59 protein-coding genes (2 of these 59 running past the window's edge) are annotated in these 57,671 nt (G+C 42.5%); 42 read left to right on the top strand and 17 right to left on the bottom strand.

All coding sequences use genetic code 11. From position 1 onward, the window contains the following. Positions 1-138, top strand: the 3' end of a protein-coding gene (locus AC59JO_RS15910; RefSeq protein WP_497306415.1) for a retron St85 family RNA-directed DNA polymerase. 825 nt of this gene lie to the left of the window's left edge; the window shows 138 of its 963 coding nt (coding positions 826-963); its start codon lies off the left edge, out of view; the stop codon is at positions 136-138. A gap of 304 nt (positions 139-442) precedes the next feature. Next, a complete protein-coding gene (locus AC59JO_RS15905) occupies positions 443-910 on the top strand; it encodes an SRPBCC family protein (protein WP_497306413.1) in 468 nt (155 codons plus the stop codon). A gap of 171 nt (positions 911-1,081) precedes the next feature. Here the strand turns inward: AC59JO_RS15905 and AC59JO_RS15900 are convergent, their stop codons facing one another. Together AC59JO_RS15900 and AC59JO_RS15895 are read right to left on the bottom strand one after the other, a co-directional pair. Further along, a complete protein-coding gene (locus tag AC59JO_RS15900) occupies positions 1,082-1,531 on the bottom strand; it encodes a hypothetical protein (protein ID WP_497306411.1) in 450 nt (149 codons plus the stop codon). 458 nt (positions 1,532-1,989) lie between these two features. Next, positions 1,990-3,249 carry a prephenate dehydrogenase/arogenate dehydrogenase family protein gene (locus AC59JO_RS15895; protein WP_413669733.1) on the bottom strand — a complete coding sequence of 420 codons (1,260 nt, stop codon included), beginning with the start codon at positions 3,247-3,249 and terminating at the stop codon, positions 1,990-1,992. Between the two features lie 130 nt (positions 3,250-3,379). On the opposite strand from AC59JO_RS15895, the gene AC59JO_RS15890 reads away from it, so the two are divergent. Then, a complete protein-coding gene (locus AC59JO_RS15890; RefSeq protein ID WP_497306409.1) occupies positions 3,380-4,126 on the top strand; it encodes a hypothetical protein in 747 nt (248 codons plus the stop codon). Between the two features lie 164 nt (positions 4,127-4,290). Further along, entirely contained in the window at positions 4,291-4,914 is a 624-nt protein-coding gene (locus AC59JO_RS15885) for an NUDIX hydrolase (protein WP_497306407.1), read from the top strand. A 128-nt stretch (positions 4,915-5,042) separates the two neighbouring features. Here the strand turns inward: AC59JO_RS15885 and AC59JO_RS15880 are convergent, their stop codons facing one another. The 4 genes from AC59JO_RS15880 to AC59JO_RS15865 form a co-directional block, all read right to left on the bottom strand. Beyond that, the gene (locus AC59JO_RS15880) at positions 5,043-5,726 is read right to left on the bottom strand and encodes a carboxypeptidase-like regulatory domain-containing protein (protein ID WP_497306405.1); all 684 of its coding nucleotides are present in this window, start codon (positions 5,724-5,726) and stop codon (positions 5,043-5,045) included. Positions 5,727-5,937: 211 nt separating this feature from the next. Then, a complete protein-coding gene (locus AC59JO_RS15875) occupies positions 5,938-6,921 on the bottom strand; it encodes a toast rack family protein (RefSeq protein ID WP_497306403.1) in 984 nt (327 codons plus the stop codon). Positions 6,922-6,925: 4 nt separating this feature from the next. After that, positions 6,926-7,525 carry a PspC domain-containing protein gene (locus AC59JO_RS15870; protein ID WP_497306401.1) on the bottom strand — a complete coding sequence of 200 codons (600 nt, stop codon included), beginning with the start codon at positions 7,523-7,525 and terminating at the stop codon, positions 6,926-6,928. 34 nt (positions 7,526-7,559) lie between these two features. Further along, positions 7,560-8,264, bottom strand: a complete 705-nt coding sequence (locus tag AC59JO_RS15865) for an SDR family oxidoreductase (protein ID WP_497306399.1) — start codon at positions 8,262-8,264, stop codon at positions 7,560-7,562. Between the two features lie 167 nt (positions 8,265-8,431). On the opposite strand from AC59JO_RS15865, the gene AC59JO_RS15860 reads away from it, so the two are divergent. The 5 genes from AC59JO_RS15860 (at position 8,432) to AC59JO_RS15840 (ending at position 13,283) form a co-directional block, all read left to right on the top strand. Then, on the top strand, positions 8,432-9,163 hold the full coding sequence (locus tag AC59JO_RS15860; protein ID WP_413669740.1) for an MlaE family ABC transporter permease: 732 nt from the start codon (positions 8,432-8,434) through the stop codon (positions 9,161-9,163). Next, positions 9,160-9,912: an ABC transporter ATP-binding protein gene (locus AC59JO_RS15855; RefSeq protein ID WP_413669741.1), complete on the top strand. Its 753-nt coding sequence runs from the start codon at positions 9,160-9,162 to the stop codon at positions 9,910-9,912. Before AC59JO_RS15860 ends, AC59JO_RS15855 begins: the two co-directional genes overlap by 4 nt. Before the next feature lie 130 nt (positions 9,913-10,042). Beyond that, the gene (locus AC59JO_RS15850) at positions 10,043-10,933 is read left to right on the top strand and encodes a class I SAM-dependent methyltransferase (protein WP_413669742.1); all 891 of its coding nucleotides are present in this window, start codon (positions 10,043-10,045) and stop codon (positions 10,931-10,933) included. Positions 10,934-11,049: 116 nt separating this feature from the next. After that, entirely contained in the window at positions 11,050-12,123 is a 1,074-nt protein-coding gene (locus AC59JO_RS15845) for a hypothetical protein (RefSeq protein ID WP_497306396.1), read from the top strand. Positions 12,124-12,317: 194 nt separating this feature from the next. Next, entirely contained in the window at positions 12,318-13,283 is a 966-nt protein-coding gene (locus tag AC59JO_RS15840; RefSeq protein WP_497306394.1) for a Gfo/Idh/MocA family protein, read from the top strand. Between the two features lie 163 nt (positions 13,284-13,446). Here the strand turns inward: AC59JO_RS15840 and AC59JO_RS15835 are convergent, their stop codons facing one another. The 6 genes from AC59JO_RS15835 to AC59JO_RS15810 form a co-directional block, all read right to left on the bottom strand. Continuing rightward, a complete protein-coding gene (locus AC59JO_RS15835) occupies positions 13,447-14,292 on the bottom strand; it encodes a metallophosphoesterase family protein (RefSeq protein WP_413669745.1) in 846 nt (281 codons plus the stop codon). Positions 14,293-14,450: 158 nt separating this feature from the next. After that, positions 14,451-15,272 (bottom strand): glycerophosphodiester phosphodiesterase, encoded by an 822-nt coding sequence (locus AC59JO_RS15830; RefSeq protein WP_497306392.1) that lies wholly within the window; start codon positions 15,270-15,272, stop codon positions 14,451-14,453. Positions 15,273-15,278: 6 nt separating this feature from the next. Further along, on the bottom strand, positions 15,279-16,373 hold the full coding sequence (locus tag AC59JO_RS15825) for an alkaline phosphatase family protein (protein WP_497306390.1): 1,095 nt from the start codon (positions 16,371-16,373) through the stop codon (positions 15,279-15,281). A 76-nt stretch (positions 16,374-16,449) separates the two neighbouring features. Continuing rightward, the gene (locus AC59JO_RS15820) at positions 16,450-18,057 is read right to left on the bottom strand and encodes a SusD/RagB family nutrient-binding outer membrane lipoprotein (protein WP_413669748.1); all 1,608 of its coding nucleotides are present in this window, start codon (positions 18,055-18,057) and stop codon (positions 16,450-16,452) included. 18 nt (positions 18,058-18,075) lie between these two features. Then, positions 18,076-21,372: a SusC/RagA family TonB-linked outer membrane protein gene (locus AC59JO_RS15815; protein WP_413669749.1), complete on the bottom strand. Its 3,297-nt coding sequence runs from the start codon at positions 21,370-21,372 to the stop codon at positions 18,076-18,078. Between the two features lie 178 nt (positions 21,373-21,550). Next, on the bottom strand, positions 21,551-22,135 hold the full coding sequence (locus tag AC59JO_RS15810) for a phosphonate degradation HD-domain oxygenase (RefSeq protein WP_413669750.1): 585 nt from the start codon (positions 22,133-22,135) through the stop codon (positions 21,551-21,553). 250 nt (positions 22,136-22,385) lie between these two features. On the opposite strand from AC59JO_RS15810, the gene AC59JO_RS15805 reads away from it, so the two are divergent. The 7 genes from AC59JO_RS15805 (at position 22,386) to AC59JO_RS15775 (ending at position 31,234) form a co-directional block, all read left to right on the top strand. Then, positions 22,386-22,964 carry a helix-turn-helix domain-containing protein gene (locus AC59JO_RS15805; RefSeq protein WP_413669751.1) on the top strand — a complete coding sequence of 193 codons (579 nt, stop codon included), beginning with the start codon at positions 22,386-22,388 and terminating at the stop codon, positions 22,962-22,964. Positions 22,965-23,136: 172 nt separating this feature from the next. Further along, a complete protein-coding gene (locus tag AC59JO_RS15800) occupies positions 23,137-23,823 on the top strand; it encodes an HAD hydrolase-like protein (RefSeq protein WP_413669752.1) in 687 nt (228 codons plus the stop codon). A 4-nt stretch (positions 23,824-23,827) separates the two neighbouring features. Beyond that, positions 23,828-25,171, top strand: a complete 1,344-nt coding sequence (locus tag AC59JO_RS15795; RefSeq protein WP_413669753.1) for a DUF5690 family protein — start codon at positions 23,828-23,830, stop codon at positions 25,169-25,171. A gap of 50 nt (positions 25,172-25,221) precedes the next feature. Then, positions 25,222-26,406: a TIGR03364 family FAD-dependent oxidoreductase gene (locus tag AC59JO_RS15790; protein WP_413669754.1), complete on the top strand. Its 1,185-nt coding sequence runs from the start codon at positions 25,222-25,224 to the stop codon at positions 26,404-26,406. 146 nt (positions 26,407-26,552) lie between these two features. Further along, positions 26,553-29,108 (top strand): phosphocholine-specific phospholipase C, encoded by a 2,556-nt coding sequence (locus tag AC59JO_RS15785; RefSeq protein WP_413669755.1) that lies wholly within the window; start codon positions 26,553-26,555, stop codon positions 29,106-29,108. A 157-nt stretch (positions 29,109-29,265) separates the two neighbouring features. Then, entirely contained in the window at positions 29,266-30,219 is a 954-nt protein-coding gene (locus tag AC59JO_RS15780; RefSeq protein WP_413669756.1) for a bifunctional helix-turn-helix transcriptional regulator/GNAT family N-acetyltransferase, read from the top strand. A gap of 184 nt (positions 30,220-30,403) precedes the next feature. Beyond that, positions 30,404-31,234: a hypothetical protein gene (locus AC59JO_RS15775; protein ID WP_413669757.1), complete on the top strand. Its 831-nt coding sequence runs from the start codon at positions 30,404-30,406 to the stop codon at positions 31,232-31,234. Between the two features lie 128 nt (positions 31,235-31,362). Here AC59JO_RS15775 and msrA read toward each other — a convergent pair whose 3' ends face one another. Further along, the gene (gene msrA, locus AC59JO_RS15770; RefSeq protein ID WP_413669758.1) at positions 31,363-32,031 is read right to left on the bottom strand and encodes a peptide-methionine (S)-S-oxide reductase MsrA; all 669 of its coding nucleotides are present in this window, start codon (positions 32,029-32,031) and stop codon (positions 31,363-31,365) included. Positions 32,032-32,055: 24 nt separating this feature from the next. Continuing rightward, the gene (gene msrB / locus AC59JO_RS15765) at positions 32,056-32,550 is read right to left on the bottom strand and encodes a peptide-methionine (R)-S-oxide reductase MsrB (RefSeq protein ID WP_413669759.1); all 495 of its coding nucleotides are present in this window, start codon (positions 32,548-32,550) and stop codon (positions 32,056-32,058) included. A gap of 259 nt (positions 32,551-32,809) precedes the next feature. Between msrB and AC59JO_RS15760 the strand changes: the two genes are divergently transcribed. The 13 genes from AC59JO_RS15760 (at position 32,810) to AC59JO_RS15700 (ending at position 44,165) form a co-directional block, all read left to right on the top strand. Continuing rightward, on the top strand, positions 32,810-33,406 hold the full coding sequence (locus AC59JO_RS15760) for a sigma-70 family RNA polymerase sigma factor (protein ID WP_413669760.1): 597 nt from the start codon (positions 32,810-32,812) through the stop codon (positions 33,404-33,406). Positions 33,407-33,417: 11 nt separating this feature from the next. Beyond that, the gene (locus tag AC59JO_RS15755) at positions 33,418-33,690 is read left to right on the top strand and encodes a hypothetical protein (protein ID WP_413669761.1); all 273 of its coding nucleotides are present in this window, start codon (positions 33,418-33,420) and stop codon (positions 33,688-33,690) included. Positions 33,691-34,005: 315 nt separating this feature from the next. Next, a complete protein-coding gene (locus tag AC59JO_RS15750; RefSeq protein WP_497306384.1) occupies positions 34,006-34,722 on the top strand; it encodes a DUF4397 domain-containing protein in 717 nt (238 codons plus the stop codon). Positions 34,723-34,863: 141 nt separating this feature from the next. Then, positions 34,864-35,682 carry a cytidylyltransferase domain-containing protein gene (locus AC59JO_RS15745; protein ID WP_413669763.1) on the top strand — a complete coding sequence of 273 codons (819 nt, stop codon included), beginning with the start codon at positions 34,864-34,866 and terminating at the stop codon, positions 35,680-35,682. 724 nt (positions 35,683-36,406) lie between these two features. After that, the gene (locus AC59JO_RS15740; protein ID WP_413669764.1) at positions 36,407-36,760 is read left to right on the top strand and encodes a YciI family protein; all 354 of its coding nucleotides are present in this window, start codon (positions 36,407-36,409) and stop codon (positions 36,758-36,760) included. Between the two features lie 130 nt (positions 36,761-36,890). Continuing rightward, positions 36,891-38,117: an RNA polymerase sigma factor gene (locus AC59JO_RS15735; protein WP_413669765.1), complete on the top strand. Its 1,227-nt coding sequence runs from the start codon at positions 36,891-36,893 to the stop codon at positions 38,115-38,117. A 426-nt stretch (positions 38,118-38,543) separates the two neighbouring features. Further along, on the top strand, positions 38,544-39,014 hold the full coding sequence (locus AC59JO_RS15730) for a YHS domain-containing (seleno)protein (RefSeq protein WP_413669766.1): 471 nt from the start codon (positions 38,544-38,546) through the stop codon (positions 39,012-39,014). A 44-nt stretch (positions 39,015-39,058) separates the two neighbouring features. Then, positions 39,059-39,502: a YHS domain-containing (seleno)protein gene (locus tag AC59JO_RS15725; RefSeq protein ID WP_497306380.1), complete on the top strand. Its 444-nt coding sequence runs from the start codon at positions 39,059-39,061 to the stop codon at positions 39,500-39,502. A 166-nt stretch (positions 39,503-39,668) separates the two neighbouring features. Continuing rightward, the gene (locus AC59JO_RS15720; RefSeq protein ID WP_497306378.1) at positions 39,669-40,349 is read left to right on the top strand and encodes a phosphopantothenoylcysteine decarboxylase domain-containing protein; all 681 of its coding nucleotides are present in this window, start codon (positions 39,669-39,671) and stop codon (positions 40,347-40,349) included. A gap of 19 nt (positions 40,350-40,368) precedes the next feature. Next, positions 40,369-40,767 (top strand): DoxX family protein, encoded by a 399-nt coding sequence (locus AC59JO_RS15715; RefSeq protein WP_497306376.1) that lies wholly within the window; start codon positions 40,369-40,371, stop codon positions 40,765-40,767. 31 nt (positions 40,768-40,798) lie between these two features. Next, entirely contained in the window at positions 40,799-41,299 is a 501-nt protein-coding gene (locus tag AC59JO_RS15710) for a hypothetical protein (protein ID WP_413669770.1), read from the top strand. Next, complete coding sequence (locus AC59JO_RS15705) at positions 41,287-43,068, top strand: NRDE family protein (protein ID WP_497306374.1); 1,782 nt, start codon at positions 41,287-41,289, stop codon at positions 43,066-43,068. The genes AC59JO_RS15710 and AC59JO_RS15705 overlap by 13 nt, the downstream gene beginning before the upstream one ends. A 2-nt stretch (positions 43,069-43,070) precedes the next feature. Beyond that, complete coding sequence (locus AC59JO_RS15700) at positions 43,071-44,165, top strand: thioredoxin family protein (protein WP_497306372.1); 1,095 nt, start codon at positions 43,071-43,073, stop codon at positions 44,163-44,165. 184 nt (positions 44,166-44,349) lie between these two features. Here the strand turns inward: AC59JO_RS15700 and AC59JO_RS15695 are convergent, their stop codons facing one another. Further along, positions 44,350-45,321 (bottom strand): alpha/beta fold hydrolase, encoded by a 972-nt coding sequence (locus AC59JO_RS15695; protein WP_497306370.1) that lies wholly within the window; start codon positions 45,319-45,321, stop codon positions 44,350-44,352. Between the two features lie 89 nt (positions 45,322-45,410). Between AC59JO_RS15695 and AC59JO_RS15690 the strand changes: the two genes are divergently transcribed. Beyond that, entirely contained in the window at positions 45,411-46,265 is an 855-nt protein-coding gene (locus AC59JO_RS15690) for a LysR family transcriptional regulator (protein WP_413669774.1), read from the top strand. A gap of 87 nt (positions 46,266-46,352) precedes the next feature. Continuing rightward, complete coding sequence (locus tag AC59JO_RS15685; RefSeq protein WP_413669775.1) at positions 46,353-46,760, top strand: DUF6855 family protein; 408 nt, start codon at positions 46,353-46,355, stop codon at positions 46,758-46,760. A gap of 16 nt (positions 46,761-46,776) precedes the next feature. On the opposite strand, the gene AC59JO_RS15680 is transcribed toward AC59JO_RS15685, so the two are convergent. After that, positions 46,777-48,006: a serpin family protein gene (locus AC59JO_RS15680; RefSeq protein WP_497306367.1), complete on the bottom strand. Its 1,230-nt coding sequence runs from the start codon at positions 48,004-48,006 to the stop codon at positions 46,777-46,779. 153 nt (positions 48,007-48,159) lie between these two features. On the opposite strand from AC59JO_RS15680, the gene AC59JO_RS15675 reads away from it, so the two are divergent. From AC59JO_RS15675 to AC59JO_RS15660, 4 genes are all read left to right on the top strand, one after another. Continuing rightward, positions 48,160-49,404 (top strand): alkaline phosphatase family protein, encoded by a 1,245-nt coding sequence (locus AC59JO_RS15675; protein ID WP_497306365.1) that lies wholly within the window; start codon positions 48,160-48,162, stop codon positions 49,402-49,404. 425 nt (positions 49,405-49,829) lie between these two features. Then, positions 49,830-50,702: a hypothetical protein gene (locus tag AC59JO_RS15670; RefSeq protein WP_413669778.1), complete on the top strand. Its 873-nt coding sequence runs from the start codon at positions 49,830-49,832 to the stop codon at positions 50,700-50,702. Positions 50,703-50,751: 49 nt separating this feature from the next. Beyond that, entirely contained in the window at positions 50,752-51,216 is a 465-nt protein-coding gene (locus tag AC59JO_RS15665; RefSeq protein WP_497306363.1) for a hypothetical protein, read from the top strand. A 72-nt stretch (positions 51,217-51,288) separates the two neighbouring features. Next, on the top strand, positions 51,289-52,125 hold the full coding sequence (locus AC59JO_RS15660) for a DUF6263 family protein (RefSeq protein ID WP_413669780.1): 837 nt from the start codon (positions 51,289-51,291) through the stop codon (positions 52,123-52,125). Between the two features lie 104 nt (positions 52,126-52,229). Here AC59JO_RS15660 and AC59JO_RS15655 read toward each other — a convergent pair whose 3' ends face one another. After that, positions 52,230-53,111: an alpha/beta hydrolase gene (locus AC59JO_RS15655; RefSeq protein ID WP_497306361.1), complete on the bottom strand. Its 882-nt coding sequence runs from the start codon at positions 53,109-53,111 to the stop codon at positions 52,230-52,232. Positions 53,112-53,311: 200 nt separating this feature from the next. Here AC59JO_RS15655 and trxA point away from each other — a divergent pair, with 200 nt between their 5' ends. The 7 genes from trxA to AC59JO_RS15620 all read left to right on the top strand — a co-directional run. Beyond that, positions 53,312-53,608 (top strand): thioredoxin, encoded by a 297-nt coding sequence (trxA, locus tag AC59JO_RS15650; protein WP_091216140.1) that lies wholly within the window; start codon positions 53,312-53,314, stop codon positions 53,606-53,608. A 113-nt stretch (positions 53,609-53,721) separates the two neighbouring features. Continuing rightward, positions 53,722-54,375: a TetR family transcriptional regulator C-terminal domain-containing protein gene (locus AC59JO_RS15645; RefSeq protein WP_413669782.1), complete on the top strand. Its 654-nt coding sequence runs from the start codon at positions 53,722-53,724 to the stop codon at positions 54,373-54,375. A 4-nt stretch (positions 54,376-54,379) separates the two neighbouring features. After that, the gene (locus AC59JO_RS15640; RefSeq protein WP_413669783.1) at positions 54,380-55,714 is read left to right on the top strand and encodes an ABC1 kinase family protein; all 1,335 of its coding nucleotides are present in this window, start codon (positions 54,380-54,382) and stop codon (positions 55,712-55,714) included. 69 nt (positions 55,715-55,783) lie between these two features. Beyond that, positions 55,784-56,353 carry a hypothetical protein gene (locus AC59JO_RS15635; RefSeq protein ID WP_497306358.1) on the top strand — a complete coding sequence of 190 codons (570 nt, stop codon included), beginning with the start codon at positions 55,784-55,786 and terminating at the stop codon, positions 56,351-56,353. Positions 56,354-56,381: 28 nt separating this feature from the next. Further along, positions 56,382-56,885, top strand: a complete 504-nt coding sequence (locus AC59JO_RS15630) for a DUF4304 domain-containing protein (RefSeq protein WP_413669785.1) — start codon at positions 56,382-56,384, stop codon at positions 56,883-56,885. Positions 56,886-56,905: 20 nt separating this feature from the next. Continuing rightward, a complete protein-coding gene (locus AC59JO_RS15625) occupies positions 56,906-57,220 on the top strand; it encodes a Dabb family protein (protein WP_413669786.1) in 315 nt (104 codons plus the stop codon). Between the two features lie 68 nt (positions 57,221-57,288). Further along, positions 57,289-57,671, top strand: partial view of a TonB-dependent receptor gene (locus AC59JO_RS15620; protein WP_497306355.1) — the 5' end (the start) only. It continues 1,747 nt past the right edge of the window; the window shows 383 of its 2,130 coding nt (coding positions 1-383); its start codon is at positions 57,289-57,291; its stop codon lies off the right edge, out of view.

Genomic DNA, 57,671 nt, shown 5'->3' with positions numbered 1-57,671 from the left:
CTATTAAGTGAAGTTCATGGTTGGTTAGCTTATTTAAATAGTGTTGATATTAAAAGGCTAAATAAGATAAAGAAATACATTGACTCCATGAAGGTCAAAAACCCTAACACTTTAGTTGGTCAAATCAATTGGAAGTAGCCTATAAAAATAATACCAGGTGACAAAACGAGCTTATCTAAGGCATTTTAATGTATAATCCCTTCACTGATCGAGGTTTAGCAACAATCTAACTTCAACCTAAGATAGATTAAGCTTCCAGCCAAATTAACTGCTCATAGTCGATAAACCACACGACACACATCCCCCCTCAAAATGAGGCAATAAAAAACTTTCAGAAAAAATTGCGTAACTCAAAAGTTACTTATACTTTTATGTAACTTGCAAGTTACCTATTTTAACAGTGCTTATTAATAAGCAATTATTCAATTAAAAAATCAAAAAGATGACAACTACAAATTTCACAACAACCTTACTGGTAAACCAAAGCCCTGAAGAAGTTTTTGATGCTATCAAGAATGTGCGCGGATGGTGGTCGGGATTGTACTCAGAAACATTTGAAGGCGAATCGGATAAACTTGGCGACGAATTTTCATTCTTTGCCGGAGATGGGGCGCACTACACCAAACAAAAACTTGTTGAACTGGTGCCCGCCAAAAAAATAGCCTGGCTGATTACAGACAGCAAGCTAACCTTTACGCAAAACCAAAGCGAATGGACCGGCACAAAGCTTTGCTTTGAAATTTTGGCAGAGGGCGGCGCAACAAAAATTGTATTTACGCATGTTGGCCTGGTGCCACAATTTGAATGTTATAACTCCTGCGCACCGGCATGGACACAATATATCCAGGAGCGCCTATTAAACTGGATAAATACAACTATGACAAGCAAAACAATGTCAGCGGCGCAATAATGCGTAATTTGATACTACCTACCATGTCTATCCGGACTAAATAGAAGATGCTAAACTTTTCATCCAAAACAATTAAAAGGAGAGCAACAAGCGTGTACCGGAATAGGTAAAACATCCGGATAATAGCGCCAAATTAAAACGCCTGGCTTTTCAGCCTGGCGTTTTAATTATTTAATCATAGAGAGCTGCGTCCTCTTCATGTTCCTTGAGCCCTTCGTTAATCCTGTTAACAGCCCTTGTCACATTCTGCAACTTCATCTTTTCAAATTCTTTTTCCAGCGTAAGCCCTTCAGCCGACCCTTCTGTTGTTATAAAAACTGCTTGATCTTTCTTCCCCATTTTCACCTTGCAAAATCGTTTCGCTTGTTTTCGGTTTAATACATAAAGACCCCGCAGAATTACCTTCCGTTGGTCTAATGTGCTTATCTCGAACTGTTCTCCATTTAAAAAATAATAAATTTGCTGCTCTGTCCCTTTGCTGTTTAGTGTTACATACAGATGTTTACTATTGCCGGCAGCATTCGCCCTCTCGCCAAAAGGAGTAAGCAATACCGCAATCACGATTGCAAATGTTAATACAAGTCTGTTTGGGGTCAATCCCCTTACTAATTTTTGTGCCATCTTTAGATTTGATTAAGGTTCAACATTATTTATCTCTTGAAAAAGACGTACCGCTTAAATGATAGTTGCATGCCAGTGAAAGTATTTTAGCATAGTAACAGGTTGCTTAATGACACATGCTGGTCGAAGTTTAGCGATAGCGTAAATCGTCCTAAAATAAGTTAAGCTTTCAGCTTAACCCGCTTTACCTCAATGGCTATTTACTGACACCCTCCTGTCAGTGTTCAATTTTTAAAAAACGGGGTGTTCAACATTTTACGAGACAAAATTACAACCCATTGATTATCAATACTAAGCTGTTCAAATCAGCAAATAAGCGATTTTTCCAATTTTATAACCATCTGATTATCAACAGCAATCAAATTACAAAAAACAACAAGTGTTCACACTTTAAAAAGTTGAACACCTGCTAATCAGGCCTAAATCCGAAATCCAACATCCGAATTCCCAAATCAAAATTACTCCATCATCAACCTGCGGATCAGCTCGGCGCTTTGAGCTTTGCCCTCTTCAAGCCGGTGACTAAAGAATGCTTGGGTATCATTAAAATGTTTTTTATAGCCTTCCATATCACCATACCCAATAATTGACGACCATTCCCTCACCGCCGAGTGAAACTCCAGATCGTCGCCGCGGATGGTTTTATCATACAGGGCTGTTTCCAATGATTCTTCCAATAACTCCTCGTTTTTGAAAAGATATTCGGCAATGCCCAAACGCAGGCGGAAAGGCGGAGTTTGGCAAATGAGGTTATCATAGGGGTTAACACCAAGGTGGTACCAGGCATCAACCATACTTAAAATACTAAGGTGCGAGTTTGGCTTTTGATGATCGGCATGTTGGGAGAGTGAAAACTCCTTCATTACGGTATCGTTAAGCATAATGGGTTTGCGGCTTTCGTGAAACACAAAGTCGCGTGCGCGGTACAGGCGCTGCTTAAATGCCTCGGCCTCCTCCTTGATCATCAGCTTAAACAGCTCCGATTCGGATTCGGCATAGCGCTTCACCTGCTGGCGGGCGTAAGGGTTAAGGATAGCCAACCCGGCATAAACGTGGGCCTTGTAGCTAAATATGCGAAGGGTGGTCAGGATTTTTACATTATCGATACCGCCAATGTATGAAGCATTTTCCCAGGGGAAAAAGCCGGCAGATTTCCAGGCCGTGCCCATGCTCTCAAACCCTACGTGGGTTACAGCCTGCGTGTCGGCCACAATACGGTCGTGCTCATGGTAATCCGAAATCTCGACTATGTTGCTGCCAATGGCGGTAAACAAATCATACATCCGCTGGTAAGCATCAGGTGTTGAGCGGTGCGGGATCAGGATAAGGGTTTGCCCGGCAGGTTCAAAACCGGGGCCGTGCATACCATGAAAGGTAACTATCTGGGCATCGGCAGGCAGGTGCTTTTCAAAGGTGGCAATCTCGGGGTGTTTAACCGAAGTTTGCCCCGCCACAATAGCGCCATATTTGGTTGAAGGGCCAAATTCGGCCACCACGCGCTCCATACTTTCGGCCTCAACCGAATAAATGATCAGGTCGTTGATGCGGGCAACATCGCTGCCATGATCCATCACCGTAATGCCGAAGGGTGTCAGTTCTTCTTCCAGTTTTTCGCGGTTGGCGGGCAGGTCGCAACCCGAAACGGTATAACCCGCTTTTGCGAAAGCCTTTGCGTACAGGCGGCCCATATCGCCCAAACCAATAATCCCTATATTCATGGCGCTAATATAACTATGAGTAGGTTAATTACGTACGAAAGCTTATTTTAGCCTCAAAATCGCAGGACGTATATAATAAAAACTGAATTTATCCTGTTTTGTTAATAGCATATACCTAATTTTACACTTGATGAACAAGCATTTACTACTTACGATAACGGTTTTAATAGCGATGATAACGGCCAGTGTTACGGCAACCTTTGCCCAGGACACTACCACTAAAAAGAAACCCGCTACCCTGAAACCTAATGCTATTCCGCCCATTGTAAAATCAAGCCCGGCAGCGCTTAAAAACCCGGCAGTAACGCCTCCGCAACCTGCCAAGCCTGTTTATGCTCAACCAAGGGCAACCGCCGCCGATTCGGCCCTCCAAAAAGATAAAAGCCTGAACGGTCAGTACCAATACCTGCTCAGCAAATTATACCACTATCAGCAACCGCTGGTTGCCGCTTTGTGGAAAAACATGAAAGATACCCTCAATACCGAGCGCCGCCAGCTTAAAGAAGCAAAAGCCAGCCTTGCCGAACAGGGTAAAAATGTTGAAAATCTTAAATCGGACGCCACGAATAAGGAACAGGCATTAAATGAATCAAACGCCAAGCGCGATGAGATCAGCCTGCTGGGTATCCCATTCACTAAAGCAACCTACAACCTGGTAATGTGGGGACTGGTTATTGTTTTTGGTGTGGTTGCTGTTATTGTGATAGCCCGCTCAGGCGCACACAGCCGCGAAGCCAAATATCGCATCAAACTTTACGAAGAGCTTGACGAGGAATACAAAACCTACAAAGCCAAGGCCAACGAAAAAGAAAAGAAACTTGCCCGCGAACTCCAAACCGAACGCAATAAGCTTGACGAGTTGTTAGGCAGAGGATAAGTTGATTTCGGAATTGGGATTTTCGATTTCGGATTTTTTATCAGTAACTGAACATTTATTGATTTTATTTGTCATCGAAAGATCTTCTTCACCTTGCATAATTTACATACAGGGCGAAGAAGATGCTTCACTATGTTCAGCATGACAGAATATTAACACTAACTATGCCCAACACTAACCTCCTTGCCCTTATAACCCAACTACGTTCTGTTGCCGATACCGGCCTGCTGTATGCCAAAAATGAATATGATATTGAACGCTACCAGGAACTACAGCAACTGAGCACCAAAATGTTTGATGAGGTAAGTGGCTATGGTGCAGAAACCATCAACCTGCTATTTCCACAGGCAACTGACTACCCTACTGCTAAGGTCGATTTACGAGGCATCCTGCTTTCTCCGGATAACAAGATCCTGTTGGCCCGCGAAAGCGGCGATGGTAAATGGTCGCTACCGGGTGGCTGGGGCGATATTGGCTACACGCCTAAAGAAACGATTATTAAAGAATTTTGGGAGGAAACCGGTTTGCAGGTAACTGCCGACAGGCTGCTGGCTGTATTTGATAAAAAAATGCATCCACATCCGCCACAGCCATTTTATGTGTATAAAATGGTTTTCTATTGCAAGGCTATTACTACAGAGATCAATAAAGGCTTCGACGTATTGGATGTGCAGTATTTTGATATCGATAACCTGCCCCCACTATCAGAACACCGGATCCTGAAAAGCCAGATAGAACTGCTTTATCAAAAGATTATCGATAACGATATCAGCGTTTGGGCTGATTGATAAAGCAATAAATAAAAAACGTCATTGCGAGATACGAAGCAATCGCGAACCATGCAGAAGAGGCTCTGTATGTCGGGGATTGCTTCGTACCTCGCAATGACGCTTCTAAATTTTTAGCCTAACCAAACCTATTCTTTCAAATCAGGCAAGGTACGTTTATCAGCAGGTAGCGCCTGGTATTTTTTATACGAATCGTTGATATAAACCGCCAGCGACGGGCCGTTGTTGTTTTTGATGAACGCGTATGATGGCCTGTAAAGGGTCATGAAATTCTCTAACTCCTGGCCGCGTAGCGGGATAATGCTTTGTACGTAGTTCATGGTAAACACTTCATCAACATGGCGTTCTTCTTCCTCGTGCTTAAAGTATTTTTTCAACCTGCGGGCGTCTTTAGCTTCCTTGCTAAACCATGAAGTAGGTGAAAGCGGATAAACTTTAGCACGAGTGTATACTTCAGGATATTCTTTATGCGCATCAAATGTTTCGCGTTTGGCGCTGATGTTAACCTGCCTTAACGCGATGGTCTGGGCAACCAGCTCTATTTTTTTATTAGTAAAATCGGTAACGTATAAGGTATCTGATACATATCCCGGAGAGCTGAAAACGAGTGTATGTCCAGTTTCGGTGCGTATACTAAAATTACCCTTACTATCGGTAAGCGTCATCTGCCTGTTTTGATTGTCGCGCACAAAAACATCGCCCAGCTTATTGTTTTTACCCGATTCAACAACAATGCCTTTTACAGTGGTCTGGGCGTTTACAGTACAGGCTAAAAATAGTAATGCAGATAATATAAGGTATTGGTATTTCATAGTAGATTATTTGTGCTGTAAATTAAACTTATTTTTTGTTCCAATGGTTTTCAATTTAACACTTTTTCGCCTCTCATCCATCTTAAATGACAAAAACCTGAATCGCCCCTTCAATATGGTGCAAAAAAAAACGCCCCATCAAATTGATGGAGCGGATGGCAATTCATTATTGTTGTATTATGTCCCGGTATCTTTTTACTCAGGATTTAGGTTAATATCGGTTTACTTCGAAATGAGAAATCCCACCACTCATATGGATCAGAATCCTGTTCTTAGCGGCATCAAAGCCGTCGGTTTCGTAGTCGTTATCGCTCTTCTTACTAAAGCCGTCAAACTCACTTGATGACAGACCTGTATTAGAAGTGATACGACATGCAATGCCTTTCGGAACATTTATAACAATTCTGGAAGCAGCGGCTGCAACCTCCACATTTGTGTTTCCAACTGGCACTCCAAGCTTCACATCAAATGACGCTGCTCCGCCGCTTAAAGATAGGCTTTTTATTTTGAATTTCGAAAGATCAAAATTTAAATGTGCAGCACCTGCTGTAGCGTCAATATCCCACACCGGATTTGAGTTTAATTTGATGTCGGCTCTGTTGTTTTTACGGTCGTCTGAGTCAAAATGAAAGTCTTTATTATTCTTCAAATCGAGGTTGAGTACATATATGGAATCCTCTTTTCTGTGGTTAAGGGTATATTTTCCATATAATTCTTGCGTTGTTGCGTTGAACAGATCGGCAGTGGTGTCGCTTAAATTGTATACAGTAGCCCCTCCTGTGATGTTAAGCCGTGCATGTTTAATATCGGCAGAATAGGTTTCCTTAAAAGTTTTATCGCCGCCTATTTTAACAACACCCTGATCTGTATTGGTAGTATCGCTGTCATCATCATCGTCATTATTATAATCATCGCTGTGAAAAGTCCAGGCGTTTGGCCAAAAATGATAACGTTTACCAAAGTTGCCAAATACCAGCAGTGCAAAACAGCCTATTACAACAGCAAGTTTCAGGATAGTAGCCAACGGCGAGCGGTTGCCGGCAAACACCAGGCTGATACCACCCATAATTAAAAATATAGGCCACAGGTACAGGATGTTCATCCAGTCAAAATTTATTACGTGGAAGTTATCCAGCAGGAATACCACTCCCAACAACACCAGGATCGCGCCCGGAACAAGTTTATCGCTTCTCATGATTTTATATAGTTGGAGGTGTATCTTTAGTTTCTGTTTCGTCTTTAGTTGGTTCTGCTTCCGGAGCATCTGTTACCTCGTTGGCATGCCAGTTTTGTTTTTCCCATGGCTGTTTCTTCACCCCCGAAACTATAAGCGCAATACCTGCACCCACCAGCATTATCGGCCAAAGGTTTTCAAAATCCCAGTCGGGCATCAGGTCAAGCTCGTTAAGCAGGAATACCGAACCTAAAAGGATCATGGCTACACCAAATATCAACCCAACGGTTGAAGCCTGCTTTTTAGGCGGATGCACAAATGGAGGCGGATTAAAAGGCTGACTGCCAAACTTAGGATCATAAAATGAGCCCGATTGCTGCCCACTGGTAAACGGGTTATCCTGTGGTGGCACCCTGTAGTCGACGCCGGGATTAAAGTTATAACCTTTTTTAGGTAGCACTATCCACAATACAATATATATAGGTAAGCTAAAGCCTTTCAAAATAAGGGTTACCAAAAATATCGCCCTGATAACTGCCACGTCCGTGCCGAAATGCTCGGCAAGGCCCGCGCAAACACCGCCTATTACCTTTCGGTGCTCATCGCGATGAAGTTTCTTTTCCATAATTTATATTAGTTTATGTTTTAAAGTTGATTTGTTATAACTGGCCCGGTGCAGGTTTGATGATGATTTCGTCGACATTGGCGCCGGTGCTCATCATGTAAATATTGATGATTGCCGATGCTATGTCTTCGGGCAGCACCATGGTATTTTTGTCAACTACTGCATCTTTCCACGAATCCGTTAACGTCGATCCGGGTATTACGGCGGTAACTTTTACACCATGCTCCTGCATCTCGAGCCTCATTACTTTTGTTAGACCTAACAGCGCGTACTTTGTTACACTATAACTACCGGCTTGTGGTATAGGATTTAATGATGCTACCGAACATATATTAAAGAAGTGGCCTTTGCGTGCATTTGCCATGGTTCTGCCGAAATAGCGGTACAACTCATAGGCCGGCATCAGGTTGGTATTCATTTGTATCTGGAGGGTATCTTCTTTATCATCCAATATACTTGAAGGGATAAACGTCCCTAAATTATTTACTACAATATCTATAAAACCCAATTCAGCCTCGGCGGCGGCTGCAAACTTCAGTAGTTCGGCTTTATTGCTGCCATCGGCTTTCATAGCAAAAACCTTTACTCCGGCATCAACTTGTTCCAGTTCATCTTTAAAGTTTAATAATTCCTGCTCATTCCGCGAACAAATTGCCACGTTTAATCCTTCATTAGCAAAAGCAATTGCAATTGAGCGGCCCATGCCTTTAGTTGAACCGGTTATGAGTACGTTTTTCATATTGTTTAAATTAATTTTTATAGTTAGTGAAGCTTTATGGCCGCAATTTACGTAAGCATAATAATTGAACCGCTTATAAAATTGAATTTAAATGACTTGTTTTAACACCTGACCATTTAGGCTTAAAGGTAAAAAGCGTATTTTTAACCGATTTTTTATACATCTGCATGTTTCATAGCTTAGGAAAATATATACTCTTACTGCGTTTAAGTTTCAGGAAACCCGAAAAATTCAGTGTATACTGGGCCGAGATCATGCGTGAGATGGTTTCGGTGGGTATTGGCTCTTTAGGCATTGTTGCTATTATTTCGCTTTTTATTGGCGCGGTAGCTACCATTCAAACTGCTTTCCAGCTTATCAGCGATTTTATCCCGAAAACAGTGGTAGGCGGTATCACCCGTGATTCAACCATATTGGAGTTTAGTCCAACCATATCTGCTCTGGTATTAGCCGGCCGTGTCGGCTCTGCCATGGCATCACAAATTGGTACTATGCGTGTTACCGAGCAGATAGATGCCCTGGAGATCATGGGCGTAAATGCACCCGGCTATTTGATCTCGCCAAAAATTATTGCGGGTGTTACCATGATCCCGTTACTTGTTATTGTATCGGTTGGGTTGGGATTAACCGGTGGCTACATTGCCTGCTGGGCATCAAATGATGTATCAACCACTGATTACCTCAGGGGGCTTACCGATGGATTTAACCCGATTATTGCAACGGTTTGCGCCGTTAAAGCTATATCCTTTGGCTTTGTAATTACATCCATATGCTCATACCAGGGTTTTTATGTTAATGGCGGATCACTTGAGGTTGGCCAGTCAGCAACACGCGGGGTTGTGTGGAGCTGTATCATGATCCTTTTTTGCGACCTTATCATTTCACGCCTGTTACTATGATCGAAATACAAGACGTATATAAAACCTTCGGTGAAAACGAAGTTTTGAAAGGGATAACCGCAACCTTCCAGGCCGGAAAAAACAACCTGATCATTGGGGGGTCGGGATCTGGTAAAACTACTTTACTTAAATGTATAGTGGGCCTGCATGAACCTACTAAAGGCGATGTGATTTTTGATGGTGAAAATTTTACCAACATGAATTTTGAACAGCGTGTACCTATCCGTACGCAGATCGGCATGCTGTTTCAAAACTCCGCCCTGTTTGATTCCATGACAGTCGAGCAAAATATCATGTTTCCGCTCAACCTGTTTACAGATCAATCGAAAAGCGAAAAGCTTGACCGCGCTAACTTTTGCCTCGAAAGGGTAAACCTTGCCGGTAAAAATAAACTATACCCCTCCGAACTATCGGGCGGTATGAAAAAGCGTGTTGGTATTGCCCGTGCTATTTCGATGCAACCAAAATACTTATTTGTTGATGAGCCAAACTCCGGGCTGGACCCACTAACGTCTATCCTGATAGATGAACTCATTTCTGAACTTACACAAGAATACAGTATTACAACCGTAGTGGTAACCCACGATATGAACTCGGTAATGGGGATCGGCGATCATATCATTTTCCTTTATCAGGGCAAAAAATGGTGGGAAGGATCAAACAAAGAAATAGCTAAGACTGATAACAAGGAGCTTAACGACTTTGTATTTGCAAGTCCGTTTATGAGGGCAGCGAAGGCTTCCTTATAGTTGGCAGTTTTCAGTGGCAGTAGGCAGTATGTGCAGAGTTATCTGCATGTATTTATAATAACTATATTTGCAACCAATTTATTGACTGGGGCGTGCAAACTGCCAACAGCATACTGCAAACTGAATAAGAATGATCCAACTACTTACCCCAACGCACTGGAAAGATTACGAGCTGATTGATTGCGGCGATTTTGAAAAACTGGAACGCTTTGGGAACACCATACTTATCCGGCCGGAACCACAGGCGGTTTGGAACAAAACATTGCCTGCTTCTGAGTGGCAGCGCTTACACCATATTAAATTTAAGGGCCGCTCCGCAACTACGGGCGAATGGTTAAAAAAAGATCCGAAAACTCCCGACCGCTGGCATATCGAATATAAAAACAAGGAAGCGGCCATTAAATTCAGGCTGGGACTTACCTCGTTTAAACATGTTGGCATCTTTCCCGAGCAAGCCGTAAACTGGGATTATATCAGCCAAAATGTAAAACGCTTTAAAACACCCGAACCCAAAGTACTTAACCTGTTTGCCTATACCGGCGGTGCTTCACTCATTGCGCGGGCGGCCGGTGCCGATACAACCCACGTTGATTCGATAAAACAAGTAGTTACCTGGGCCAATGAAAACCAGGAGATTTCAGGCCTTAAAGACATCCGCTGGGTAGTTGAAGATGCTTTGAAATTTGTAAAACGCGAATTGAAACGCGGTAAAAAATATAACGGCATCATTCTCGATCCACCGGCTTACGGCAATGGCCCTAACGGCGAAAAATGGAAACTGGAAGATAATATCACCGAAATGATGCGTGATGTAACCCAACTACTCGATCCTGAAGAGCACTTCCTGATCCTGAACACTTACTCGCTTGGCTTCTCATCGGTTATAGTTGAAAACCTCATTAAAAGCTCATTCCCGCAGGTGCAAAACCTCGAAATTGGCGAGCTTTATCTGCAGGCCACAGCCGGGCCAAAACTACCTTTGGGGGTTTTTGGAAAGTTTCATAAAATTAAAAGTAATTAATTTCCAATATCTATCTTTGGCGCCAACCGAACCAACACAATTGCCGCTTTATAAGTGGCTGGGGATTAAATTAAACACGCCTTACATACACCTGCATTATATTGAACGTTAAAACAATGAAATTAAAAACGCTTGTACTATCCGCTACATTTGTAGCATCTGCAGCTTTGCTTTTAAACAGCTGCTCAGAAAACGGCAGCAATGCCAAAACCGACGGTAAAAAAACCGCCGCTGCAGTTAAAGGTGATTCGGCCCAGGCCGAAACAGCAGATACCTTGAGCGTTAAAAAATCCACCTACCCTCCTATTGATAAAAAACTGTACGATTCGTTGATGAAATTCAACGCGCACGGCGATACTACCGGCAGATGGCCTGTTAAAAATACGCCTTACCCTATTGGCGGCGCTATTTTACCATTTAAACGCGTAGTTGCTTATTATGGTAACTTATATTCAAAAAGAATGGGCATTTTGGGCGAATTGCCGCCAAACGAAATGCTTGCCAAATTGAAAGGCGAAGTAAAACATTGGGAAAAGGCTGATCCTAAAACCCCTGTTCAACCTGCATTGCACTATATTGCGGTTGTAGCCCAGGGCGATGGTGGTAAAGACGGCAAGTTCCGTTACCGTATGCCATTTAAACAGATCGACAGTGTATTGGTATTAGCTAAAAAAGCTCACGCCATCGTATTTTTAGATGTACAGGTAGCTTTAAGCAACATCCGTGCAGAATTGCCATTGCTTGAAAAATACCTTGAATTGCCACAGGTACATTTTGGTATGGACCCTGAGTTTTCGATGAAAGACGGAACCCATCCGGGCAAAAAGATAGGTACTTATGATGCCGATGATATCAACTACGTATCAGACTATCTTACCAAAATTGTTAAGAAAAATGGCTTGCCGCCAAAGATCCTGATAGTTCACCGCTTTACTAAAAAGATGGTAACCAATTACAAGAGTATCAAATTGCACCCGGAAATTCAGCTGGTAATGAACATGGACGGATGGGGCGAACCTGATTTGAAAACAGGTACTTACCGTTACTTCATTAACCAGGAGCCGGTACAGTTTACAGGCTTTAAATTGTTCTACAAAAATGATATCAAAAAACCACCTCACCACATGTTAACTCCAGAGGAAGTTTTATCAAGATACAAACCATACCCGATTTATATTCAGTATCAATAAGTCGGAAGTCTTAAGTTCGAAGTCGAGAGTCTTAAGGCCGAAGTAAGAAGTCCTGAGTAAGTAATAATCTATTATTTACTCAGGACTTTTGCATTTAAAGCTATATACTTGAGACGTTAATTTTTGACTTAGAACTCTCGATTTAGGACTTCAGACTTACAACTTCATACTAACGACTTAAGACTTTAACAAAAATGATAAAATGGGGCATTATTGGTTGCGGACGCATTGCGCACAGGTTTGTGCAAGGATTTGACGCCGTTGAAGATGTTGAACTTATCGCTTCCTATTCGCGCAGGCCCGAAACTGTTGATGCCTTTATTGCGCAATACGGTGGTCTGGCTTGCCGCACTGTTGAAGAATTACTTGCAAGTGATATCGATGCTGTTTATATAGCAACGCTGCCTGATAGCCACGCTGCCTACAGCATTGCAGCCCTGAAAGCAGGCAAGCATGTGCTTTGCGAAAAACCGGTTACTGTAAACCTTGCCGAGTTGGATGAGGTACTTGCCGTTGCCAAACAAACCGGCTTGCTTTTTATGGAAGGGATGAAACCTCCTTTTTATCCATTATATGGCAAACTGAAAGAATATCTTATTAACGATCCGATTGGCCCGGCAGGCTATGTTCGTGCAGGATCGGCTGTGGCTGATTGTCCTCCCGATCATCCTAATTATAACTTTGATCTTATTGGCGGCAGCCTGATGGGTATTGCTATTTATGAAGCTTTTTTAGCGCTCGACTGGCTCGGCCCCATGCAGGATATTCAAACCATGGGCAGGTTTGGTGAAACCGGAATTGATATGTTTGCTATTTTCCAAACACTTCACCAAAACGGTTATGCACAACTTTATTGTGGCTTTGATATGCATGGCAAAGGTGATGCATTAATTGTAGGTACGCTGGGACACATCACCATCCACAAAAACTGGTGGAACCCGGCAAAAGCAACTATAAGTTATCTTGACGGCCGCACGATAGAACTGAATGAACCATTTACCGCCGGTGGATTAATCTATGAGATCATCCATTTTTGTGAGCTCATCAAACAAGGAAAAACCGAAAGCCCGATATTACCGCATGAACTATCCCGGCAAATGATAGCAATGATAGATCGGGCGAGGGCCCAGATAGGATTGAAATATCCGACGGAAAGGTAAACTGTTTCTTATTTTTATCTCCTCACTGGCGCAAGTTTTGTGCGGTTGCCCAAGCGGGGCTAACTTGTGCTTTCTACAGGCAGTATAAAAAAGCACAACTGAGCGTCCCATCGGCCAGGTACACTACACTTGCGCTAAAAACCGCGAAATTCCGAAATCCTATTTACAGCTTGGCCGAGTTTAACACCGGGTTTTGGCTGGCGTTTACCTGATAAGTGTAAATGGCATTCTGTTCATCAACCTCAACAATACGGTAGCCTTTATAATCGGTTCCCCAGTCGCCTCCAATATGTGAATCAAAAAAGTGAGGTAGTTTATCGGTATAACGTACACCATCCAATAAATGATCATGGCCGTGAAACACCGCTTTTACATTGGGATAAGCGTGCAACAACTGGATAGTTTCGGGACAATCCACAAACACATCATTCTTTACCCATTTGGTAGGCGGGATATGCAGTACAACAAAAACGATCTTCTTATCAGCAAATTTATCTAATGATGCTTTAAGGAAAGCATTATTGGGGCAGGTATAGATGCCTTTTGTATCAGCAGTGTGAGCTAATACAAAAGCTATATCACCAAATTCTACAGTGTATTTATCCTCGTAACCAAAGGCATTTTTCCAAACGGTAGCATCAGCAAAGTCATGGTTGCCGGGGATGGTATGATAAGGAACATTTAATTTATCAAGGTATTTGGTCTTGATCTCCGGAAGCAGATCGGGACGGTTATGCACCAAATCTCCGTTCACGATTGCAAAATCAAGATGATTTTTACTATGATCCTCGTTAAGCCATTTAATCATGTTGCCGGTATGCAAAGCAAAATCAGTTCCCGGCTGACCATAATGAATATCAGAAGCTAAAGCAAATCTTAGTTTTAGTTTAGCCCTGGTAGCGCGGCTGTACCGGTTATTTTCGGCAGCAAAACTGTTAACGGCAGGTAAAAGACTTAAAGCGGCTACGCCCGTTAAGGCTGTACCAAAAAATTCGCGGCGCGAGGTCATAGGCTATTATTTTATTGCAAAGGTAGCCCCGCCGTGTTAAATGAAAGTTAAGAAACAGGCATAAATGTCATTGCAAGTAACGAAGCAACCGCATACAATACAGAGTGGCTTTGCTTCAGTGCGATTGCCGCGCTACGCTCGCAATGACATGTTTTTATCTACCTCAATCCCTTCTCCTTTAAAAATTTCACCAACGCAGCCGGATGATCAGTTTGTAAACCTTTCAAACCAACTGCAAGGGCTTTGTCCCAATCTGCAGGGCCTTCGCCTGCACTTTGAATATCGGGCCAAACCGGGATGTGGCACTCCCCGGCCAAAGCTACCATATCAGTGGTGTATTGGTTATAAGATCCGTCAAGAATATCAGGATGATACTGATTGATAAAGCTTTTCATGCCGGCGGTATTTTTAACACTATCCGGCAGGCTTAACATCAGCGGCATTTTAGGAGCAACCTTTCGCCAGCCTGTAAACTGGGAAGCACTGTTGATATAAACCAGGATCTGCTTTTCCATGCCATATTCTTTAATCATCTGATAGGCCTGTTCAGGATCGGCAGCTTTAAAATCAAGATAGATGCCTATCCGGTTTTTACACAATTGCAGGATTTGCTTAAAGGTTGGGATTCTGAACACCTCTTTATTTGTGGTATCCTTGCTTTTTACCTTCAACTGTAATAGTTCCGCAAGTGTAAAATCTTTCAACTGGCCTTTGCCATCGGTCATACGGTTGATACCGCCGTCATGCATGCTTACCAGCTCGCCATCCTTTGTCGTACGCAGGTCGATCTCCACATAATCCACTTCATTTTTGATGGCTTCCCTGTACGCTTCAAGCGTGTTTTCGGGGTAGATCACGTGATCGCCGCGGTGAGCAGCGACTATAAACTTATGCCTCGAAACGGGTGCCGGGTTGGGCTGCCATCCATCACCGGGAAGCAGCCACAGCAAAGCCAAAATTGCTAATATTTGAAAACGCATCGATATTTATTTTTTACCTGTAACACTACCTATGGCATCACCTACCTCATGGCCTGCAGCGGCTTTAAAATCAAAACCTAGCAAATTGGCAATAGTTTGAGCCAGTTGCTTATGATAAGTTGTTTCGGCCAGTTTCATTTCACCCGAGGCCGGGGTGTCCGGACCAATAGCAGCAAACCAGGTTTGCTCTGAATGTAATACATCCGATCCGTGATCATGCCATCTTTTCATTGGCTCATCGCCCCTGCCATGATCGCAGGTGATGATCAGCGTGGTTTTGTTTTTATAAGCAGGTTCTGATTGGATATAATCCCAAAGCTGTTTAATAAATCCATCTTCCTGCTTAATACGATCCAGGTAAAATTTATAATTGCCGCCGTGCGCCATATCATCCGGTTCATCAAACGACACATATAATGCCCGTGGCTTGTATTGCATCATATAGTTTTTGGCAAACTCAAATGTCAGGAAGTCGATCCGGGTTGAATCACTGATATAACGGGGAGCTTCCAGTTGCAGTTCATTCAGATGTTTCAGGCGATCATTCATGCCAGGAACTTCTAAGGGCATAAAGCCGGCGTTAACCAAAATACCAGCACGCTTCGGGCTCAGGATCTGCGAAAAACGTTCCCATGACGCAAATGCTGCTACCTTATTTTCAAAGCCTTTTTGTTTGTTCAAAAACTCAAGTACGTTCATGTTGGGATTATAGATCCCGTCATTGGTATTCATCCGCTTATCCGGAAAACCTGTAAATATTTCGTTGTATCCCGGGTATGAAAAATGATAAGGATTGGCTACTTCATCTTTACTGCCCAGGTCGCGGTTACCATAAAGTTGTCCTTTTTCAACTAACGTACTCCAAATAAAAGGCATCAGCAGTTTACGACGATCTGCAGAAGCATCCACCCAGAAATTTTTACGCACCTCATTTTTATCATGCGTATCATTTGAGTTGATGATGGCCGAATCGGCACCGCGGAAAACTTCCTGCCAGCGTAACCCATCGATAGTAACGATAACTACATTTTGTGTTTTGTGTTGGGCGGATAATGCCGAAAAACACAATGCGAATAATGCTAATAAGATGATTTTTTTCATAGTTGTTGTATTTAATGATAAAGGCCCCAGATTAGCGGGGCCTTTATGCAGATTAATTAAAACGTATAAACTAAGGTTATTTAAGCAACCACATAACACCATTAATATCATCGCTGCCGCCAAACTGAGCGGTTAATGCAGCGTTGTAATTAGTAGCGTTAACAGTACGCTCTGATTGAGGATATTCAAAACGTTTAGGGATACGACTACTATTACCTGTACCCGGACCGGTAGTAAAGGTTGGCACACCTGTACGACGGTAGTTGAAATAAGCCTCTAAACCAGAGTGACGGAACATAGCAAGATATTTTTGTTGCAGGATCTGGGTTAAACCAGTAGCGCCGGTTACATATTTTACACCAGCCTGAGCATAGTAAGCATCCCAATCAACATTAATAGTATAAGTTTCGTAGTTAGTTGGTTTTGCGGGGCTTGCATCAGAACCGGTTGGTTTGTAGAAATAAGCAGTAAATGCTGCTTTACCAACAGGAATTGAATAAGCCTGGAATGAAGCCTGGATACCTTTAGTGTAATAGGTTTCTGCATTGCCAGTTGCCCAGCCAAGGTTTAAGCCTTCGGCTATGTTGAACATAAGCTCAGGATAACCAATCTGGATGCTTGGTTCACCAACATAGGTTGAGTAATAACGTTTCCTGTTCAGGAATGAATATTTCTGCAGTGTAGCATTATTGTACATCACACCAAGGTCTAAACCAGGATCGGCACCAATGAATGAAGAAAATGCAGTTGGGCTTTGTTTCAGTTCATCAACATTATAACGGGCAGGTTCGGCGGTTACAAAAACACGCGGATCCTGTAGCTGTGTAAGCAAGCTGATGTAAGTAGCCGAAGTATTTTGCCTTGAACCGTTCTGACCAAAGTTGTCGGGGTTTTGAGGATAATAGTTACTTGGAGCAACAAAAGTATATTGCAGGTTATCATCATTGCTGGCCATCAACGGATATTTGGCGGGGTTACCAATGATGTTGGCAAACTGGGCTTTAACATCAATATCAGCTGTTTTTTTGCTTAACTCAATAAGCAACCTTACCCTGAAAGTATTTACAACTTTTTGCCACCTTGCAAGGTCGTTACCTAAATAAATGTCATTTGATAAAGCAGCACCAACACCGGTACCGCCGGCCGATGGGTTAGCTATCAAAGTGCTCATATCAGCATTTGCCGATTCAAGCCATGCTAAACACTGTACCATCACATCTTTCTGTGCATCATATTTTGGAGTAAGGTTATCCAAACCTTTTAATGCATCAGTCATTGGGATATCACCTTCTTCAAGGCTCATTTTGCTAAAGAAATAAGCTCTGAAAAATTTACCCACAGCTTCGTAAGGGTTTACAGCTGAACCACCGGTTGCTGCGGCGCGCTGCTCCATCACAATAACGTTTTTTAATGCGTTATAATAATTGTCGCCACCACTTGCAAAACCGTCATAACGGTTGTTGCCGTAGTAGTCATAGTTATAAAGGTAGTACTGGCCGTAAATCTCGTTTTCTGATTGCGGCAGATCTGCCATTTTGTTAAGGATACCATTGAATAACAGCGAAGCCGGTACTGTACTTGGTACATTAGTGTTTTTTGTAAGATCCTCAAAACTTTTCTTACAGCCAGTGGTGGTTGCAAGTGCAAGTGCGGGTAATACAAGAGCTTTTAATATCTTTTTCATGATCGTCTTTCGGTTTGGTTAGAATGATACATTTAAGTTAAAACCATAGCTACGTACTGTAGGTGACTGCAATACAGTTGAAGAAGTAGCATAGTTATACTGATCTAAATCCACATCCTTGAAGCGTTTGTCTCCGTAGAAGTATAAAAGGTTACGGCCGTAAACTGATACCGAAGCCTTTTTGATGAATGATTTATCAAGCCATGCTTTAGGAAAATCATAACCAACTGTTACTTCACGAAGTTTTGAGAAGGTTTTGCTCATCAGGTTTGACTCATCAACATTGTAATATTTACTTACATAATCCTGAACCAATACTGTTTTGCCGTTAGGAGCATATTGCAAAGCACCGTAGTTAATAATTTTACCGGTAGCTGGGTCATAGTTTATAGCCGCACCGTTTGATACAGTTACACCCTGGCCTACATAGCTGCCGTTATAGCCTGCTTTACCAAAGTTTTGCCAGTCTTTATAACGGGCATCACCCAAAGCACCTGTTGCAGTTTCGATGTTTGCACCACCACGCATGGTTTTGTTGTGCATGTAATCAATGATCACACCACCAACTGATCCGTCAAACTGGAAACCGAAATTGATGTTTTTGTAGTGCAGTTTGTTAGCGAAGCTCCACTGGTACTTAGCGTTTTCGTTACCTAAATACTGGGCAACAGGTAATGCTAGCGGTTTACCGGCGGCATCATTGATGATTTGGCCCTGAGGTGTTCTTGCAAAAGCAGTACCATATAGTTTATCGGTACGGTCTCCTTTTTTGAAGAAGGTTTTGTAACTCTGTTGACCCGGAGGCAATTCTTCATAAACATCTTTAAAGGTAGCTACATTAAGCAACACATTCCAGCCAAAACCACCAAGGTTCTTGATTGGGGTGCCTTCCAATGAAAACTCGTAACCGGTTTTCTTGGTTTTTAAAGCATTCAGGTATAAGGTTGTATAACCGGTAGCAGTTGAAATAGAGTTAGCCAAAATCTGCGGACCGTCGATATACTGGAAAGTTGTTGCCGATAAACCTAAACGGTTTTGCAGGAATTTAATATCAAAACCTTCTTCGTAGTTAACACGGGTTGAGGTTTTGATGTTTGGCTGATACAAAAAGTCAGATGCAGAAGCCGCCGGCTGGCTGTTATATGGCTTGCTGGTTAAGTAGAATGGGTTAAGCTGATAGCTCGGACCATTATAAGGTGAATTATAAGTGCTGCCGTAACCAAGCGGATTTAAGAATAACGGATTTGAATTAGGGCTGCTGGTAGTTGTTGAACCGCCATAAACCGAAATAGCGTTAAATGGAGCAGGACCAATTGTTGCGCTTGAAGCATCAGCTTTTACAGTTGAGTATGATGCCCTTGCTTTTAAGAATGAGATAACCTCTGGCAGTTTAACGTAATCAGAGATCACAGTAGCTGCCGATACACTTGGATAGTAATAAGTAGTTACGTTTTGGAAAGCCGATGATTTATCGATACGGCCGGTGCTTGATAAGGTAGCATATTTACCAAATGTAGCATCAATTGAGTAGTAACCGCTTAATACACGCTCCTGTGATGAGAAGTTGGTTGACTGTACAGCATTTTTTGAGTTGCTGAAAGCATAAACTTCAGGTACATTCAAATAATCTGTTGAAGTCCAGCTTGAGTTGTAGTTAAAGCTACGCAGGTTTGAACCAACTAAACCTGATAAGTTCACGAAGTTTTTGATAGTATAGTTATAGTTAACAAATAACTCGGTGTTGTTATCAAACAGGTTACGGCGGTCTTCACGATAATCGCCCTGGTTACCTTCACGGCCGTAAGGGTGGGCCGAGAACGGCAAATCTTCAGTACGCAGGATGTTATAAGTATCAATTTGCGAACGTAAAGTAACGTTTAAGTTATCGTTGATCTTGAAGTTACCTGACAAGTAACCGTAAACGTCATTTTTATAATGGCCACGGGTCCATTTTTGAGTTAACAAATAAGGGTTATGGTAACGGGTGTATTCAGCAAATACCGATTGTACGCCTTCTTTACCTGGCTGCCAGATAGCTTTAATATCCGGTGCGTTGATGTTCCAATCGGCGCCGGTCCATACAGAAATGTTGTAGATGATACTGTTAGGGCCGTATTGTACATCTGGAAAGTTATCAGTTGATTGCCTGTTGAAATCAACGTTTGCTTCAAACTTCCAACGTTTTGACGGAGTGAACTGACCGTAGAAGTTAGCATTCGCTATATCAAGATATTGAGAAGGGATATAGCTGGTTTGATGTTGTTGTGAAACTGAGAAACGGGTTACATAAGTTTCGCCAACAGAACCTAAGGAAACGTTATTGTTGGTTTGGTAACCGGTTTTCAAAAAGTTTTTCAGGTTGTCTTTACCACGCGCAACCCACGGAGTACCCTGGCGTACGCCATTAACAACCGGGCTATCATACTGCGGTATTAACTGTCCGGCAAAATACGGGCCCCAAACGTCGTAATCGCTATCCACACCACCTGGTGCACCACCTTTACCATCTACGAAGGTATAAAAAGTGTTTTCGCCCGGGCCAAATGTGTTTTGTGTACGCGGGAATGCAAGGAAACCGGTATTCATAACCGTACTGCTATTAATATCAACAGTAAGGCCCCTCTTGTTTTTCTCGCCTTTTTTGGTCGTGATCAAAATCGCACCGTTTTGTGCGCGGCTACCATATAGTGCAGCTGCCGACGGGCCTTTTAACACTGTGTAAGTTTCGATGTCATCTGGGCTGATGTTATAGGTATCCGTATTAATAGGAAAACCGTCAACTACATATAATGTAACTGAGTTACCCCTGATCAACACAGACGGGTTACCTAATAACTCGGCCGATGGGCCTACAGATAAACCGGCTACCTTACCTGTTAAACCTGTAATAGGGTTAGGGTCGCGGGCCAGGGTAACATCGGCACCATTTACTGATTGTGTTGAGTAACCGATGCGGCGGGTCTCTTTCTTAACACCCAACGCGGTTACAACAACTTCGTTCAGTGCTTTGCTGTCGCCAATCATGATTACATTCACGGTTGTTTTATTGTCAACCACCACGTAAACCGGGGCATAACCAACAAACGAGTAAACAATGGTTTGACCTGCGGTTGCAGTAATACTGTAACGACCGTCAATATCAGTAACTGTGCCTTTATTTTGTTCTTTGATTTTTACACTTACGCCTGGCAGTGGCAAGTGCTTGTCATCGGTAACAGTACCGCTTATTTTGGTTTGTCCGAATAAAATAGATGGAGCTACGCAAAATAATAAAACCGTTATTACGGTTCTTAATCTCTGGTAAATCTTGTTCATCTGCTAAAGTTTAAGGGTGAAATATTTAAGTTTTTCATACAGCAATACTAAACTTTGTTTATTATTAGTAAACCAACTTAGTATTAAGCTATACTTAACTTGATGTTCACCCAGTGTTAAGCAGGCGATTTTTGTAACAAACGGGTTATATATTAATCACAAAAACTTAATATGAACATTACTCATTTACCAGTTGCAGGTGTGCAAGGGCCATTGCTTTTAAATGATCAACATTATTTACGGGCACATGCATTTCTTTTGCCATGTCATCCCAGTAGCGTAACCTGATAATAAGTTCGGCGTCCTGGTTTAGTTCAAACTCGGCGGCTTCTTCGGCAGTCATCACACCTCCCTGAAATTCAAGGGTAGCTTTACTGGCATCCGAAAGGCGGTTATAATATTCGGGGTATTTATAGGTAAGATATCTTTTGGCAATTACGTGGCCCTGTACCAGGTTGGCAACCCTTTCAGAAAATCCACGCTCCAACAGGTAGTCGGCACCCAGGCGCTCGTGATCAACATTGCCCATACCGTCCATGCTCCCGGCTTCTTCAGCATCGGCACAAAGGTGACCAATGTCATGAAAAAAAGCGGCAAGCACCACTTCATCATCATAACCTTCGGCCTGGGCTAAAGCCGCCGCCTGCGACATATGTTCCAGCTGAGAAACAGGCTCTCCTATATAATCGGCATCGCCAAATTTTTCGTACAACGAAAATACTTCATCAACCACAGCTTTCGGATTATATTGAGATGGTGCCATACTTTTTAAATTTTTAGGTGCAAATAAACAGGATGCAGGTTATTAAAATATTAATTGTTTATGAATTATAGTAGCATGCATATACATTTAAAATTTTGTTAACATCAACATTCAGCTTTTTCCCGTTAAAACCCAAGCAGCTATTGTTCGTAAAAAGAAAACATCCGCATTAGCGTAACAAAAAAATCATTTTGGATAACTACCCGTATTAATTACTTTGCGCAGCGAACACTGCATAAAAAGATATATAATGGAAGAAGATATACTGATACAGATCAGTAACCGGATAAAAGAACGCCGCCGCGAAAAAAATATAACCGTACAGGAACTTGCAGTAAGGGCCAATGTAAGTAAAGGCCTGATATCACAAATTGAAAACAGCCGCACCATTCCGTCGCTCATTGTACTGATAGATATTATTAAAGCACTGGAGATAGACCTAAATGAGTTTTTTAAAGATATGCGCTCAAAAAGCAACCATCCACCGGTTTTAGTAAAGCGCAAACATGAATATGATCACTTTGAAAAAGAACATGCCGATGGTTTTCATTACCAACGCATATTTACACAATCAATAAGCCAAAGCACGGTTGATATAGTAATATTGGAGCTTGAACCTGATGCTTCCCGTCCCCTTGTTGAAACCGAAGCATTTGAATATAAATACATATTGTCGGGCCAGATAGCCTACCAGTTTAATGATGATACCATAACCCTTAACCAGGGCGATAGTATGCTTTTTGACGGCCGCATTCCTCATACCCCAAAAAACATGGGAGATACAACGGCCAGTATGCTGGTAATCTATTTTTTTGAAGAAAAGAAATAGATCATTTGAAAAGTACCGAATTTGAAAATGCACAAATCATTTTCAAATTTTCAAATCAAATAAATATTCAAATTATTTTATCTTCTCAACCACCTTAACCAAACCTTAACACTAATTTAGTTTAATTTTAATAAAAAAAGTTTAGTATTGCTAAACAATTATATTTGTTATTATGAGCATAAAATTAGTGGTATTTGACATAGCCGGCACTACGGTTAAAGACGATCATGAGGTTAGCAAAGCTTTCAGGGCTGCTATGCAAAAGTCTGGTTACGAAGTTGAGTTGGAGAAAATAGATCCGCTGATGGGTTATGAGAAAACCCTCGCTATCCGCAAAATGCTTGCCGAACATGAAGCCGATCAATCAGTTATTACCGACGAACTGGTAACTACCATACATAAAGAATTTGTACAGCAAATGATAAACTTTTACCAGTTTGAGCCGGGCATTGAACCGTTGCCAAACGTAGAAGAAACATTTACCAAACTGCATGAACAGGGTGTAAAAGTTGGTATCAATACCGGCTTTTCGCGCGATATTGCCGATACCATTGTAAACCGCCTGCAATGGCATGAGAAAGGCCTGATCGATTACGTTGTGGGATCAGACGAGGTAGAACTTGGTCGCCCGCACCCTTTCATGATCCGGAAAATGATGGAAGAAGCCGGCATAACCGATGCACTTGAAGTTGCAAAAGTAGGTGATACCGAGGTTGACGTACGCGAAGGGCAAAACACTGGCTGCAAATATTCCATAGGCGTAACTACAGGAATTTTCACTCGCGCCGAGCTGGAAACCTATAATCCTACCCATATTATTGACGATATTGCACTGGTAGTTGACATCATAAATCAATAAGTAAATGAGGCTGATTGAAAGTTTACGTGCAAAAGTAGCCCAATGGCCTTATGCACTGATTTCAGTTTTGGCAGCGGTTTCGGCCTTCGGGACGTATACATCCATGTATGCTTTTCGTAAGGCTTTCGCGGCGGCAACTTTCACAGGTCACGAATACTTTCATGTTGATTATAAAGTTTGGTTGGTTATAGCCCAGGTTATCGGCTATATGAGCAGCAAATTTTACGGCATCAAATTCATAGCCGAAGTAAACAGCAAAACCCGTGCACGCTATATTTTAGTATTAATTGGCATTGCCTGGGCAGCCCTGCTTGCCTTTGCTTTTGTGCCTGCACCGTGGAATATCGCCTTCCTTTTTATCAACGGTTTCCCACTGGGGCTTATCTGGGGCCTGGTTTTTGGTTACCTGGAAGGCAGGCGCTCAACCGAGTTCATGGCATCGGTATTGTCCATCAGCCTCATTTTTGCATCTGGTTTTGTAAAAACAACAGGGCGTACTTTAATAAGCAGCTTTCATGTAAATGAATATTACATGCCTTTTTTAACGGGGGCAGTATTTGCATTGCCGTTATTATTTTTTGTGGGCTGTATGGAGCTCATCCCCGCACCTACAGCAGAAGATAAACACTTGCGTTCGGAACGCACTCCGATGAATGCCGCCGAACGTAAGCAGTTCGTCATCCGTTTTTTACCCGGCATCATCCTCACCCTTATTGTTTATGTACTGCTCACCATTATGCGTGATGTGCGCGATAATTTCGAGGTAGAGATCTGGGCCAGCCTGGGCATAAAGGATAACAGCATTTTCACTACTACCGATATTAAAATTTCGCTGGTGGTATTGGTAGCAATGAGCTTGCTCATCCTGGTGCGCAAAAATCTGCGTGCTTTCAGTATTATCCATTTAATGATCATTGCCGGTTGTGTACTGGTAGGCATATCAACCATCATGTTTACCCTTAAAATGATGGGGCCAACCTTATGGATGACCTGCGTAGGCCTTGGGCTGTATATGGGCTATGTACCTTACAACGCCATATTTTTTGAACGGATGATAGCCTCGTTCCATTATAAAAGCAACGTAGGCTTTATCATGTACATCGCCGATTCGATGGGATACCTGGGCAGTGTTAGCGTTTTATTGGTAAAGGAACTGGGCCGGCCGTCAATAAGCTGGGGCGCATTTTTCCAGGAAGGTGTAATGATCGTAGCACTGGTTGGTGCTATCTGCGGATCCTTATCGCTCATTTACTTTTTACAAAGCGCTGCACGCGATAAAAAAAAATTGAATACCGAAGAAGTCACGGATGAACAGATAAATTTTCAGACGATAAGTCCGCAGCCATGAGTTCGAAGTCAAAAAATTGACGAATGAACAATGACCTAATGAATAATATAATGAGCGAAAATAATAACTCAAAAAACTCCACCTTCAGGGGGCAGGGGGGCACTGCTATAATTATAGGCGCAGGTATAGTAGGTTTGGCTACTGCCCGCGCTTTAGCCGTTCGCGGCTATAAGGTAACCGTGTTTGAACGTAATGAACGCGCGGTAGGCGCTTCCATCCGTAATTTTGGTATGGTATGGCCTATAGGCCAGGCCACCGGGCCAATGTTTGAGCGCGCCATGCTGTCAAAAAGCATCTGGAAAACAGTTTGCACTGAAGCTAACATTTGGCACAATGAAGTAGGTTCATTACACCTGGCTTATCATGATGATGAACTGCAGGTGATTGAAGAGTATGTAGATGTAAATAAAAAACACCGTGATTGCGCCGTGTTAACTCCCGGCGAGGCTATTTCAAAATCACCGGCAATCAATACCGATGGTTTAAAAGGTGCACTATGGAGCGGCGAAGAAATGATTGTCGAATCGCGCGTGGCAATAGGTCAGGTAGCTGCTTATCTTGCCGAAAAATTTGGCGTTGAATTTCACTGGAATACTGCCATCAGCCGCATAGAACATCCAAAAGTTAGTTCAGGTACCCAAAGCTGGGCAGCTGATGAGATCTATGTTTGCAGCGGTGCCGATTTTGAGACGCTTTATCCCGAACTATTCGCGCAAACCCAGATCACCAAATGTAAGCTCCAAATGATGCGTTTGGTAACCCAGCCAGATGAATGGCGCATCGGCCCTTCATTATGCGGTGGTTTATCCATGATCCATTACCCCGGTTTCCAGGCCGCAGCTTCATTGCCCGCCTTGCGCAAGCGCTATGAAGAACAGTATGCAACACACCTGAAATGGGGTATCCATGTGATGGTATCACAAAATGGCAGCGGCGAACTTACCATCGGCGATTCGCACGAATATGGTTTGGTTCATGATCCATTCGACAAAGAATTTATTAATAATTTAATAATCGAATACTTACATACATTCGCCAATTTTAAGGACTGGAAAATGCTTCAGTCATGGCACGGCATCTACCCTAAAATGACCAACGGCGCATCCGAACTTGTAGTGGACATTGAACCTGGTGTACTGCTCATTAATGGTCTTGGCGGCAATGGAATGACATTATCATTTGGATTATGTGAGCAGGTTATTTCGCAGCGGAAAGACGGGGTAGTTCATGGTTGATGGTTCATAGATCATTGATTTTTAAAAAATCAACCATAAATCCTGAAGATTTAAAAACAACCATGTTAAATTGGCTGTCGCCATACATAAAAACTAAAAACAACCATGATCTATCATCCATAGGCCATGAACTAAACAAAATAAACATGTCTGATTCAAGGAGAGATTTTCTTAAAAAAGCAGCCTTATTAACCGGAGCGGCCGGTCTCGCCAGCATTTTACCCGAATCTATTCAAAAAGCAATGGCCATTAACCCGGCTCCGGGCAGTACCTACCTGGATGCTGAGCATATTGTGATCCTGATGCAGGAAAACCGCTCGTTCGACCATACCTATGGCATGCTTAAAGGAGTACGTGGTTACAACGACCCGCGCGCTATTGATCTGCCAAACAAAAACAAGGTTTGGCTGCAATCAAACAAAAAAGGCGAAACCTATGCTCCTTTTCACCTTGATATTAAAAATACCAAAGCAACCTGGATGAGCTCGTTGCCGCATTCATGGGCCAACCAGGTGAATGCCCGTAACGACGGTAAGTTTGATCAGTGGCTTAACGTTAAACGCAACAGCATTAAAGAGTATTCAAACATGCCTTTAACCATGGGTTTCCACAACCGTGAGGATATTCCATTTTACTATGCTTTGGCAGATGCATTCACCGTTTGCGATCAAAACTTTTGCTCGTCATTAACAGGTACCAACCCCAACAGGTTATATTTCTGGAGCGGTACCATCCGTGCCGAGCAGCATGAAAACTCGCTTGCGCACGTTTGGAACGATGACATGGACTATGGCACCCTGAACTGGGCTACTTTCCCCGAGCGTTTGGAAGACCATAACATATCGTGGAAACATTACCAGAACGAAATTGCCATTGATACTGGTTTACAGGGCGAAGAAGATCCCTGGTTATCCAATTTCCAGGATAACCCGCTGGAGTTTTTTGGCCAATATAATATTAAACTGTACGACAAGCACATAGCCCATCTGCAAAAAAAATCAACTGATTTGCCTGATGAAATAGCAACCGTTGAAAAACAAATTGCTGCTTTGCCTGCCGGCGATGCCCATATTGATCACCTGCAGAAACAGCTTAAACAAAAACAGCGCGACCTGGAGAACACCAAAAAAGATATGGCAAGCCTTGATCCAAACAAGTTTGCCAGTCTTTCGCAACGCGAAAAAAACCTGCACCAAAAAGGTTTTGTAACTAATACCAATGATCCGCACTACCGCACTTTAAGTCCGCTGAAATATAATGATGAAGGTACCGAGCGCGAAGTATTAGTACCCAAAGGCGACGTGTTGCATCAGTTCCGTGCCGATGTAAAAGGAGGCCAGTTACCAACTGTAAGCTGGCTGTCGGCCCCTGAGCATTTTTCCGATCACCCAAGTTCGGCCTGGTATGGTGCATGGTATGTATCTGAAGTACTGGACATCCTTACACAAAATCCTGATGTTTGGAAAAAGACAGTTTTCATTTTAGCTTACGATGAAAATGACGGTTATTTTGATCACATTCCTCCGTTTACCGCACCCAATCCGCATAAGCCGGGTACGGGTAAGGTATCTGAGGGAATTGACCCGAGTGTTGAATTTGTAACCTTAGAGCAGGAAAAAGCCCGCAAAAACTTCCCCGAAGTGTTTGACCGCGAAAGCCCGATAGGCTTAGGCTTCCGTGTGCCGCTGGTAATTGCTTCGCCATGGAGCCGCGGCGGCTGGGTTAACTCCGAAGTGTTTGATCATACCTCGACACTGCAATTTTTAGAAAACTTTTTAACGCATAAAACCGGCAAAAAAGTAACCGAACCCAATATCAGCGAGTGGCGCCGTACGGTTTGCGGTGATCTTTCGAGTGTTTTCCGTCCGTACAATGGCGAAAAGATCGAAAACCCTGAATTTGTTGCCAGAGAAGCATTTTTAGAAAGCATCCACAAAGCCCAGTTTAAGAAACTCCCTTCAGACTATAAACTGCTTACTGCCGATGAAATTGCGCAGATCAATAAAGACCCGCATTCATCAGTATATATGCCGCAGCAGGAAAAAGGCATCAAACCATCATCGGCCCTGCCTTACCAGCTTTATGCAGACGGTAAATTAAGTGCGGATAAAAAATCGTTTGAAATTAAATTTACTGCAAGTAATAAGGCATTTGGCGCTAAGGCATTAGGTTCGCCATTCAACGTATATGCCCCGGGCAAGTATGCTACGATGAATGATCCGCAGAAAATGGAAGACCTGCGTACCTGGGCTTACACAGCTAAAGCCGGTGATACTTTAACTGATGTATGGCCGCTGCATGAATTTGAAAACAGCGAATACCACCTGCGTACCTATGGCCCTAACGGCTTTTTCCGTGAATATCAGGGTAATGCTGCCGATCCACTGGTTGATGTTGCTTGCGAATATGAGCAGGCTGCCGGTAAATTAACAGGGAATGTGAGCTTAAAGATCACTAACCATACCAACAAAGCGCAGACCGTCGCGGTAGCTGATCATGGTTATAAAACCGGCGATCATAAAGTTTCCGTAAAAGCAGGCGCCAGCACAATAATAGCGTTAAACTTGAGCAAAACCCATGGCTGGTATGATTTCAGCACGAAGGTTGAAGGATTTGAAAAATTCACAAAACGCTTTGCTGGCCGTGTGGAAACTGGCAAATCAAGCTTCAGCGATCCTTTAATGGGGAAAACATTAGCATAATATTTAACACCACATCATGCGAAAGCCGGGCTATCCAGTCCGGCTTTTTCTTTATCTGCATTTTGTTTTATGAATTGAATATGACATTGAGCCGCTTGCGGCTTTAGAAACAACATTATATATTGCGTAATCAGTTACATAATTAATTACATATAATATGGAATTCTTTAACAAAGTAGGAAAAATGGCCATAGGTAGCCGCCTGCGAATGCTTACCGAAACCATGACAGAAGATGCTGCACGCATCTACAAACTATATGATATAGATTTTCAGCCAAAATGGTTCCCTGTTTTTTATGTATTGCAGGAGGGCGGCGAGTTTACAATTACCTCAATAGCCAAAGAGATAGGGCACTCCCACCCATCTGTAAGCAAGATCATTGCTGAAATGGTGAAGAATGATTTTGTTGTTGAAAAAAAGGATAAAACTGACGGCAGGCGCAATATGGTAAGCTTATCTGCCAAAGGGCGCGAAGCAGGGGCAAAAATCCAGGATCAATATGCCGATGTCACCGGTGCGGTTGAAGAACTTTTATCGCAGGCAAACCACGACTTGTGGAAAGCCATTGAAGAATGGGAATATCTGCTGGAACAAAAATCATTGTTGCGCAGAGTACAGGAACATCAAAAGATGCGGGAGAGCAATAAAGTACAGATAGTACCTTATGAGCCACGCTATAACGCGGCCTTTAAAGCATTAAATGAGGAGTGGATCTCCAAATACTTTAAAATGGAAGAAGCCGACTACAAGGCACTTGATAATGCGGATAGTTATATCATTAACAATGGGGGCTTTATATTAGTTGCCCTTTATAACGACGAGCCGGTTGGTGTATGCGCATTGTTAAAAATGAACGACCCGGATTATGATTATGAGCTTGCTAAAATGGCGGTATCGCCAAAGGCCCAGGGAAAAAACATAGGTTTTTTATTGGGACGGGCCATTATTGAAAAGGCAAAAGTCCTTGGCGGTCACAAGCTATACCTGGAAAGTAATACCATTTTAAAACCGGCTATCAGCCTGTATCATAAACTGGGCTTTGTAAAAATAGCGGGCAGGCCTTCGCCATACGAGCGCGCCAATATCCAAATGGAACTTGAGCTAAAATAAACAGCCAATATTATGCCCGAAATCTCCTGACTTCGGGCGACTATACCTGTAGTTTATAACTACAGGATATTATTGTCTTCATTAACAGATATATTAACTATTGTATAACAATTGTGAATAAAATTAACAAACAGTTTATACTATTCTTTGTTTATTGCAATTGAAACTTAAACACTATATCTATATGAAGCATAAAAAATTCCTGTTCAGTCTGTTAACCGCGGCTGGTTTAATCACGGGCCTTAACGCCAATGCACAATTCGGAAGCCTGTTACAAAAAGCTAAAGATAAAGCAGCCCAAAAAGCCAGTGATGCTTTTGACAAAAAAACCTCATCATCATCTTCTTCGTCTTCATCGTCAACCTCCGGGGCACCTAAGAGTAATAAAATAATTATCAATACCGGGTTTGATTTTGTTCCGGGAGATACTGTATTATTTGCCGAAGACTTTTCAAATGTATCTGTCGGCTCTTCGGCCAAAACATTTAAAACCAATGGATCAGCTACTATTGTTTCTGCCGGGGGCGAAAGCGGCAAATGGCTGGCCCTGGCAGACAACGCGACTTACAAATTCACCAAACAGCTTTTTTACCCAAAACATTTTACTGTAGAGTTTGATATCCTGGCTGTTGCCGATAAAATTAGTGATATCTATCCGGTTACTTTCGGTTTTGTGACGGATAACAGCATCCGCGACTATATCAGCAGCGGGGGTGCTTATGTGCAACTTAAATATTATAATAATGACGATGTATCTGTAGATAGCGAATTCCTGAGCAAATACCTCAACAGTACATTTGATTTAACCACATTTACCAACCGTAAAATGCACGTATCATTAGTTGTTGACGGCGACCGCATGGTGGTATATCTTGATCAAACCAAACTGGCCGATACTATGGCATTCATGCCAACAACGGCTAAAAACCTCTACGTAAGCGCCCCAATGCAATACAAAAACGGATCGAAAGTGCTGGTAAGCAACTTCAGAATCATGGGCTTTAAAAAGGTATAAGGTTAGATTTTAACATTTCGTTTGGAAATCCTTTGGACTACGAAGGAGAATGACAAAGCGATTGAAGACTTACGAAGTTTTAAAAACTTCGTAAGTCTGGATTATACATATATGATGAGCACTTACCCTTAACTCGGACCTTTATGCTGAAACTCTGGTTTTAGCAGGCTGTTCATGGCCTTACGCAGCTTCAATACCTTAGGTACCGAAACGTGGCTGATATATGGGTTATCCATATGCAGGCGGTAATATCCCTGGTGATAATTCTCGGCAGGATATAATATTTTAAAAGGAACAACCTGTGTAACAATCGGACTGCTGTAATGATGACTGGCATTAACTTTAGCTATTACACTTTCCAGGGTTTTCTTTTCTTCAGGTGTGCGGTAAAAAGCTGCAGAGCGGTAGTCATCGCCCACATCGGGTCCCTGCCTGTCAACAGTCGTGGGGTCATGTGCATAAAAGAAAGCTTCGGCCAATGCGGCATAGCTTATTTCGGCGGGGTTATAATACACTTGTACCGATTCGGCATGGCCGGTATTTTTACCGCAAACATCCTCGTACGTTGGATTTTTAGTTGTGCCGCCCGAGTATCCGGCCACTACTTTATTAACACCTTTCAGCTCATATAAACCTTCAGAAAGGCTCCAGAAGCAACCACCGGCAAAGGTGGCCACCTTTTCGCCTGCCTTTGGAGCAGGCAGGCTTGCAAAGCCGCTACCTCCTGTTTGTGCGTCGGCGCAGCCAAATAACACCAGCAAGCCAAGCAGGCATACATTCAATTTTTTTGTTAACATGATGATTTAAATTAAATAGTTTAATTATTTAGCCGGAACAAACTTGAAAGCGTATGAATCCATGCAATAACGCTTACCTGTAGGTGCCGGGCCGTCATTAAAAACATGGCCAAGGTGCAAACCCGTACTGGCTTCAACAACCTCTTCACGCACCATTCCGTACGATGTATCTTTAACAATTTTAATAGCTTTTGGGTCTATAGGTTTAAAAAAACTTGGCCAGCCTGTGCCAGATTCAAATTTAGCGTCCGAACTAAATAAGGGTTTACCGGTAGCTGCACTTACATATATCCCTTTTTCGTGGTTATTCCAATAAGGGTTATGATAAGGTTGTTCCGTTCCCTTGTTTACCAATATTTCATAAGCTTCGGGGGTTAACACCTGCTTCCAGTAACTGGCTGGTTTGGCATCGGGATACGTCTTTGTATCAACAGTTTTATCGGCGTGCGGAGCACTTTGGCTACACGCATTAAAGGCCAATAATATCAATGGTATTACAAACAAATTTATCTTTTTCATACCCCCTTAGTCGTAGATATACGAAGAACCTTACAGTAAAGTGTACGTTATTCTGTCATTTAATTGTCTTCATTCAGTTTAAACGGAATATTGAATATTAACGAATCTTCTAAGCATTTCCTTTCACTAAGCCCAGGTTCAGAAAAAATAAGAAAACCTTGTAAGGATTCCCCTCCCTGCCCGACTAAAGCACAAATCAAAACAACAATATAATATGGGTTATAAACTTCTACGCAAACCATTACCACCACATTGATTTATGCAAAGCCAAAACAGCACCAATATCAACCTTGAAAACAACACGGATCCGCATGTTTGGGTAGCCCGTTATGCCGACTATCTTTATAAATATGCCCTCACCCGTATCAGCGATGAAGAATTAGCCCGCGACCTGGTACAGGAAACTTTTTTGGCGGCCCTTGAACGGCTTCAAAAATTTGAAGGTAAAAGTACCGAGCGTACATGGCTCACCGCTATTTTAAAAAACAAGATAATTGATGTTTATCGTAAAAAAGCATCGGCCTTTGTTAAAGATCCGGGCGTAACATTTGCCGAATGCGAAACAGACGATTTTTTTGAACCGGATGTCCATAACTGGAAACCAGACCACAGGCCGGTGGAATTTGGTATTGAACAAGCAGATCAGTTCGAAAGCAAAGAGTTTCAACTCGTACTGCAAAAATGCCTGAGAAAGCTGCCCTCATTATGGCTCTCCGTTTTTACCATGAAACATCTTGACGATGAACCTGCAGATACAATTTGCAACGATTTGCGGATATCATCTTCTAACTTTTGGATAATTATTCACCGCGCCAAACTAAGCCTGAGAGAATGCCTTCAAAAAAACTGGATTTAAACTGATTGAATATGGACGAATTAACTAAAATAGCCTATAACTGTAAAAAAGCGACCTATTTGATTGAGAAGCAGGATATAGGCGAGATCACACTTCGCGAAAAACTGGAACTAAAAATCCACCTGGCGGGTTGTCATGTTTGCAGGGTATTTCAGCAACAAAGCACCGCTATAAACCGCATGATTAAAAACATGTTTCACCAGCCCATCGACGAAAACATTAAACTGGACGACAAATTTAAAAACGAGCTGCAGCACCTGATTGACGAGCAACTGGAAAAGTAAAACCTATAGATAAAACTTATACTTCAACCGGTTCATTATAATGACGCTTCAAAAAAGCAGTCGCCATTTTGTCTGGGCCGCCTATTTAACCGGCGGTACTATACCCATGGTATAAACATCCCCGAACCATGATTGCAGATAAATTTATTCACTATTTTTTTACAATTGAAACCCGCATGCTTCGCATACTAAAACCAAATCCCCAACGTATTAACGCTAAATAGCACCCCGGGTTAAAATTTTCGACCCCAAGTAGCGTAATGCCTGCTGATTACGTAAAGTTAAAATATCAGTTTACTACCAATATTTTAGTTTATGAAAACAGTTCAGCAAAAATTAACAAGGCGGGCAGGCATTATCGGGATGGTGTGTTTGCTGGCAGCAACACTTAGCTCGTGTTTAAAGGACCATAACAACTATGTTCAGCCGCCGGTGGCGCTCGTTTCGGTTATCAATGCCTCTCCCGATTCTGAACCGATTGATTTTTATCTTGAGCCCAACAGGGCTAATACTTTCCCAATTCGTTATGGCCATGGTATAGATTATGTTAATGCCTACCCAGGCAAAAGAACAGCAACCTTTTACGTTTCGGGCACAAAGCAAAAAGTTGCAGCCGATACCATTGATCTTACAGCCAAAAAACTTTATTCTGTTTACCTGGCCAACACAGCAGGCAAACGCGATGTAATTTTTGTTGCCGATTCTATCGTTCAGCCGGCTTCCGGGATGGCCAACATCCGTTTGGCAAACTTAAGCGCCGATGCTGGTACGGTTGACCTCGTTACTTCAAAAGACAGTGTTTTGGCCTCAAATAAAGCTTACAAACAGGTATCTGATTTCGTGACCATTAAGGGCAATGTTACCTATACACTTAATATCCGTCAAAAAGGTACCACAACAGTTTTAGCCAGCCTTACCAATGTTAACCTTCGTGCAGGTTCGATATATACCGTATGGCTACAGGGTATTAAAGCAGCTACCGACGACAAAAAACTAAGTGCAGATATTCAAACCAACGTTTTCTATTATTAAATAACCTATACCTATGTTGTAAGACCCGGCCTTTGTGCCGGGTTTTATTTTATTCAGGCAGTCAAAGGGTTAACAATTTCATAATATAAACTTCGCCATATCTAAACCTTGCCATTATACATTTAACCCGTTAATGTTTTTTTGATAAACCTCAAATTTCCGGAAAAGATGGATGAGCGCGTAGTGATGGTAGTGCCGGCCCGCATGGCATCAAGTCGTTTATATGGCAAGGTAATGCTGCCCATATCAGGTAAAAGTTTGTTAGCGCGCATGGTAGAGCGGATAGGTATGATCCAGCATCAGGCCAGCATTGTTATCGCCACTTCTGAAGACGCAGAAGATGATGTTATTGCAAAAGAGGCTGAAAACCTTAACGTTCAGTGTTATCGTGGCAGCCTTGGCAACTTATTGGACAGGCATTACCAGGCAGCAAAATTATTTAATGTCGATGTGGTTGTCAAAATCCCTGCCGACTGCCCGCTGATCGATCCGCGGATCATCGACAAAGTGCTCGAATACTTTTTCAGCAACAGGCAAAAGTTCGACTATGTGAGCAACCTATATCCGGCTACTTACCCCGATGGCAATGATGTAGAAGTAATGACCATGGCCTGCCTTAAACAAGCCTGGGAAAATGCCGGTCGCCCTTATGATTTGGAGCATACTTCACCATATATATACGAAAACCCGCTCATCTTTAACATAGGCAATGTAACCTGGGAAACCGGGCTGGATTATTCCATGTCGCATCGTTTTGCGCTTGACCACCCCGAAGATTTTTACTTCATTGAGCGCGTATTTAAAGAGTTATACCCGGTTTGTAACCGCTTTTCATGCCAGGACATCATTAACCTGCTAAAACTAAAACCTGCAATTTACGAAATCAACGCGCGCTATAACAGCACCAACTGGTACAACAAACACCTGAGCGAAGTGAAGCCAGAGTTTGCGATGGCGTAAGGTTGTTTGAATCAGAATTTTAAGATTAACAGAATTAGCGCAAAATTCGATGAATTCCTTAATTCAAAAAATTCAGGTTCGGACAAAATCCTTCAATCCGGCAAATCCTAAAAATCCCGGTTCAGACAAATTCCAAAATAAATAACGCCCTCTTTTGGCGCAAGTGTTGTGTGGCGGGCTGAGGGATATGCTCACTTGTGCCTGAGCCACTGTCTTGCGCTCGTTTCCAACATGCCGCGTACCCACATCTTTTAATTATTATGATGAATTAAAAGAAGATGTCATTTCGACGAACCGGTTGGGGGAATGTGCGGATGTGGTGAGCAGAAATCTTATACATCCAGCTCTAAACTACGTAAAGCGACTTTACAGGGCATATAGGATTTCTCTTTCGCTCCCCTACTCAGGCCTACCCTGCTCTATCGAAATGACACTTTTTATTTAAAACTTATGGGTACACGGCAGGTTTCCTGTCTTGCGCTCGTTTGCAACGAGTGCTTAATATGGTTTGGCGATTGCATCGCCAGTTGCGTTATAAACGCTAACCCAAGTTAAGCACTCGTTGCAAACGAGCGCAAGAAATGCCGGTGTAATCCCCGATAAAAAATCCGAAATCGAACATCCCAAATCCGAAATAAATAATTCAACCCTTGTCCTATTCCTCCGATCTCATTTGATATAAAGGTGTAATTCATATATTTATTAACCTTTAAAATTTAAAAAGATGGACGAATTCGTTTTAATTTTCAGGCACGAGGATGGCACTAAAGTAGCTTCTCCCGAACAGATCCAAATCTGGATGAAACAAACTATGGACTGGATTGGCGGCATAGCTGCTCAAAATAAATTTGTTAGCGGCACCGGCCTCCCTTTTGCAGATGCCAAAATTGTAGGCCATGGCGGTGTGGTAACCAACGGCCCCTTCGGCGAAATCAAGGAAACCATCGGCGGGCTTGTCACTGTAAAAGCCGAATCGGTTGAGGAAGCCGTTGAATTTGCCAAAGGCTGCCCGGTATTACAAGGCGAAGGCAATACCGTTGAAGTGCGGAAAGTTGCCAAGAATGACGGAGTACATTAAGTAATTCAAAGTATAATAAACTATAATCTATGTCATTGCGAGGAACGAAGCAATCGCATGCTATACAGAGCGGCCATGCTTACGCGCGATTGCCAAGCTATCGCTCGCAATGACATTTTTGGTCATCCCCATGCAAAACCCTGAAATCATCCCCCATTTATTCCGCACGGAATATCGTAAAATAGTATCGGTACTTTGTCGCCGCTTTGGGTTTGATCAGATGGAAACTGCTGAGGATATTGCCAGTGATACCTTCCTCACCGCGGCGCAGGCCTGGAGTTATAAAGGTATCCCAACTAACCCTACCGCCTGGCTTTATAATGTAGCCAAAAACAAGGCAAAAAATCATTTGCAGCGTAATACTATTTTTGAAAGCAAGGTATCACCGGAAATGCAAACGGCAGAGAGTTATGAACAGGATATAGATCTCTCGCCACAAAACATCAGCGACAGCCAGTTGCAGATGATGTTTGCCGTATGTCATCCTGCCATCCCACCCGAGGCACAGATCGGGCTCGCTTTAAGGATTCTGTGCGGTTTCGGAATTGATGAAGTAGCCGAAGCTTTTCTTACCAATAAAGAAACCATTAACAAACGTCTGTTCAGGGCAAAAGAAAAAATCCGAAACGAAAAAATAAAGATTGAAATGCCTGGCTCCGCCGAGATTGACAACCGGCTGGAAAACGTGCTTACTACCATTTACCTGCTGTTTAGCGAGGGATATTATTCGGTTAGTGATAACCAAATTTTGCGTAAAGACCTTTGCTTTGAAGCCATGCGCCTTTGCCACATGCTTATTGAAAACGAGGGCACCAACAAGCCCCAGGTTAACGCATTGCTTTCGTTGATGTATTTCCACGCGTCACGATTTGAGGCCCGTACAGATCAAAACGGCGGGTTAGTTTTATACGATGATCAGGATACCAACCTCTGGAACCAGGAACTTATAACCAAAGGCGCCTGGCATTTAAAACTTGCAACTACAGGAATACAACTCTCAAAATATCACATAGAAGCCAGCATAGCCTACTGGCATACCCAAAAAACTGATTCAAAAGAAAAATGGGAGAATATACTGCAACTTTATAATCGCTTGCTGCAAATTGCTTACTCACCAATAGCGGCGCTTAACCGCACCTTTGCACTTGCCAAAGCCAATAGCCCTGAAGAAGCCATTATTGAAGCAGAAAAACTGCAACTTACCAATAACCAGTTTTACTATACCTTGCTTGGCGAGTTATACACAGGTATTGATAACGCGCAGGCAAAACTAAACTTTGAAAAAGCCTTAACGTTGATCAAAACACTCGCCGATACTGCCATTATACAAAGTAAAATAGATAAGCTTCAGGATTAATATCAGTCTCCCCCCAACCAACCTACTGTGTGTACACATCTTTTTAAGTAAAAGAAAATGTCATTTCGATAGAGCAGGGGTGGGCCAAGTAGTGGAGCGAAAGAGAAATCTTATACGCCCTATTGAGCCGTATGCAAAGTATGGAGTGTGATGTATAAGATTTCTCCTCACTGCATCCGCACATTCCCAAGCTGGTTCGTCGAAATGACATTCGGTTTTATTTATTGATATTCATTGACAAGATGTGTACGCACAGCAGCCAACCAACCGCAATATAAATACTGATAATCAATAAGTTAAATAACTTACCTCCATCTTACAAATCCCACCCACTTCCTTATTTAAATATTTTTTCTGATTCGCTGTAAGGTTTGATGATCTGTCCCGACAAAGGGGAAAAAATCAGACATCAAGATTAACACAATCATGAAAAAATTATTCAATCTCCTGTTAGTTATTGTATTTACTGCAAGTATTGCTTCGGCACAAAGCCAAACAGACGTTCGCAAAAAACAATTCAATTTAGATAACACCGGTCTGGCCATTGAAGGTTATGACCCGGTTGCTTACTTCAGCCAGCAAAAAGCTATTGAGGGTAAAAAAGAAATTGCTCTTATCGATAATGGCGTAACCTATCATTTTGCTACCACTCAGGACAGGGATTTATTTAAAACCAACCCTGCAAAATACGAGCCTCAATACGGAGGCTGGTGTGCTTACGCGATGGGTGCTAAAGGTGAAAAGGTGGAGATAGATCCAAAAACTTTCAAACTGCTTGATGGTAAACTGTACCTGTTTTACAACAAGTTTTTTAACAACACTAAAAAATCATGGGATAAAGACGAGGCTAACCTGAAAGCCAAAGCCGACGCCAACTGGGCTAAGACAGTCCGCTAACAAGTCTTCAATAATCAATTATAAATCAATCTAAAATCACAAAAATGAAACGTTTTTTAATTATCACGGCACTTGCATTGGTTACCGCGGTTCAGGCTTATGCGCAACAATCAGAAATATTTGCACCCGGCGGTAAAGCAATTAAAGGGTATGACCCGGTTGCATTTTTCAAAGAATCGAAACCGATAAAAGGGTCAGACAAATTTCAATACCAATGGAAAGATGCTACCTGGTTTTTCTCCACCAGCGAAAACCTTGAAGCTTTTAAAGCCGATCCGGAAAAGTATGCACCCCAGTATGGCGGTTATTGCGCTTACGGCACTTCGCAGGGCCACAAAGCACCAACTCAAGCAAATACATGGACTGTGCTGAACGACAAGCTTTACTTTAATTACAACGATAAGGTAAAAGAACTGTGGACCAAAGACCAGGCAAACCTCATTAAAGCAGCCGATGAAAAGTGGCCGGAGATGAAGGGACAAAAGTAATCTGCTATACAAAATCCCCTCATGAGAGGCGGCGCGAAGGAGTGAGCGGTAGCAGGGGTGTGTTTATTCAGTACGCTTATCAAAGCAGATACACACCCCTCCGCCCCCTCTCAAGAGGAATCGCACAAGCCCGCTTTTTTAGATCTATTTAAACCACCACCACAAAATGAAAACCACCAACAAACCGATAGTACTGATCACCGCCGGCCCTACCCGCGAAGCTATTGATCCGGTACGTTTCATCAGCAACCATTCATCGGGCAAAATGGGTTATGCCATTGCCCAAGCTTTTTTAGATAAGGGCTTTGAAGTGATTTTGGTTTCGGGGCCGGTAAACATCAGTTTATCTCATACCAACCTTAGGGTTATTCATGTTAACTCGGCTGATGAAATGTATTCGGCCTGCCAAAAATATTTCCCGGTAGCTCAAATAACCGTTTTCGCCGCTGCTGTGGCCGATTATAAACCGTCACAAGTGTATGCTCAAAAAATGAAAAAGTCGGCACATGAATTTAGCCTGCAAATGGTTAAAAACGTTGATATCGCCTTTGAATTCGGCAAGATCAAACGTAATGACCAGGTATCAATCGGCTTTGCCCTTGAAACTAACGATGAGGAACAGAACGCCCTTAAAAAACTATACAGTAAAAACCTCGATCTGGTGGTGCTTAATTCCGTGCAGGACGAGGGTGCCACATTTGGCCACGACACCAACAAGATCACCATCATAAACCGCGATTTCCTGTTCCAGGCCTTTCCGCTAAAAAGCAAAGCAGAGGTAGCTGCGGATATCGTTACAGCAGCCATCAAAGCGGGCAAAAAACAAGAACACCATGCACACTTATAAATTCAAACACACAACAATCATGACTTATACACAATTCAATATATTGGTTTGGGCCCTGCGCCTTACGGCAGCCATCATTATGCTGCAAACCTTATTCTTCAAATTTACTGCTGCGCCCGAGTCGGTTTACATATTTACCAAATTGGGCATGGAGCCCTGGGGGCGCATCGGTATTGGCAGTATGGAACTTGTAGCAGCCATACTGATCATTATTCCACGCACTACTGGTATCGGAGCTTTAATAGCGGTTGGCATGATGGCAGGTGCTATATTTTTTCACCTCACTAAATTGGGCATTGTTGTTCAGGGAGATGGCGGTCAGCTTTTTATACTGGCAGCTATTGTATTCACAACATCGGCCATACTGCTTTACATTTTCCGGAAAGAGGTAATGAACCTTATTCCATTCCTTCATTAACAAAATTAAAAACCCGCTAATCATTAGCATCATGCAATTGAAAGAACCTATCTCCAATTTATTGGAGCAACTACAATATGTAATTGACGAATTAAGTCCTGTACAGTACACCCAGCCGGTAAAACTGCTATCGCAATCAAGCATTGGCCAGCATACCCGTCATATCCTTGAGTTTTTTGTTGAGCTGAACAAAGGCTATGAAACCGGCATGGTTGACTATGATAAACGCATCCGCAACAAAAACATTGAAGCAGATAAAGATTTTGCCATCACAACTATCCGCCAAATAGAGGCCGGGATTCAAAAGCCAGATAAAGAATTGTTGCTTCAAGCCGAATACGGTGAAGGCGAGACAAATTCAACGCAGGTATTTTCTAACTATTACCGCGAGCTGGTTTATAACCTGGAACATACAGTTCATCACATGGCATTGATCCGTATTGGGGTGAACGCTGTATCAGATGTTGTTATCCCCGACGAATTTGGCGTTGCAGCGTCAACACTTAAGTACCGCAGGGCATGTGCACAGTAACCTACATCCCCACAAAAAATGGTTTTCAGCTCACTTCCAATCGCGATGAAAACGTTAACCGCGGGCAGGCCATAGCACCGCGCAAATATCAAAATGGCAGCCACACCCTATTGTACCCTAAAGATGCCGACCGCAATGGCAGCTGGATAGCTGCAAAAAACAACGGCGATACCGTGGTACTGCTAAATGGAGCCTTTGTAAAACACAAAGTCATGCCATCATATAAAACTAGCCGCGGACTGGTATTAGTGGATCTGATTAATGCCCAAGATCCATACCTGTTTTATCAAAATAGTGATCTTGAAAATATTGAACCTTTCACCGTAGTGCTTTATACCGGAGGCAACTTATTTGAATGCCGTTGGGATAGTGAACGCAAACACATCAAATTACTGGATGGCAGGGATGCGCACATCTGGTCGTCTGCTACTTTATATGATGAAGCTGCTACAGCTAAGCGGACCGCCTGGTTTACTAACTGGCGTAAATCGGCCAATCCGGATACGGCAGAAGCTATTTTGCATTTTCATCATCACGCCGGCGAAGGTGATGATAACGATGCCCTGGTAATAAACCGGGACGGTAAAATGAAAACAGTAAGCGTTACCAATATTAACGTAAGCCCCCAAAATATCACCATGACCTATCATGATTTGAAGGATGGTAATAAATATATTAATGATCTTGTCATAACCGAAAAAGATAGCAAGCCCCCTGTTCTGCCTCGTTTTTTTGGTTTGAAACGTTTTTTAATCAAGCTCTTTAATTGGGAATATTGGTCATTAAACATGGTATACGCGCCAATTATGTTTTACTGGTTTTGGCTGAGTTTAAAGGCACGATCATTTTTCTTTTTCAGTACGGCCAACCCGTTGATTGAAAATGGAGGCTTCACGTTGGAAAGTAAAGCCAGTATTTATGACCTCATCCCTCAAAAATATTATCCCCAAACCATCCTGTTTAAAACCGGTGCAGACTTTAGCGAGATTACATTGGCTATAAAAGAAAAAGGGTTCAGTTACCCGCTGATTGCCAAGCCCGATATAGGCGGCAGAGGAGTACAGGTAAAACTGGTACATAACGAAACCGGATTATTGGAATACACACAACAGATCAGGGTCGACTTTTTGGTGCAGCAATATGTTAACTACAACCACGAGGCAGGCATATTTTATTACCGTCTGCCCGGCGAGGCGAAAGGCCATGTAACCGGCATAGTTGGAAAAGAATTTTTAACCCTCACCGGGGATGGCAAACACACCATGATGGAGCTTATTGTTAAGGAACCCCGTTATCTGCTGCAGTTGCCTGTGCTAATAAATACCTACGGCGATAAATTAAAGCATGTTTTGCCTGCCGGCGAGTCAAAGATACTGGTACCTTATGGTAACCATTCGCGCGGCGCTAAGTTTATTGACTTTAGTCACCTTATTACTGATGAGCTAACGGAGGCCATAGATAATATGTGCCGCGAAATTCCCGGATTTTATTTTGGACGGCTGGATGTAATGTACAATACCTGGGACGAGCTAAGCAGTGGCAAAAACCTTTCCATCATAGAACTGAACGGGGCGGGTAGCGAGCCAACCCATATTTACGATCCTAAACATTCTATATTCTTTGCCTGGGGCGAGATTATCAGGCATTGGAAAATCCTATACCAGGTAAGTATACTTAATAAACAACTTAAGGGAATTAACCACATGACTTACAAACAAGGCATAACCATGCTTAAAAATAACACCGAATACTTTAAACTGGTAGCATGAGCATGACAAAGCAATTAAAACTATTTTGGGTAGCGTTCAGCATCAGTTTTGTTGGAGCGCTGCCTATCGGAACCTTAAATACCAACGTAGCTAACTTTGCCCTTAACGGTAATTTTGCTGGTGCTGCCTGGTTTGGCTTCGCCGCTATTTTAGTCGAAGTATTGATTGTGCGTATAGCGTTGGTGGTGGTTGACCAACTGGTGCGCTTAAAAAAACTGTTCAAAATATTAAGCGCGGCCTTTTGCATTGCTATACTGGTGCTGGCCTATAAAACATTGGAGGCCGCTTTCCATATGCGCAATTTCCAGGATGTGCTGCCTTTTGTAGGGATGAACCCTTTTTATGCGGGATTATTGTTAAGCCTGCTTAACCCGCTGCATTTACCCTTTTGGATGGGCTGGACTGCTGTTTTAAAGAGCTGCAAGGTGTTAAGCAGCGAGCCCCGTGCTTATAATATTTTCATAGCAGCAATAGGTACCGGTACACTACTGTCATTTATTATTTATGGCATCGCAGGCAATTATCTGATGAACGTGCTCAAAACACAGCACAACCTCATCAACTGGATCCTGGGTTTAACCTTATTAATGACAGGCCTGGTGCAGGCTTATAAGCTTATAGCGGCACAAATACAGTTAAATAAAAATCAAATGAAAAAATCAGCTCAGGCATTATTGATATTTTTAGTTGCCACGATTATCGGCTTCGCATCATGCACATCAAAATACAAGCCTTTACTTAATTCACAACAGGGTATCAATTTTAAAACAACATCCCTTGCCAATGCACAGGCAGTGGCTAAGACAGCAAATAAACCCCTGTTTGTATTTGCACACGCTTCATGGTGTCCAACCTGCAAACAAATGGAGCAGGAAGTGCTGATCAAAAAAGAATTGGGCGATGCTTTTAATGCTAACCTGATAAATGTGGCTATTGATATTGACAGTAAGGATGGTAAAACATTAAAAGAACAATATCCAATCAGGGCAACCCCAACATTGTTCTTTTTTAATGCAGATGGTTCGCCTGCTAAAAAGCTGGAAGGATTTACTTCGGCTGATGTTTTATTGGCAGAGGAAAAAGAGTTGAAGAAGTAAATAGCTCCGAATACATGAATGACAAATCTGACGAAGACTTACGAAGTTTTAAAAACTTCGTAAGTCTGGATTCTACAACTTACTTTAGGTATAAACGAAACATCTTCTCTACCCTGTATTACGAATATACCCGGCGAAGAAGATGTTTCACTACGTTCAACATGACAACCGGTTTAACTGGTTATTATTTAGGCAAGCCCCCTAAAAAGCCCAGCACATCCTGTCCTATTTCTTTAGCATGTGTTTCCAAAGCAAAGTGGCCTGTGTTGTAAAACTTAACGGTAGCATTTGGATTATCCCGTTTATAGCCTTCGGCACCGGCAGGTAAAAAAAACGGATCTTTGTTACCCCAAACAGCTAACAGCTTTGGTTTATATTCTCTAAAATAAGCCTGGAATTTAGGATATAAAGCTACGTTAGTACGATAATCAAGCATCAGATCAAGCTGAATTTCCACATTTCCGGGGCGGTCAAGGGTTTGCTGATCGAGTGTATAGCTTTCCGGAGCAATTAATGACGGGTCTGACACGCCTTCAAAATATTGGAATTTGGTCATTTTTTCTTTCACGAAATCCCTTAAGGCATCCCTGTTTTCCTTAGTTGAATCCTGCCAGTATTTTTGGATCGGGTTCCAGCCGGTGCTCAGGCCTTCTTCATAGGCATTACCGTTTTGCGATATGATGCCGGTTATTTTTTCGGGGTTAGCAAGTGCCAATCTTAAACCGGTAGGCGCGCCATAATCAAATATATAAATGGAAAAACGTTTCAAACCAAGCTCATCAATAAATGATTGCATAGTAGCAGCCAGGTTATCAAAAGTATAATGAAATTGGGTATGATCGGGCATATCTGAAAATCCAAAACCAGGAAGGTCGGGAGCCAGCACGTGATATTTTGTACTTAAAGTTGGGATTAGGTTCCTGAACATATGCGATGATGTAGGATAACCATGCAACAACAATATGGTTGGTGCTTCTTTAGGGCCTGCTTCGCGATAAAAAATATTTAAGCCATTGGCTTTGATGTCGCGGTAATGAATCTGATTAGTTTCCATAGTATGATTTTTTGAAGTTGAGTTTCGGGTTGATTGCGCTTTGGCTCCGCTTACCATCAAGGTAGCCACAATTGCATTTATTATCAGTCTTTTAAGCTTCATTTTTTCTGTTTTGATGATTCAAAATTAATGTTGATATTTGATTATTAAAAACGATTAATAGTGATATTTAAAATCATAAATAGTGATTTATGAACACAAATGACTTAAAGATATTTGAAGCGGTGGCTGCTAACGGAAGCTTCACCAAAGCGGCCGAAGCCATGTTTACCGTACAGTCAAACGTAACGGCACGTGTTAAAAACCTGGAAGAAGAATTTGGCGCCGATCTGTTTACACGTACATCGCGCAAAGTAACGCTAACCAGCGCCGGTGAAACGCTGATGCAATACAGCAAGCAGATAGATCATTTGATGCAGGAAGCCAAAAAGGATATTAAAAAATTTAACCGGGTAAGCGGCAATCTTAAAATAGGCTGTATCGAAACCACCATGGCTTTTAAGGTACCGGATATCCTTAGCCGTTTTACAGAAGCCTATCCGGATGTCGACCTGGAATTTAAATCGGAAATGCGCAGTGAGCTCATAAATGATGTAATTAACTACAAACTGGATGCTGCCTTTGTATCGGCACCTATCAATTCGCCAGAGCTGGAACAGTTACATATTAAAGAGGAGCAATTGGTTATCCTGGCTCCCGCGCAAGGCCCCGGGCTTAAGGAATTGCTCATGAACCAGCCGCTTAAGATCATTGTGTTTGACCAGGGGTGCGTATTTCGTGCCCGGTTGGAAGCATGGCTTAATTCAAAAGGCATTATCCAATATAAAAGTATCGTATTGAATTCGCTGGAAGGGATCATCAACTTTGTGGAAGCCGGTTTAGGGATAAGCATCCTCCCGGCCGAATTGATTGAACAATATTATGCTGGCCGCAAGCTTAAAACACATCCGCTTAATAAGGAACTTGGCACCATGTCTACAGTGCTCATCTATCGTAAAAATGTACCGCAATCGAGGGCATTGAAAGCTTTTGTGGAGATGTATTGATTATTGTCCCTGCATTTTTTATTAACATTCAAAACCTTAATTTGCATACGGCAATAATCATCAACTCGTTATAAACCTCAATGTGATATGGAAAACAATATCGGCACAAAAGAAAACCCGATGACGCTGAAAACACCGCCATTAACTTCGGATTATACCATGTATCTGGACACGAAGGATGGGAAACCCATACTGGTTTGTACTGTTGGTAAAACAATACTTCATTACGATTACCGTTGCCTGGCCGACCTGCATGCTATGTTAACCGCTCACGGCGATTGGATGGAACTTGGCAGCGCCGACGAGCAAAAGCCTGCTAAAGAAGGAACCGTAGAAGCCTGGGGCCGGTCAGAGACCAACCCGGTTGGGGGCTGGTATGGCTTAAAAAAAGGGCTTCGCGGCCGCTTCGCCATGTATGTTCCCCCTTTGATGGAGGCATTAGGCATGGTTGAATTAACCCACGAAGCAAAAGGCAATAAAGTAAAAGCCAAATAATAAGCCGGAGGCTTTATTAATTCTTGGTTGGGTCATTCACTATACCGGCAAATAATATCAACCCGGTTTTCATTTCTCTTATGGCGAAAATAAATGGCTTATTAAAAACATTGGTTGGTGCCGGCGCCGAAATCCCTATACCTACTTCAGTTGCAGCTGCCGCTTCAGTGCCATCCTCATTCACATCAATATAGGCTTCATGCTTTACTTCTGTGATAGCAACTCCACCACCTGCGGTAATCCGGCTAAAATCAGCCTGATCACTAAAAGCAATGCCCATTCCTAATGATTTTAAAATCCCCATCAGGTTAATACCATAGCTAAATTTAAACTTAGGAATAGTAATTTGTGATTTGGTAGCGGCAAGCTTACCCATTAAAAAGTTCCATTTAGTTGAATCAAGACCGAGGGCAAAGGCTTTCACATCTTCATATGGCATAATCATTACCATACTGTACTTACTGTTGCTATACGGCAATTCAACAACATTGGTACCATTATCATAGGCGGTTTTAAGCTCAACGCCATTGTTGGTCATGAAATCGGTTTGTACCGTACTGTTATCGGCAAGGCGAAAAGGTGCCTTATAAGTTTTAGCTGCATCAAAGCGGGTTTTCCAACTGCTTTTAAAATAAATAGCATTAATGAGGTACATGCGGGCACCATCACCAATCTGATCAAGGATCTTCGGGATTTTATTGTTGGTTTGCCCGCTTACCCAACTATTAATAGTATTTGCCGATCCTGTTTTATCGCTGCTGAAGTCAAGCGCTTTTACTTCGGCATCATAAAAATCAGTATTGGTTTTCAGGAACGCCGGCAGCACAGTAAAATTGTTGGCGTACCAAATGGAGTTTGCTATTTTAAGGGTTGTATTTGGATCAAGATCGGGCAGGTTAGTAATGAGGTTATGATAATAACTGTTTACCTGATCTTCAGTAAAACCATTAACTTCCATAGTTTTACGGATATCGGTAAGGGTTTGCCCATTGGCGCCATTGCTGGTCATCCCAACGGCAAAGCTGACACTCAGAGGTGAAATGATCAGATTTTGAGTATTGTCGATGGTACCAACATCTGCTTTAAATAGCTTTAAGGTAAAGGCGTTACCCGGCCCAACCTGTTGTTGTTCGGTTGCTGAAAGTACCAGGTCTTTCCCCGGATCATTTTTTGGATTGATGCCACCTTTTTTGCAGGCAGCCATTGTTAAAATCCCAAGACAAAGTAAGGTTAATTTGCGCGTCATAGTTGATAGGTTTATAATTATATTACGCATTATAAACCACTTACGCTACAGTAAGTTAAAAAATTCATCACTCATAAAAAAGCATAACAATTTTTTAACTCCTGTACTTTTAAAACACCGTAGTTTAGGCCTTTAAAATACTTACTTATACCGATGCAAAATCTACTTAAAACCGCAGCTCTTATCCTGCTGTTATCGGCCGGGCTGAACGCCGCCGCCCAAACCCGAAAGGCCGTTTTTATTATTGCCGATGGCATTCCTGCAGATGTGATTGAAAAATTAAATACCCCTAACCTCAAACTGATAGCCAAGCAAGGCACCTATCTTCGTGCCCATGTTGGCGGTGAAAAAGGAGGATATTCACAAACGCCAACTATATCGGCCAACGGCTATAACAGTTTACTCACCGCTACCTGGGTTAACAAACATAATGTTTGGGGCAACGATATTAAAGCGCCTAACTATAACTACTGGAATATATTCCGGATGTTTAAAAATGCCTGGCCCAACAAAAAAACAGCCGTGTTTAGCAGCTGGACAGATAACCGTACCAAACTTATTGGCGATAAACTACCCGAGGCAGGTAATATCCATCCTGATTATGCTTATGATGGCTACGAGCTGGATACCGTAAAGTTTCCGCATGATAAGGCCGGTAACTATATGCACCTGATCGATGAGCAGGTGGCAGCGTCGGCAGCAAACTGCATTAAAGATAAAGCTCCTGATCTTTCATGGGTATACCTGGAATACACCGACGATATGGGACATAAATATGGTGACAGCCCGCAATATTATGATGCCATTGAAAAAATGGATGCACAGGTTGGTAAGATCTGGGCAGCGATACAATACCGCAGGCAACATTTCAAAGAAGACTGGCTGATCTTTATTACCACAGATCATGGGCGCAGCGAAGCCACCGGTAAAGATCATGGTGGCCAAAGTGCCCGTCAGCGCTCAACCTGGATGGTTACCAGCTACCGTCCGCTTAATAATTATGCTAAATATTACACCCCGGGTATTGTTGATATTACGCCATCAATCAATAGTTTTTTAAACGTAAAAGTGCCCAAGGCGCAGCAGCGGGAAATGGATGGCATTTCGCTTATCGGCGCAGTATCTGTTGCAGAACCAACGGCAAACTATGTACAGGGCTCTTTAGATATCACCTGGAAAACCCTTGACCCTAAGGGCTATGTAAAGATTTGGGTAGCCTCCGATAATACTTTTAAAGAAGGTAAGGCCGATGACTACAAGTTATTAGCTACTGTGCCGGCAAACAATGAACATGTGCTGGTTGATGTTAAAAATATACCCTCTAAATTTTACAAAATTGCCATAGAAGGATTAAATAATACTGTGAACAGGTGGGTTGTATTGGAGGATAAAAAATAGATCTGCAGCAGATAAGATACAACCAGTTCAAAAACAACATTAATAAAATCGTCCCCTTCTTTGCTTTGTGCATTGGAGGGGATTTGCATTTTTACATACTTCCCTCCTTTTACTATTCAAAATACAAACTACTTGGTATTGTGCAGCCTGCCGTGGCTCCGTAACATTGTGATACAAAAACAACCCAAAACCACAATGAAAAAGCCACAATTATGTACCCCTGGTATCAAACCAGCAAACAGCAGTACGTTAATTTTTATGATGACATGCCCTGTAGCCCCTTTAATAAACCGGCCGTTTTATCCCAAAAACAAGAAATTGCCGATTGTTTTTTTGCAGGTAAATTGCATAAATTAGATCATTGCCGGATAGCGTTGATCTCTTTATTATAACCATTGACACCTTACCTAACCCCTTTTACTAAAATGATCTTTAAAACCAACATATGGGCACTTATTTGCTGTGTTACTACTATAATTTGTTTAAGTACACAAGCAGCCTACAGCCAAAATCAGTTTGAAAAGGAACTCACGCAAAAAATAGATAATTTCCTGGCTCCTGCCCCTCAAATCAACCAGCAAACAACACCAACACAAAATGAGCTTTACCCCAGCGATGCACCTGGCGGCATATTAATACCATCGGGCTTTGGGGGATATGGTACTTACCTGTTTGGCGGCATCGGAGCTACCTATCCCGAGGTATACCTGAATAATAATAAAACAGACCTGATCACTTCGGTAGGGGCATGTGTAGGCAACCCTGCAAAAGCAGTAAACTTTGCTGCCAGTTTAAATATGACCGATGTGCACAAATTCAGGGATTTCTCGGGAAACTTTATCATAAGCCGTATATTATTTGCCGGAACAAGCATCTCGGCCGGAGCATTGCAGGTGTTTGCTAACGTGAAGCAGTCTGATGCCTCCGGCTCAACCTACTTCCTTGCCGTAACCCATGCCATACAAACCATTAAATCATTAACCCCGGGCTGCTCAAGGCTTAGCTATACAATAGGTATAGGCAGCGGCAGGTTTTATGAAAAAAGCCCTAAAGATATTGCTGCCGGCAGAGGCAAACACGGCACCGCAGTATTCGGTAGTATATCCTATGAACTTATACATCATGTAAATGTAAATGCCGAATGGACGGGCATGAACCTCGGTATTTCGGCGGGGGTCAGGCCGTTCCCGGTGCCCTTAAGTTTAGCGGTAGGGGTTGCAAACCTTACCCGGTATACCAACGACAGGGCCAATATGGTATTCTCCCTCGGTTACCCGCTCTCACTAAACCGGCGATAGTTTCCTTTTAGCAAAATCATTAATTATTTCATTAAAATATATAAAATCTATGAAAAAGATCATCATAGCAGCATTAGTCGCGTCCGCAACTTTGGCTATAAGCATCAATCGGGCCTCTGCACAAAGCAGAGGCAATCAATCAGACTGGAACGTACCACCGCCAATACCGCCGGTACCACCTATTCCGCCGGTGCCGCCAATACCACCGGTGCCGCCCATTCCTCCTGTACCGCCGATACCGCCCGTGCCACCTATTCCACCGGTACCACCAATACCGCCAGTGCCACCGATAACACCGGTACCACCTATTCCTCCGGTGCCGCCAATACCGCCGGTGCCGCCTATTCCACCGGTACCACCAATACCACCGGTGCCGCCGATTCCGCCAGTGCCGCCAATACCACCGGTGCCGCCAATCCCTCCGGTACCACCAATACCGCCGGTGCCACCTATTCCGCCAGTACCGCCGATACCACCGGTGCCACCAATACCCGGTTTAAAACCGTTGCATTAATTAGGATCAATACAGGGCAGTTTATTTTAACTGCCTTGTATTAAAAGCTTGCTCTTATTAAACAAAAATTACATGAAACCGCAAATACCCAAACTTAAAACTATATTAACCGTACTGCTTACCAGCATATCTGCCTTAAGTAGTGCACAAACGGCGCACCGTATATTTACCTTTAAAAAAGGCGATCAATTTCAACGCACTGCTTTTTTAAGTTCAAATACTGTACTGCAACGCGGCGATCAAAAGTTTAACATCAACAGCTTTTCATCAACAACTAAAGTTTATGATGTTATTGATACCACAGGCCAGGGCTTTAACCTTGCAGTCACCACCAAACACATTGCCGATACGGTTGACGCCATGGGTAAAAAACTGGAGTATAGCTCAGACAAGCCGGTTACCGACAGCTCGGCTATCGCAAAAGCGCTTAATAACCTTACAGGTAAAGTTGCTTCGGTAACTATCAATAAAAACGGCCTGGTAACTGATGTTACTGATCCTGCGCTGCAATTTACTAATGACGCTTTCACAGCATTTACCGGTTTGCAGCAGGAGCAAATTATAAAAGGAACAACCCTTGGCCTGCTGGCCGATTTTGTGATAACCCAATCACTTAAACCTGGCTATACCTGGGCCGACTCTATCACGGTGAACGGGCAAAAAACCAAGAACACTTTTTGGATAGATAAACTCACCGATAAAACGACCACGGTAATTTTTGAAAGCGCTATTACCGGTGGGTACACCAACAGTAATACCAACGGTGTATACGTCATTGACAATCAAACAGGCGTGATCCTGGAACGGATGATGAAAAGCATTATAAGCGGCTATCAGCTTCACAACCAGGTAGTTTACGCAGCATCAAAACGCACAGCTTTTACCGAAAGCTGTTACAAGATACATTAGTTCCCGAACGTAGGGGTACAATAGGGGCTATTGTTAAAAGAGAAGGCTATGCGGTTAAGCCAAACGCATATGCCTCTCTTTTTTATTTTTACTTCATCCGGCGTTTAGTGAAGTTTCATCCTTTTTGCCGCAGCGGGGTGCAGATAATTATTGTCGCTTAGCCAGTCGACCATGCGCTGTGGCCAGGTACTGATACTTTGCAGCTTTGAGCGGTAACCCATATTAAAACCATGGTCGCCCTGGGTATAAATATGTACCTCAACCGGTATCCTTGCCTCACGATAACGTTGCAACAGCTTAACTACGGATGGCGAACAACAAACATCATCATTCGCAGCTAATAAAAATGCAGGCGGAGCATCGTAAGGTAATTTATCGGGGATATAAAGCGGCCCCGGATAAATCTGGATCAAAAACGACGGACGGGCGCTTAGCCTGTCTATCGGATCAGGAGCTTTTGGATCGCCTTTGCCTTCGCCAAAGGCCACCATATCAACCACTTCGCCACCGGCCGAAAAGCCCATCATCCCGATGCGGTTAGTATCCAATCCATATTCTGCTGCTTTGCTGCGTACCAGCCGCATAGCGCGGTACCCATCCTGTTTTGCATGTACGTCAATTTTGTATGGCGATAGCGTATCTCTTCCCAAACGATATTTCAATACAAAAACAGTAACACCTAAATTGTTAAGGTATTTGGCAGGATCAACACCTTCGGCAGTATAAACCAGCAAACGGTGCCCCCCTCCGGGGCATACCACAACTGCCGAGCCGTTGGCTTTGTCCTTCGGCGGCAAAAAAACAGTAAGCGATGGATTATGAATATTTTTTACCCAGTAATCTTTAGCCTGCTCAGGCTCATTACGGCGATTTTCAAAACCGGGCGCTCCGTTTGGCCAAAGCGGTATAACAGTGTCCTGGGCTATGCCCGCAAAAGGCAGTGTAAGGAGCACCAGGAATAGGTAAGTGCTTAGTTTTGTTTGCATAAAGTAAATATACTTTATAACTGAAGGTTTGGCGTTAAAGCACTAAACTTTTACGCGGGTTAATGGTTAAATTTGAGTAGTTCATGGTTCATAGATGATGGTGCATGGTTTGACAGGCAGCAATTTGTTAATTCACTCTTTGTAAACCGGTTAGCCCATGATCTATGAACTATGAACCATGAACAGTTAATAAAAAACTTATGGCAAATTTCCAGGAAATAATAGCATCAGAAACACCGGTACTGGTCGATTTTTCGGCAGAGTGGTGTGGGCCTTGTAAAATGATGCCGCCTATACTGCACGATGTAAAAACAGCGTTAGGAGATAAGGTAAAGATCATTAAAATAGATATTGATAAAAACCCTGCGGCAGCCAGTGCATACCGTATTCAAAGTGTGCCTACCCTTATGATTTTTCAAAAAGGGGAAAGCAAATGGCGTCAAAGCGGCGTAGTGCAGGCCAGGCAGTTACAACAAGTGGTAGAGCAGTTTTTGTAAAAAACCACCTCACCCCAACCCTCTCCTTTGGAGAGGGAGTTTTTAGAATTTAATTTAATCATCACTATTCAAAAAAGTCCTCTCCTTTGGAGAGGATTTAGGAGAGGTTTAACATGGCAACCATCGAAAGCATCCAGAACGCGTATATTGATTATGTTTTAACCGAAGGTGAGCAACCTAAGTCGGTTTATATCTTTGCAAAGCAAAATGAAATGAGCGAGGCTGAGTTTTACCAGTTCTACGGTTCGTTTGAAGCGGTTGAACAGGGTATCTGGGCAGGCTTTGCTACCAAAACACTGGCCGAAATCCGCGCCCAGGAAGTTTGGGAGGGTTATTCATCACGCGAGAAAGCATTGTCATTTTTTTATGGCTTTTTTGAGCTGATTAAAAGCAGTCGCAGCTTTGCAGTTTATAGCATAAAAAAACAACCTAAAGGTTTTACAACACCAAAAGTATTTATTCCGCTGAAAGATATTTTTGAGGGCTTTGCCGATGATATCATGAAAGAAGGGATTGAAAGTACCGAACTGAGCGACCGTAAATACTTCTCAAAAAAATACAAGGATGCACTTTGGGTACAGTTTGTGTTTATACTCAACTTCTGGATCAATGATAATTCGGCAGGCTTCGAGAAAACCGATGAGGCTATCGAAAAAGGGATTAATGTAACTTTTGATCTTTTCCAGCGCTCACCCATCGATAACCTTTTTGAATACGGTAAGTTTTTGGTGCAGAACGGCGGGATAAAAGATAAGATGGGATTTTGAGATTATGGCAGATGAAACTCCGGGAGCAACTCCCGAACAAAATAGTATACCTACTACCAAAGTACAGCGGTCGGCCAAGTTTATAAAAACAGGCGTTAAGATCGGCGGCAATTATATTAAACATTACTCCAAAAAGCTGTTCAATCCTGATCTTGACAAATCAGAGCTAAATGAGGATAATGCAGCTGATATATATCAATCATTAAGTGAGCTTAAGGGTAGCGCGCTCAAAGTAGCGCAAATGCTCAGCATGGATAAAAACCTGCTGCCGCAGGCTTATGTAGATAAATTCACGCAATCGCAGTATAATGCGCCGCCGCTTTCAGGGCCACTTATTGTACAAACATTCAGGAAATATTTTGGTAAAAACCCCGATCAGATTTTTGATAAGTTCAATATCCGCTCAACCAATGCGGCTTCAATAGGCCAGGTACACCAGGCAGAGGTAAATGGTAAAAAGCTTGCCGTTAAGATCCAGTATCCCGGCGTTGGCGATTCTATCTCGTCGGACCTGAAAATGGTTAAACCCATTGCCTTCAGGATGCTGGGCATGAGCGAAAAGGAACTGGATGTGTACATGAAAGAGGTTGAAGAACGCCTGCTTGAAGAAACCGATTACGAACTGGAAGTTCGGCGCTCGATTGAGTTTTCTAAAGCCTGTGCCAATCTTGATAATGTTGTTTTTCCTAAATATTATCCAGAGTTAAGCAGCAAACGGATCATTACTATGGATTGGCTGGAAGGAAAACACCTGAAAGAGTTTTTAGCCACCAATCCATCGCAGGAGCTTCGCAACCAGATAGGCCAGGCCTTGTGGGATTTTTATAACTTTCAGCAGCATGAGCTCCGTGCCGTACATGCCGATCCACATCCTGGCAATTTTATGATCACCGCCGAAGGGAAATTGGGTGTTATCGATTTTGGCTGTATTAAGGAAATGCCCGAGGATTTTTATTACCCTTTCTTCTCCCTTACTTCAACCAATTTACTGGACAACAAAGAGGAAACCATTAAAGCGTTCAGGCAACTGGACATGATCCATAAGGACGATACCCCGGTGCAGATAGAGTTTTATTATACCCAATATAAAGACATGATCGGCCTGTTTGCCCAACCGTATATTACCGATACCTTTGACTTTAGCCAAACAGCATTTTTTGATCAGTTATACAGCTTTGGTGAGCGAATATCTAAAATGCCCGAGTTTAAACAGGCACGCGGCGTAAAGCACTTTATTTATGTAAACCGTACCAACTTTGGCTTATACAATATTTTGCATGAGCTAAAGGCTAAAGTAAAAACAGATACGTTTAAGCCGCATGTGGTGTTGGAGTATTGAGCAGTTTTAAGTTTGCAGTGGGCAGCGATTAAATAATTAAGCTATATTTGGATAAACCTATCACCATTTATGAAAGTGCAATACCTGCTTTTAATAGCATGTTTATTAGTTGCCTGCAAGTCAAAGCATACAAAACCAGGTATCGATTCTTCTAAGATCAAAAAACTTAAAGTTTTACCGGCATCCTATAAGATGTCTAACAGGGACATCCAAACAAATGCAGATACATCGGAGATTGATGAACAACGCGATGCCTATGCCGATTACTATGTTGTGATTGCTGACACTGGTCTTAATTATTATTCATTAAGAAATAAAATGTTTGAACTGAACCATGCTACCGGTGTTGCTATTGACACAATGGATCAATATTACGACAGACAAAAGGATCTGATTAAACTTCCGGACAATTATGATGACGATATACTTGCCGGGCAATATGTTATGCGGAGATATCCCTCAAAAACCTTAAGTCTTGAATATTTGGAGTCATATAAAAACGATTCGGACAAAAAAATGATAGCGCTTGTAACCGGCATCTATGAAAATAAGTCAAGTGCCGACAGCGCGTTAAAAGCGCTTCAACCCATTAGTGCCTTCTCTATAAAATCTAAAATTTATATTGGTTGTATCCATTAAATCACTATTTGGCAGCCTAAAACAGAACATGGGATTAAACGATTTAAAAAAAATCATTATTGCTGAATTAAGCAATACGCTTAAACCGCTAGGCTTTAAACGTGCAGGCCATATATTTTCAAATACAACAGATGATCTTGTTTACTACATAGCATTGCAAAGCAGCACCAGTTCAACTGCCAGTCAATTAAAGTTTACTGTTAATATAGAGATCAGATCACAAGAATTGTATCAGCTATATGAATCAATGCTTCCATTCAATGCCCAGGATCACTACAGGTTCCGTATTGGATGGTTTATCGAACCCCAAACAGACAAATGGTGGTTGGCCCATAACAACCAATCTGCAATGCTCGCGGCCGAAGAAATTAATACATTGATAGTTCAAAAGGTTCTTCCCGAATTCTCGCATCTGAAATCTGTGAAAGATATTTATACTTTTTGGAAACAAGGCAACGGTACAGGAATAACAGAAGGAGCAATAAAAAACTATATGCACCTGTTGGAACAGGCTGATATCTTAAACAAATAATTTTATAACAATAAACCTTTATGCCAATACTCCAAAACACATTTGTCCACCACGTACACTTCTGGCTTAAAAACAAAGCCGATAAAGATAAACTGATTGAAGGGCTTAACATCCTCCTTCCTATTCCACACATCCGTGATATACATATCGGTGTACCCGCCGATACTAACCGCGATGTGATCGATCGTTCATACGATGTATCGCTATTGATATTATTTGATACCTCCGAAGCACAGGAAGCTTACCAGATCGACCCTACCCACGTGATATTTGCCGAAGAATATGCCAAACCACTTTGCAGTAAAGTAGTTGTGGTTGACAGCGTAAATATTTAAGTTTTGATTAAAATGGATAAGGTTAAATGACATATATTTAGCCTTATTTATTTTTTTTAAACCTATTCATGTATTCACGGATCACCTGCCTTATTACACTGGCTATATGCCTTTCATTTTCAAAATCTTACTCACAAACCGACACTTCCCATTACGACCTGGGAAGACTGCGCGTAAATAAAAATCTCACGCAAAGCATCACCATAAAAGCCGCCGACTTGCAGCGTCAGCCTTTTGCTAACATAAGCGATGCGCTTAATGTATGGTTTTACGGCATTTATACCAATAGCAATTATGTGGTATATGTGGTTGATGGCAATATCATCAATGATGTAAACGCTTACAACATTCATGATATTGAAGAGATAACATTGGTACAAAATGCAGCTGCACAGGTAAGCGGTGTCTCGCCACAGAAGCAAATGATACTGATAAAAACCAAACGTAACAG

The organism is Mucilaginibacter sp. A5337, from assembly GCF_059690695.1.
The sequence above is the reverse complement of the archived record's forward strand: the minus strand, read 5'-3'. Positions and strand labels throughout refer to the sequence as shown.

Bases quoted from the DNA above. Each gene is read 5' to 3' on its own strand.
- AC59JO_RS15625 (WP_413669786.1), top strand. From the start codon at position 56,906: ATGCCAATACTCCAAAACACATTTGTCCACCACGTACACTTCTGGCTT.
- AC59JO_RS15845 (WP_497306396.1), top strand. From the start codon at position 11,050: ATGAAATTAAAAACGCTTGTACTATCCGCTACATTTGTAGCATCTGCA.
- AC59JO_RS15795 (WP_413669753.1), top strand. From the start codon at position 23,828: ATGAGGCTGATTGAAAGTTTACGTGCAAAAGTAGCCCAATGGCCTTAT.
- AC59JO_RS15840 (WP_497306394.1), top strand. From the start codon at position 12,318: ATGATAAAATGGGGCATTATTGGTTGCGGACGCATTGCGCACAGGTTT.
- AC59JO_RS15735 (WP_413669765.1), top strand. From the start codon at position 36,891: ATGCAAAACCCTGAAATCATCCCCCATTTATTCCGCACGGAATATCGT.
- AC59JO_RS15895 (WP_413669733.1), bottom strand. From the start codon at position 3,249: ATGAATATAGGGATTATTGGTTTGGGCGATATGGGCCGCCTGTACGCA.
- AC59JO_RS15655 (WP_497306361.1), bottom strand. From the start codon at position 53,111: ATGCAAACAAAACTAAGCACTTACCTATTCCTGGTGCTCCTTACACTG.
- AC59JO_RS15710 (WP_413669770.1), top strand. From the start codon at position 40,799: ATGCAATTGAAAGAACCTATCTCCAATTTATTGGAGCAACTACAATAT.
- AC59JO_RS15865 (WP_497306399.1), bottom strand. From the start codon at position 8,264: ATGAAAAACGTACTCATAACCGGTTCAACTAAAGGCATGGGCCGCTCA.
- AC59JO_RS15860 (WP_413669740.1), top strand. From the start codon at position 8,432: ATGTTTCATAGCTTAGGAAAATATATACTCTTACTGCGTTTAAGTTTC.
- AC59JO_RS15680 (WP_497306367.1), bottom strand. From the start codon at position 48,006: ATGACGCGCAAATTAACCTTACTTTGTCTTGGGATTTTAACAATGGCT.
- AC59JO_RS15665 (WP_497306363.1), top strand. From the start codon at position 50,752: ATGAAAAAGATCATCATAGCAGCATTAGTCGCGTCCGCAACTTTGGCT.
- AC59JO_RS15675 (WP_497306365.1), top strand. From the start codon at position 48,160: ATGCAAAATCTACTTAAAACCGCAGCTCTTATCCTGCTGTTATCGGCC.
- AC59JO_RS15870 (WP_497306401.1), bottom strand. From the start codon at position 7,525: ATGGAAAAGAAACTTCATCGCGATGAGCACCGAAAGGTAATAGGCGGT.
- AC59JO_RS15730 (WP_413669766.1), top strand. From the start codon at position 38,544: ATGAAAAAATTATTCAATCTCCTGTTAGTTATTGTATTTACTGCAAGT.
- AC59JO_RS15715 (WP_497306376.1), top strand. From the start codon at position 40,369: ATGACTTATACACAATTCAATATATTGGTTTGGGCCCTGCGCCTTACG.
- AC59JO_RS15875 (WP_497306403.1), bottom strand. From the start codon at position 6,921: ATGAGAAGCGATAAACTTGTTCCGGGCGCGATCCTGGTGTTGTTGGGA.
- AC59JO_RS15855 (WP_413669741.1), top strand. From the start codon at position 9,160: ATGATCGAAATACAAGACGTATATAAAACCTTCGGTGAAAACGAAGTT.
- trxA (WP_091216140.1), top strand. From the start codon at position 53,312: ATGGCAAATTTCCAGGAAATAATAGCATCAGAAACACCGGTACTGGTC.
- AC59JO_RS15825 (WP_497306390.1), bottom strand. From the start codon at position 16,373: ATGAAAAAAATCATCTTATTAGCATTATTCGCATTGTGTTTTTCGGCA.
- AC59JO_RS15890 (WP_497306409.1), top strand. From the start codon at position 3,380: ATGAACAAGCATTTACTACTTACGATAACGGTTTTAATAGCGATGATA.
- AC59JO_RS15760 (WP_413669760.1), top strand. From the start codon at position 32,810: ATGCAAAGCCAAAACAGCACCAATATCAACCTTGAAAACAACACGGAT.
- AC59JO_RS15805 (WP_413669751.1), top strand. From the start codon at position 22,386: ATGGAAGAAGATATACTGATACAGATCAGTAACCGGATAAAAGAACGC.
- AC59JO_RS15630 (WP_413669785.1), top strand. From the start codon at position 56,382: ATGGGATTAAACGATTTAAAAAAAATCATTATTGCTGAATTAAGCAAT.
- AC59JO_RS15905 (WP_497306413.1), top strand. From the start codon at position 443: ATGACAACTACAAATTTCACAACAACCTTACTGGTAAACCAAAGCCCT.
- AC59JO_RS15820 (WP_413669748.1), bottom strand. From the start codon at position 18,057: ATGAAAAAGATATTAAAAGCTCTTGTATTACCCGCACTTGCACTTGCA.
- AC59JO_RS15900 (WP_497306411.1), bottom strand. From the start codon at position 1,531: ATGGCACAAAAATTAGTAAGGGGATTGACCCCAAACAGACTTGTATTA.
- AC59JO_RS15800 (WP_413669752.1), top strand. From the start codon at position 23,137: ATGAGCATAAAATTAGTGGTATTTGACATAGCCGGCACTACGGTTAAA.
- AC59JO_RS15635 (WP_497306358.1), top strand. From the start codon at position 55,784: ATGAAAGTGCAATACCTGCTTTTAATAGCATGTTTATTAGTTGCCTGC.
- AC59JO_RS15755 (WP_413669761.1), top strand. From the start codon at position 33,418: ATGGACGAATTAACTAAAATAGCCTATAACTGTAAAAAAGCGACCTAT.
- AC59JO_RS15660 (WP_413669780.1), top strand. From the start codon at position 51,289: ATGAAACCGCAAATACCCAAACTTAAAACTATATTAACCGTACTGCTT.
- AC59JO_RS15885 (WP_497306407.1), top strand. From the start codon at position 4,291: ATGCCCAACACTAACCTCCTTGCCCTTATAACCCAACTACGTTCTGTT.
- AC59JO_RS15880 (WP_497306405.1), bottom strand. From the start codon at position 5,726: ATGAAATACCAATACCTTATATTATCTGCATTACTATTTTTAGCCTGT.
- AC59JO_RS15670 (WP_413669778.1), top strand. From the start codon at position 49,830: ATGATCTTTAAAACCAACATATGGGCACTTATTTGCTGTGTTACTACT.
- AC59JO_RS15810 (WP_413669750.1), bottom strand. From the start codon at position 22,135: ATGGCACCATCTCAATATAATCCGAAAGCTGTGGTTGATGAAGTATTT.
- msrA (WP_413669758.1), bottom strand. From the start codon at position 32,031: ATGTTAACAAAAAAATTGAATGTATGCCTGCTTGGCTTGCTGGTGTTA.
- AC59JO_RS15750 (WP_497306384.1), top strand. From the start codon at position 34,006: ATGAAAACAGTTCAGCAAAAATTAACAAGGCGGGCAGGCATTATCGGG.
- AC59JO_RS15815 (WP_413669749.1), bottom strand. From the start codon at position 21,372: ATGAACAAGATTTACCAGAGATTAAGAACCGTAATAACGGTTTTATTA.
- AC59JO_RS15695 (WP_497306370.1), bottom strand. From the start codon at position 45,321: ATGAAGCTTAAAAGACTGATAATAAATGCAATTGTGGCTACCTTGATG.
- AC59JO_RS15640 (WP_413669783.1), top strand. From the start codon at position 54,380: ATGGCAGATGAAACTCCGGGAGCAACTCCCGAACAAAATAGTATACCT.
- AC59JO_RS15780 (WP_413669756.1), top strand. From the start codon at position 29,266: ATGGAATTCTTTAACAAAGTAGGAAAAATGGCCATAGGTAGCCGCCTG.
- AC59JO_RS15725 (WP_497306380.1), top strand. From the start codon at position 39,059: ATGAAACGTTTTTTAATTATCACGGCACTTGCATTGGTTACCGCGGTT.
- AC59JO_RS15850 (WP_413669742.1), top strand. From the start codon at position 10,043: ATGATCCAACTACTTACCCCAACGCACTGGAAAGATTACGAGCTGATT.
- AC59JO_RS15645 (WP_413669782.1), top strand. From the start codon at position 53,722: ATGGCAACCATCGAAAGCATCCAGAACGCGTATATTGATTATGTTTTA.
- AC59JO_RS15700 (WP_497306372.1), top strand. From the start codon at position 43,071: ATGACAAAGCAATTAAAACTATTTTGGGTAGCGTTCAGCATCAGTTTT.
- AC59JO_RS15835 (WP_413669745.1), bottom strand. From the start codon at position 14,292: ATGACCTCGCGCCGCGAATTTTTTGGTACAGCCTTAACGGGCGTAGCC.
- AC59JO_RS15785 (WP_413669755.1), top strand. From the start codon at position 26,553: ATGTCTGATTCAAGGAGAGATTTTCTTAAAAAAGCAGCCTTATTAACC.
- AC59JO_RS15685 (WP_413669775.1), top strand. From the start codon at position 46,353: ATGGAAAACAATATCGGCACAAAAGAAAACCCGATGACGCTGAAAACA.
- AC59JO_RS15790 (WP_413669754.1), top strand. From the start codon at position 25,222: ATGAGCGAAAATAATAACTCAAAAAACTCCACCTTCAGGGGGCAGGGG.
- msrB (WP_413669759.1), bottom strand. From the start codon at position 32,550: ATGAAAAAGATAAATTTGTTTGTAATACCATTGATATTATTGGCCTTT.
- AC59JO_RS15775 (WP_413669757.1), top strand. From the start codon at position 30,404: ATGAAGCATAAAAAATTCCTGTTCAGTCTGTTAACCGCGGCTGGTTTA.
- AC59JO_RS15720 (WP_497306378.1), top strand. From the start codon at position 39,669: ATGAAAACCACCAACAAACCGATAGTACTGATCACCGCCGGCCCTACC.
- AC59JO_RS15830 (WP_497306392.1), bottom strand. From the start codon at position 15,272: ATGCGTTTTCAAATATTAGCAATTTTGGCTTTGCTGTGGCTGCTTCCC.
- AC59JO_RS15740 (WP_413669764.1), top strand. From the start codon at position 36,407: ATGGACGAATTCGTTTTAATTTTCAGGCACGAGGATGGCACTAAAGTA.
- AC59JO_RS15690 (WP_413669774.1), top strand. From the start codon at position 45,411: ATGAACACAAATGACTTAAAGATATTTGAAGCGGTGGCTGCTAACGGA.
- AC59JO_RS15705 (WP_497306374.1), top strand. From the start codon at position 41,287: ATGTGCACAGTAACCTACATCCCCACAAAAAATGGTTTTCAGCTCACT.